The sequence below is a fragment of the Bifidobacterium callitrichos genome (assembly GCF_008698085.1).
Taxonomy (GTDB): domain Bacteria; phylum Actinomycetota; class Actinomycetes; order Actinomycetales; family Bifidobacteriaceae; genus Bifidobacterium; species Bifidobacterium callitrichos.
Genome location: NZ_RZJP01000001.1, coordinates 57672 through 115342, shown reverse-complemented (window position 1 = coordinate 115342; position 57671 = coordinate 57672). Strand labels below are relative to the sequence as shown.

Annotated in this window: 51 protein-coding genes and 3 tRNA genes (2 of these 54 cut by a window edge); 9 read left to right on the top strand and 45 right to left on the bottom strand. The window is 64.9% G+C overall.

Annotation, left to right across the window (positions count from 1 at the left end; genetic code table 11):
- Positions 1-264, top strand: the 3' portion of a protein-coding gene (locus EMB92_RS00510; RefSeq protein ID WP_223847486.1) for a hypothetical protein. Its footprint begins 153 nt before the window's first position; 264 of the gene's 417 nt are visible here — the last part of the coding sequence; its start codon lies beyond the left edge, outside the window; its stop codon occupies positions 262-264.
- A 189-nt stretch (positions 265-453) separates the two neighbouring features.
- Here EMB92_RS00510 and EMB92_RS00505 read toward each other — a convergent pair whose 3' ends face one another.
- Entirely contained in the window at positions 454-1485 is a 1032-nt protein-coding gene (locus EMB92_RS00505; RefSeq protein WP_223847485.1) for a Fic family protein, read from the bottom strand.
- Positions 1486-2445: 960 nt separating this feature from the next.
- Here EMB92_RS00505 and EMB92_RS00500 point away from each other — a divergent pair.
- Together EMB92_RS00500 and EMB92_RS00490 are read left to right on the top strand one after the other, a co-directional pair.
- Positions 2446-3261: a PhzF family phenazine biosynthesis protein gene (locus tag EMB92_RS00500; protein WP_150393408.1), complete on the top strand. Its 816-nt coding sequence runs from the start codon at positions 2446-2448 to the stop codon at positions 3259-3261.
- A 262-nt stretch (positions 3262-3523) separates the two neighbouring features.
- Positions 3524-3600, top strand: a tRNA-Pro gene (locus EMB92_RS00490).
- 274 nt (positions 3601-3874) lie between these two features.
- Here the strand turns inward: EMB92_RS00490 and EMB92_RS11785 are convergent.
- Both EMB92_RS11785 and EMB92_RS11575 read right to left on the bottom strand, forming a co-directional pair.
- A complete protein-coding gene (locus tag EMB92_RS11785; RefSeq protein WP_263390615.1) occupies positions 3875-4003 on the bottom strand; it encodes a hypothetical protein in 129 nt (42 codons plus the stop codon).
- Positions 4004-4024: 21 nt separating this feature from the next.
- Entirely contained in the window at positions 4025-4450 is a 426-nt protein-coding gene (locus tag EMB92_RS11575; protein ID WP_223847581.1) for a hypothetical protein, read from the bottom strand.
- On the opposite strand from EMB92_RS11575, the gene EMB92_RS00480 reads away from it, so the two are divergent.
- Positions 4440-4829: a very short patch repair endonuclease gene (locus EMB92_RS00480; protein ID WP_263390614.1), complete on the top strand. Its 390-nt coding sequence runs from the start codon at positions 4440-4442 to the stop codon at positions 4827-4829. The genes EMB92_RS11575 and EMB92_RS00480 overlap by 11 nt on opposite strands.
- Positions 4830-5135: 306 nt before the next feature.
- Here the strand turns inward: EMB92_RS00480 and der are convergent, their stop codons facing one another.
- On the bottom strand, positions 5136-7274 hold the full coding sequence (der, locus tag EMB92_RS00475; RefSeq protein ID WP_150393407.1) for a bifunctional cytidylate kinase/GTPase Der: 2139 nt from the start codon (positions 7272-7274) through the stop codon (positions 5136-5138).
- Positions 7271-8044 (bottom strand): pseudouridine synthase, encoded by a 774-nt coding sequence (locus tag EMB92_RS00470; RefSeq protein ID WP_043164228.1) that lies wholly within the window; start codon positions 8042-8044, stop codon positions 7271-7273. The genes der and EMB92_RS00470 overlap by 4 nt, the downstream gene beginning before the upstream one ends.
- Before the next feature lie 159 nt (positions 8045-8203).
- Here EMB92_RS00470 and EMB92_RS00465 point away from each other — a divergent pair, with 159 nt between their 5' ends.
- Positions 8204-9175: an aquaporin gene (locus tag EMB92_RS00465; protein WP_043164230.1), complete on the top strand. Its 972-nt coding sequence runs from the start codon at positions 8204-8206 to the stop codon at positions 9173-9175.
- On the opposite strand, the gene EMB92_RS00460 is transcribed toward EMB92_RS00465, so the two are convergent.
- The 32 genes from EMB92_RS00460 to EMB92_RS00305 all read right to left on the bottom strand — a co-directional run bounded on the left by EMB92_RS00460 (position 9095) and on the right by EMB92_RS00305 (position 43459).
- Positions 9095-9376 carry a DUF3017 domain-containing protein gene (locus tag EMB92_RS00460; protein ID WP_081887396.1) on the bottom strand — a complete coding sequence of 94 codons (282 nt, stop codon included), beginning with the start codon at positions 9374-9376 and terminating at the stop codon, positions 9095-9097. The genes EMB92_RS00465 and EMB92_RS00460 overlap by 81 nt on opposite strands.
- Positions 9377-9400: 24 nt before the next feature.
- The gene (gene purH / locus EMB92_RS00455; protein ID WP_043164235.1) at positions 9401-11032 is read right to left on the bottom strand and encodes a bifunctional phosphoribosylaminoimidazolecarboxamide formyltransferase/IMP cyclohydrolase; all 1632 of its coding nucleotides are present in this window, start codon (positions 11030-11032) and stop codon (positions 9401-9403) included.
- Positions 10980-12467: a cell division protein PerM gene (locus tag EMB92_RS00450; protein WP_052118982.1), complete on the bottom strand. Its 1488-nt coding sequence runs from the start codon at positions 12465-12467 to the stop codon at positions 10980-10982. Before EMB92_RS00450 ends, purH begins: the two co-directional genes overlap by 53 nt.
- Entirely contained in the window at positions 12464-13387 is a 924-nt protein-coding gene (gene sucD / locus EMB92_RS00445) for a succinate--CoA ligase subunit alpha (RefSeq protein ID WP_043164237.1), read from the bottom strand. Before sucD ends, EMB92_RS00450 begins: the two co-directional genes overlap by 4 nt.
- Complete coding sequence (gene sucC / locus EMB92_RS00440; protein ID WP_043164240.1) at positions 13387-14589, bottom strand: ADP-forming succinate--CoA ligase subunit beta; 1203 nt, start codon at positions 14587-14589, stop codon at positions 13387-13389. Before sucC ends, sucD begins: the two co-directional genes overlap by 1 nt.
- Before the next feature lie 93 nt (positions 14590-14682).
- Positions 14683-15264, bottom strand: a complete 582-nt coding sequence (locus EMB92_RS00435; protein WP_043164396.1) for an adenine phosphoribosyltransferase — start codon at positions 15262-15264, stop codon at positions 14683-14685.
- Between the two features lie 2 nt (positions 15265-15266).
- A complete protein-coding gene (locus tag EMB92_RS00430; protein WP_043164242.1) occupies positions 15267-15722 on the bottom strand; it encodes a preprotein translocase subunit YajC in 456 nt (151 codons plus the stop codon).
- A 68-nt stretch (positions 15723-15790) separates the two neighbouring features.
- Positions 15791-16891 carry a Holliday junction branch migration DNA helicase RuvB gene (ruvB, locus tag EMB92_RS00425; RefSeq protein ID WP_150393406.1) on the bottom strand — a complete coding sequence of 367 codons (1101 nt, stop codon included), beginning with the start codon at positions 16889-16891 and terminating at the stop codon, positions 15791-15793.
- A gap of 9 nt (positions 16892-16900) precedes the next feature.
- Positions 16901-17524, bottom strand: a complete 624-nt coding sequence (gene ruvA / locus EMB92_RS00420; protein ID WP_043164248.1) for a Holliday junction branch migration protein RuvA — start codon at positions 17522-17524, stop codon at positions 16901-16903.
- Positions 17525-17605: 81 nt separating this feature from the next.
- Positions 17606-18190 (bottom strand): crossover junction endodeoxyribonuclease RuvC, encoded by a 585-nt coding sequence (gene ruvC, locus EMB92_RS00415; RefSeq protein ID WP_043164250.1) that lies wholly within the window; start codon positions 18188-18190, stop codon positions 17606-17608.
- Positions 18191-18196: 6 nt separating this feature from the next.
- A complete protein-coding gene (locus EMB92_RS00410) occupies positions 18197-18952 on the bottom strand; it encodes a YebC/PmpR family DNA-binding transcriptional regulator (RefSeq protein ID WP_043164253.1) in 756 nt (251 codons plus the stop codon).
- A 150-nt stretch (positions 18953-19102) separates the two neighbouring features.
- The gene (thrS, locus tag EMB92_RS00405) at positions 19103-21145 is read right to left on the bottom strand and encodes a threonine--tRNA ligase (RefSeq protein WP_107043202.1); all 2043 of its coding nucleotides are present in this window, start codon (positions 21143-21145) and stop codon (positions 19103-19105) included.
- A 200-nt stretch (positions 21146-21345) separates the two neighbouring features.
- Positions 21346-21534, bottom strand: coding sequence for a hypothetical protein (locus EMB92_RS00400; protein WP_043164256.1), 189 nt, complete (start codon positions 21532-21534; stop codon positions 21346-21348).
- A gap of 160 nt (positions 21535-21694) precedes the next feature.
- Positions 21695-21767: transfer RNA gene (locus EMB92_RS00395), tRNA-Asn, on the bottom strand.
- Between the two features lie 45 nt (positions 21768-21812).
- Positions 21813-21885: transfer RNA gene (locus EMB92_RS00390), tRNA-Asn, on the bottom strand.
- A 98-nt stretch (positions 21886-21983) separates the two neighbouring features.
- Entirely contained in the window at positions 21984-23027 is a 1044-nt protein-coding gene (tsaD, locus tag EMB92_RS00385) for a tRNA (adenosine(37)-N6)-threonylcarbamoyltransferase complex transferase subunit TsaD (protein WP_043164259.1), read from the bottom strand.
- Entirely contained in the window at positions 23024-23617 is a 594-nt protein-coding gene (gene rimI / locus EMB92_RS00380) for a ribosomal protein S18-alanine N-acetyltransferase (protein ID WP_081887397.1), read from the bottom strand. Before rimI ends, tsaD begins: the two co-directional genes overlap by 4 nt.
- Positions 23614-24462, bottom strand: coding sequence for a tRNA (adenosine(37)-N6)-threonylcarbamoyltransferase complex dimerization subunit type 1 TsaB (gene tsaB, locus EMB92_RS00375; RefSeq protein ID WP_052118983.1), 849 nt, complete (start codon positions 24460-24462; stop codon positions 23614-23616). Before tsaB ends, rimI begins: the two co-directional genes overlap by 4 nt.
- Before the next feature lie 61 nt (positions 24463-24523).
- Positions 24524-25105 (bottom strand): tRNA (adenosine(37)-N6)-threonylcarbamoyltransferase complex ATPase subunit type 1 TsaE, encoded by a 582-nt coding sequence (gene tsaE / locus EMB92_RS00370; RefSeq protein WP_043164261.1) that lies wholly within the window; start codon positions 25103-25105, stop codon positions 24524-24526.
- A gap of 43 nt (positions 25106-25148) precedes the next feature.
- On the bottom strand, positions 25149-26111 hold the full coding sequence (gene holA, locus EMB92_RS00365) for a DNA polymerase III subunit delta (RefSeq protein WP_043164402.1): 963 nt from the start codon (positions 26109-26111) through the stop codon (positions 25149-25151).
- A 123-nt stretch (positions 26112-26234) separates the two neighbouring features.
- The gene (acnA, locus tag EMB92_RS00360) at positions 26235-28952 is read right to left on the bottom strand and encodes an aconitate hydratase AcnA (RefSeq protein ID WP_043164263.1); all 2718 of its coding nucleotides are present in this window, start codon (positions 28950-28952) and stop codon (positions 26235-26237) included.
- A gap of 121 nt (positions 28953-29073) precedes the next feature.
- Positions 29074-31599, bottom strand: coding sequence for a cation-translocating P-type ATPase (locus EMB92_RS00355; RefSeq protein WP_052119002.1), 2526 nt, complete (start codon positions 31597-31599; stop codon positions 29074-29076).
- Between the two features lie 100 nt (positions 31600-31699).
- Positions 31700-32266 carry a type 1 periplasmic-binding domain-containing protein gene (locus EMB92_RS00350; RefSeq protein WP_052118984.1) on the bottom strand — a complete coding sequence of 189 codons (567 nt, stop codon included), beginning with the start codon at positions 32264-32266 and terminating at the stop codon, positions 31700-31702.
- Entirely contained in the window at positions 32263-33528 is a 1266-nt protein-coding gene (locus tag EMB92_RS00345; protein WP_043164264.1) for a class I SAM-dependent RNA methyltransferase, read from the bottom strand. Before EMB92_RS00345 ends, EMB92_RS00350 begins: the two co-directional genes overlap by 4 nt.
- Positions 33529-33552: 24 nt before the next feature.
- On the bottom strand, positions 33553-34266 hold the full coding sequence (locus tag EMB92_RS00340) for a DUF3159 domain-containing protein (protein WP_043164266.1): 714 nt from the start codon (positions 34264-34266) through the stop codon (positions 33553-33555).
- Between the two features lie 51 nt (positions 34267-34317).
- On the bottom strand, positions 34318-35196 hold the full coding sequence (locus EMB92_RS00335; protein WP_043164268.1) for a DUF3710 domain-containing protein: 879 nt from the start codon (positions 35194-35196) through the stop codon (positions 34318-34320).
- A 96-nt stretch (positions 35197-35292) separates the two neighbouring features.
- Positions 35293-36150: an exodeoxyribonuclease III gene (locus EMB92_RS00330; RefSeq protein WP_150393405.1), complete on the bottom strand. Its 858-nt coding sequence runs from the start codon at positions 36148-36150 to the stop codon at positions 35293-35295.
- A gap of 75 nt (positions 36151-36225) precedes the next feature.
- The gene (locus EMB92_RS00325; RefSeq protein ID WP_150393404.1) at positions 36226-38241 is read right to left on the bottom strand and encodes a dipeptide ABC transporter ATP-binding protein; all 2016 of its coding nucleotides are present in this window, start codon (positions 38239-38241) and stop codon (positions 36226-36228) included.
- Positions 38242-38262: 21 nt separating this feature from the next.
- Entirely contained in the window at positions 38263-39231 is a 969-nt protein-coding gene (locus EMB92_RS00320) for an ABC transporter permease (protein ID WP_150393403.1), read from the bottom strand.
- A 19-nt stretch (positions 39232-39250) separates the two neighbouring features.
- Positions 39251-40177, bottom strand: a complete 927-nt coding sequence (locus tag EMB92_RS00315; RefSeq protein ID WP_150393402.1) for an ABC transporter permease — start codon at positions 40175-40177, stop codon at positions 39251-39253.
- A 259-nt stretch (positions 40178-40436) separates the two neighbouring features.
- Positions 40437-42080, bottom strand: coding sequence for a peptide ABC transporter substrate-binding protein (locus EMB92_RS00310; RefSeq protein WP_150393885.1), 1644 nt, complete (start codon positions 42078-42080; stop codon positions 40437-40439).
- Between the two features lie 365 nt (positions 42081-42445).
- Positions 42446-43459 carry a tyrosine recombinase XerC gene (locus tag EMB92_RS00305; protein ID WP_150393401.1) on the bottom strand — a complete coding sequence of 338 codons (1014 nt, stop codon included), beginning with the start codon at positions 43457-43459 and terminating at the stop codon, positions 42446-42448.
- 196 nt (positions 43460-43655) lie between these two features.
- On the opposite strand from EMB92_RS00305, the gene EMB92_RS00300 reads away from it, so the two are divergent.
- On the top strand, positions 43656-44522 hold the full coding sequence (locus EMB92_RS00300) for an ABC transporter ATP-binding protein (protein ID WP_150393400.1): 867 nt from the start codon (positions 43656-43658) through the stop codon (positions 44520-44522).
- Positions 44519-47407 carry an ABC transporter permease gene (locus EMB92_RS00295; protein ID WP_150393399.1) on the top strand — a complete coding sequence of 963 codons (2889 nt, stop codon included), beginning with the start codon at positions 44519-44521 and terminating at the stop codon, positions 47405-47407. The genes EMB92_RS00300 and EMB92_RS00295 overlap by 4 nt, the downstream gene beginning before the upstream one ends.
- Before the next feature lie 185 nt (positions 47408-47592).
- Here EMB92_RS00295 and EMB92_RS00290 read toward each other — a convergent pair whose 3' ends face one another.
- Genes EMB92_RS00290 through EMB92_RS00280 form a run of 3 tightly spaced genes read right to left on the bottom strand, consistent with a single transcriptional unit; the run spans position 47593 to position 49308 of the window.
- Positions 47593-48219: a cytochrome C oxidase subunit IV gene (locus EMB92_RS00290; RefSeq protein WP_150393398.1), complete on the bottom strand. Its 627-nt coding sequence runs from the start codon at positions 48217-48219 to the stop codon at positions 47593-47595.
- A complete protein-coding gene (locus tag EMB92_RS00285) occupies positions 48216-48944 on the bottom strand; it encodes a hypothetical protein (RefSeq protein WP_150393397.1) in 729 nt (242 codons plus the stop codon). The genes EMB92_RS00290 and EMB92_RS00285 overlap by 4 nt, the downstream gene beginning before the upstream one ends.
- Positions 48945-48948: 4 nt before the next feature.
- Positions 48949-49308 (bottom strand): AAA family ATPase, encoded by a 360-nt coding sequence (locus EMB92_RS00280; protein WP_223847484.1) that lies wholly within the window; start codon positions 49306-49308, stop codon positions 48949-48951.
- A gap of 481 nt (positions 49309-49789) precedes the next feature.
- Between EMB92_RS00280 and EMB92_RS00275 the strand changes: the two genes are divergently transcribed.
- Entirely contained in the window at positions 49790-50419 is a 630-nt protein-coding gene (locus EMB92_RS00275; RefSeq protein WP_395951481.1) for a DNA-binding protein, read from the top strand.
- Between the two features lie 668 nt (positions 50420-51087).
- Positions 51088-51339, top strand: a complete 252-nt coding sequence (locus EMB92_RS00270; protein WP_043164281.1) for a DUF6725 family protein — start codon at positions 51088-51090, stop codon at positions 51337-51339.
- Between the two features lie 6 nt (positions 51340-51345).
- Here the strand turns inward: EMB92_RS00270 and EMB92_RS00265 are convergent, their stop codons facing one another.
- From EMB92_RS00265 to EMB92_RS00245, 5 genes are all read right to left on the bottom strand, one after another.
- Positions 51346-52416: a prephenate dehydrogenase gene (locus EMB92_RS00265; RefSeq protein ID WP_150393395.1), complete on the bottom strand. Its 1071-nt coding sequence runs from the start codon at positions 52414-52416 to the stop codon at positions 51346-51348.
- A gap of 92 nt (positions 52417-52508) precedes the next feature.
- Complete coding sequence (locus EMB92_RS00260; protein WP_150393394.1) at positions 52509-53525, bottom strand: prephenate dehydratase; 1017 nt, start codon at positions 53523-53525, stop codon at positions 52509-52511.
- Positions 53526-53612: 87 nt separating this feature from the next.
- Positions 53613-56198 carry a glycoside hydrolase family 31 protein gene (locus tag EMB92_RS00255; RefSeq protein WP_150393393.1) on the bottom strand — a complete coding sequence of 862 codons (2586 nt, stop codon included), beginning with the start codon at positions 56196-56198 and terminating at the stop codon, positions 53613-53615.
- A 13-nt stretch (positions 56199-56211) separates the two neighbouring features.
- Complete coding sequence (locus EMB92_RS00250; RefSeq protein ID WP_150393392.1) at positions 56212-57033, bottom strand: carbohydrate ABC transporter permease; 822 nt, start codon at positions 57031-57033, stop codon at positions 56212-56214.
- Positions 57030-57671, bottom strand: partial view of a carbohydrate ABC transporter permease gene (locus tag EMB92_RS00245; RefSeq protein WP_223847565.1) — the 3' portion only. Its footprint extends 246 nt past the window's final position; 642 of the gene's 888 nt are visible here — the last part of the coding sequence; the start codon falls outside the window, past its right edge — the gene reads right to left on this strand; the stop codon is at positions 57030-57032. Before EMB92_RS00245 ends, EMB92_RS00250 begins: the two co-directional genes overlap by 4 nt.

Genomic DNA, 57671 nt, shown 5'->3' with positions numbered 1-57671 from the left:
TGCACCGGGCACGTAAGCCGGTGGGACAACAAGCTGCTGGGCTTCTGCGACCTGTGGGGCACGCAGCGGCAGTGCGACCAGGCCGAGCCGATCCGCCGCCGCGCCCTCAGCCGCGTCGACGCGCTCGCCCGCCACGCCCGCATCGGCGAACGGGACGCGTTCGCCGTGCTCCGCCGCCAGATCCTGCACCGCGACGACGCCGCATGGTGGATCGAACACAAAGACGACGCCGTCGAAATCCTCGCACAGAACATCGAACTATGAAGGCCGCACCACTCGGACGACCATATGACCGGCACGTCCGCCGACGATTCGTCGACATCAAAGGCCTTGCGTTCAGCGGACGGCGGTGTGGCTGTCCCACTGCAGCACGATGATGCCGACACACGACCACACGCCATACGCCAACGCGGTCGGCATGCCGCAATCCAGCACCTTCGCCAGCCGGACTCCTCATCGCAGGAATTGCTCGCGGGCCGCTCCCGACAATGAATATCGTATCGGCCGTTTGCCATGTTCCTGCAGGAGGCCAAGGTCGAGAAGCCTGTTGACAGCGCTCATAAGCCTAGTGTTCCCGACCCCAAGCCACGAGCGCAGCCTCCTGCGGGAGACCGGTCGCGGATCGGTGTCGAACAGTTCCACCTGCAACAGGTAGAACAGGATGTCCTTCTGGTCGATAGACATGTTCTCCCATTCGACGTATTCGCCGAATTTGTCGTGGGCTGCGGTCAGAGAGTTCCACTTATCCCCCAGATCGGCGATGATGTTTTTCTGCGCAGTGATGATGAATTTCACCATCCGGTAGCAGAACAGGGATGCATCGGAGCAGTTCAGTGGGAACTGAGCATCGTCGAACGCCTTGTAGTACTGACCTTTGGCGCCGGCTATGACCGGACTGAGCGATATCGCGGTGGGCACGCTCAGGTGCTTGCTCAGCTGCAACGCCAGCAGGAAGCGCCCTGTCCTTCCATTGCCGTCGTAAAACGGGTGAATGCATTCGAAGGCGTAATGGCACATCACGGCACGGAGCACCGGCGGTATGCTCGAGTCGGCAAGCAGGGCGATCCATTGGGTGAGCTGCACCTGTATCTCCGATTCGGGGTATGCGCCGTCGTGAAGTTTGCGTCCGTTGCCATCATCCCATATGGAGACCGCACCCTTCCGGAACAGCACGCCGTCAGGTTTGTCCTTATCGGCTATCTCCCCATCCGTGACCTGATCATAGATGCTCCTGATGTCCTTGAGGCTGTGGGGCAGTTCAAGATGCTTGCCCTCCTCTCCGGACAGTCCGAGGAACAGTTTCGCAAATTCGGTCAGTCGCCTGTGGGGACCTGCGCCCGCGGCCGACTCCAACGCGTCGGCTATCTCCTTGCGTGTGGTGCGCACGCCTTCAATGGTGTTGGTGCTTTGCACCTCAGCCCCGATGAGGTCGAACAGATATGCTCGTTTGGCGAGGTTCGGCAGGCCGTCCCACAGCGATTCCACCTTGCCTTCGAGTTCCCTCACGGCATCGAGTGCCGTGACGAGCTCCCTGAAGCACACGACGAACATCTCATGCTCGTCGAACGTGATTCCAGAACAGAACGTGGACCATCCGTTAATCCGTGACTCGTATTCGCGTTGGGCTGCCTCCACGGGCCTCTGCGTGGACCGAGACATGTTGATAGTCTGTCTGATGCTTTTGTAGTCCATCGCTTCTATCACCTCGTTTCACCTTATATCGATGTTTGGAACACGAATTTCACTCTTCTATCGTCTAAAACACTAAAAATCATCATATAGACAGCCATATAGGAAGCCATATAGGACTTGATGGCCTGCACATGCGCGTTGATCTCCTCGGCCGTATCGTCATGCAGCAAATCCACCGGCAATGCCCGTCTTCTTGGCACCCCGTCACATCATGCGAGACACTGCCGTGCGGTCTTCAGATCGTTGAGCTCCTTCTCCGCGCGCTCGGCACGCACATCCCGCTTCTGCGTCCCCGTGAGCCGGGACTCCTCCAGCGCCCATCCCGCTCAACGGGCGGCGGTATGACTGCCCCACTGCAGCACGATGATGCCGACGATCATGATCGCCATGCCCAGCCCCTCTTGCGATCATGCTCCGATTCGGCTGAATCGATCGAACCGGTCGAATCGGCCACAACATAGTATCCCGCGCAGGACAAGTACGCCCCCTCGCAAAGCCAGCATGACGCCGACATGACGCCGACATGACGCGAAGCAAAACTTCGGCCGTCCGACTTGCGCCAGATCCGGATGAGCCCGAGAAATCGGCAAAATGCCGTTGCACCGACGACAGGACGAATCCCGATGACGCCGGCCAGTCGCACGACAGCCACGTCGATAGTGGTCAGCACATCCTGTCTCAGCTCAGCTCAAGTTCGAGCTCCCGGAATAAACTTGGCGCAATCGGATAAGGAATGGGGGGACCGGACAAGATATGAAACAGTATGTGGTGGATGCGTTCACGGATCGGGTGTTCAAAGGCAATCCGGCGGCGGTGTGCTTGCCTGAGTCGTGGCCATCAGACGAGCTGATGGCGAACATCGCGATGGAGAATCGGTTCTCCGAGACCGCGTTCATCGTGCATGAGCCGGATGGATGGCGCCTGCGCTGGTTCACGCCAGGAGGCGAGATCGATCTGTGCGGGCATGCGACACTCGCCTCCGCGTACGTGATACTGCGGTTCGTCGAGCCCGAGGCCAGCGAGGTCCGGTTCCGGACAATGAGCGGCATGCTGACCGTAACACGGCAAAACGGCTCCGGCAACGACCGCAGAACCACGGGCGAAGTCCTCTCGATGGATTTCCCCGCATACGATCTCAAGCCCACACCCGTTACCGATGCGATGGAACAGGCGCTGGGGGCACGACCTCTTGAGGCGTGGCTCGGCCGTGACCTGCTATGCGTGATGGAGAACGAGCAGACCGTGCGCGGGCTCAAGCCCGACTTGGCCGCCCTGACCGGACTGCCCGGCCTGCTGGCCAATATCACGGCCGCGGGGAAGCCCGGCACAGGATTCGACTGCGTCTCCCGCTCGTTCGCCCCGAAACTCAACGTGCCCGAAGACCCGGTTTGCGGTTCCGGACACTGCCATATCCTGCCCTATTGGAGCAAGAGACTCGGCAAGGCCACACTCACCGCCTATCAGGCATCCGCACGCGGTGGCGTCATCCAAGCGACGGTGAATGACGGGCGTGTCAGCCTCGGCGGAAGTGCGGCGCTGTTCTCCGTCGGCGAGATCCTGCCCGAATGATCGCGTACCACAATGGCCGCATACAGTCCGCGCGAACCCCTACATCGTCAAATCGATATGGGAACAAGCCGAAATCAACGAGAAGAGGACGAAATGAAACTGGTCTACCCGATCATCCTCACCCCATACGGCGACCACAGCGGCGGCTACGTCGTCACCTCCCCGGACAGAAGTCACCATCCCCGGGCATCCGTAGGAAACACGCCGAGTTGCGTTTCCGAGAGTTTCTGGTAAATTAATCGACTGTTGCAAAACGCAGCATCGGACCATAGCGCAGTTTGGTAGCGCACTTGACTGGGGGTCAAGGGGTCGCGGGTTCAAATCCCGCTGGTCCGACCAGAAAGCCCGGAATTTCAACGATTCCGGGTTTTTTGTATTCTGCGACACGCCGTGTTCTCGGCATTCTGGACACGTTTTCGGACACAACTCGGGACACAACCGGACACATCGCCACCCCGGCACGCCTCATATCATGGGCATGTCTCCAAACGACTGCGGAATTGCCCCGACCCATCCCCAAGGCTTGCTCACACTTCCTTCACACGATCTTTGTCCATACCTCAATCCGGACCGCATGCGAATGCCCGCTTTGCCAAGTCAGCGGGCAAGGCCCCTACGCCTGATGCAGGGCGCGGTATCGGTGTTTGAGTCCCTCGCGCAGCACCTCGCTGTAGTTGACGCCATGCTGTTCGCCGAACGTGTCGAGCTGTTGGTTGGTCTCGAGGGAGTCCTCAGCGAGCACTCAGCCCAGCGCTGTTTAGCTTCAGCGCAACAATCTCGCGAAATCACCCTTGATCTCCCGAATTTGTTGCACTGACTTGGGCTCAGCGCAACAATCTCGGGAAGTGTGGCCTGATTTCGCGAATTTGTTGCGCTGAGGTGGCTGAGGTACCTTTGGGCACATGACACTGGGGCACATGACCCACGAAACGCCGCGAACCGCCGCGCGAAGGAACAATGGGACAACGGAAACGGGACAGACCCGGAAGAAGACCCCGAAGAAGACGGGAACAGAAACGAGAACAGAGATCCCAATAAAGACCTCCACAGAGATCTCGATGAAGAAACCAACAAAGACCTCGATAAAGGAACCGACAAAGACTCCAACAAAGACGCCGGCAAGGGCTTCAACAAAGTCAACGACGGAGAAATACGCACGGGGGACGCGGTCGTACACGATGTCGCACATCCGGGGCAAGGACACATCGATCGAGGTGATGGTGCGCAGCTACCTGTTCCGCCGCGGACTGCGGTTCCGCAAGAACGACAGGCGCTACCCCGGCCATCCGGATGTGGTGCTGCCGAAGTACCGTGCGATCGTGTTCGTCAACGGGTGCTTCTGGCACATGCACGAAGGATGCCCGAAATACTCGATGCCGAAGTCGAACGTGGAGTTCTGGACCGCGAAGCTCCTGCGCAATCACGAACGCGACGTCGCGCAAAGAGCCGCGCTGGAACGGGACGGATGGCGGGTCATCACGGTGTGGGAGTGCGAACTGGCGAAACCGGTGCGCGAGGACCGTCTGACGCGTCTCTACAATAAGATCGTCGGAAACCATCGGGGATAGCGCCATGGATAGCTATGGATTATGGATAGCTATGGATAGCGCTATATGGAATTATGGAATCAGGATCGTTCTTTCCGGCGCAACAATCTCCCGAAAGCAGCCTTGAGTTCCCGAAATTGTCGCGCTGAGTCAGGGGCAGCGCAACAAATTCCGGAAATCACCCCTATGCTCCGGAGATTGTTGCGCTGGGACGAAGTCAGTGCAACAATCTCGGGAAACCAAGGGAGATTTCCGGAAATTGTTGCACTGACACAGCGAGATAGGTCCCCGCTGCATAAGCCACGTGAGCTACATAAGCCACATAAGCTACTTGCGCTTCTTCTTCTCGCGGATGTTCACCGAGATCTGGATCGGCGTGCCCTCGAAACCGAACTCCTCACGCAGCGAGCGTTCGATGTAGCGACGGTAGCCATGCTCGAGGAAGCCGGTGGCGAAGATCACGAAACGCGGCGGACGCGTCGAGGCCTGCGTGGCGAACAGGATTCGCGGCTGCTTGCCGCCGCGCAGCGGGTGCGGGTGGGCGGACTGCAGCTGGCCGAGGAACGCATTGAGCTTGCCGGTCGGAATGCGCTTGTCCCACGATTCGAGCGCCTCGCGCATGGCCTTGGCCAGACGGTTGGTGTGCCAGCCGGTCTTGGCGGACAGATTCACGCGCTGCGCCCAGGTGACGCGGTCGAACTCGGTGGCCCACAGACGTTCGAGACGCTGCTTGTCGAACTCGTCCATCGCATCCCATTTGTTGAACACGAGGACGATGGCGCGTCCCGCGTCCACGGCGGAGCTCATGACCTTCAAATCCTGATCGGAGATCGGCACGGACGCGTCGAACAGGACGAGCGCGAGCTCGGAGCGTTCGATGGCGGCCTGCGTGCGCAGCGACGAATAGTATTCGGCACCCTGCAGCTTGTGCTGGCGGCGCTTGATGCCGGCCGTGTCGATGAACAGCCAGTCCTCGCCGTCGATGTCGATGACCTCGTCGACCGGATCGCGCGTGGTGCCCGCCAGATCGTTGACGACGGAGCGCTCCTCGTGCGCGAGCTGGTTGAGCAGCGACGACTTGCCCACGTTCGGACGGCCCACCAGCGCCACGCGGCGCAGACCGTACGGCGTGAGGAATCCGGAGGTCTTCTGCGCCTTCCTCAGGCTGTCGAGCGCCTCGTCGAGCAGATCGCCCACTCCCCTGCCGTGCATGGCGGAGATCGAGTGGGGCTCGCCCAGACCGAGCTTCCAGAATTCGGCGGCCAGGTATTCGCTTTCACGGTCGTCGATCTTGTTGACGGCGAGCGTGACCGGCTTGCCGGAGGCACGCAGCATCCTGACGATGCGTTCGTCCGTATCGGTCAGGCCGACCTGCCCGTCGACGACGAGCACGACGGCGTCGGCGAGATGCACGGCGACCTCGGCCTGCGAGGCGATGGCGGAATCGATGCCCTCGACGTCGACCTCCCAGCCGCCGGTGTCGACGAGCTTGAAGTCGGTGCCGGCCCATTCGGCGTCGTAGCTGACACGGTCGCGGGTGACGCCCGGCGTGTCCTCGACGACGGCGACACGCTTGCCGAGAATGCGGTTGACCAGTGACGACTTGCCCACGTTCGGACGCCCGACGATGGCGAGCACGCCGACCGGCTTCGGACCGGACTGGCCGTCCGACGTGGAGACGACGCCGTTGCGCTCGATCAGCGCCTCGTCGCCCTCGTCCAGATCGTAGTCCTCGAGGTTGGCGGCGTACTGCTCGTACTCCTGCTCCTCGATGGCGTCGTCGACGAGCCTGACGAGCGTGTCGAGGGTCTGCTCGAAGGTCATGTCCGAGTTGTCGATGGTGGTGACGCCGTCCGCGGCGGTCAGGAAGCTCGTGGTCTTCGCGTCGATACGATCGCGGGCCGCGACGTCCTCCGCGCCGACTCCGGCGGCACCCACGGACTGGCCGGTGCGGCGGGCCTGACGGACCTCCTCGCGGGCGGTCAGCAGGACGCGTACCTCGGCATCGGGGGCGACGACCGTGGTGATGTCACGGCCCTCCGCGACGATGCCGAGACCGCCGGAGAAGGAGTCCTTGGACTCCTCGCGGGCGATGTAGGCGCGCTGGGCGGCGATGAGCACGTTGCGTACCGGGATGATGCCCGACACCTTGGAGACGTGCGTGGAGACCTCGGAGGAGCGGATCGCCTCGGAGATGTCCTCGCCGTCGGCGCTCACGGACGGATGGTCCGGATCGACGGAGATGTCGAAGTGGTCGCCGGTGAAGAACTCGCCGACCGTCTCGGTGACGACTCGCTCGTCGGGCTCGGCGACGTCGAGATCGATGCCCTGCTTCAGGCACCACCATGCGCAGGCGCGGTACATCGCGCCGGTGTCGAGGTAGGCGAAGCCGTAGTACTTGGCCAGCGCCTTCGACGTCGAGGATTTGCCGACGCCGGCGGGCCCGTCGATGGCGACGCGGATCACAGGCCGACCTCCTTGGCCAGGGAACGGACCTCGGCCTGGCTCAGCACGCGGTAGGAACCGGACTTGAGCTCGCCGAGCTTGATCGGGCCGATCTGGGTGCGTACCAGACGCTTGACCGGGAAGCCGATCGAACCGAAGATTCGGCGCACGATGCGGTTCTTGCCGGAGTGCAGCACGACCTTGACGATCGTGGCGTCACGGCTCGAGTCGATGATCGCGCAGTGGTCGAGCTTGATCCATCCGTCGTCCAGCTGCACGCCGGTGGTGACCAGACGGCGGCACACGGTGCCGGAGATCTTGCCCTCGAGGGTGGCGACGTAGGTCTTCTCGACCTCGTACTTGGGGTGCATGACGTGTTGGCTCAGCTCGCCGTCGTTCGTCATGAGGATGAGGCCTTCCGAATCGTAGTCCAGACGGCCCATGTGGAAGATGCGCTCGTACTTGTCGCCGACAATGTCGCGCAGCGTGTAGCGGCCCTTCGGATCCTCCATGGCGGACAGGACCCTCTTCGGCTTGTTGAGCGCAAGCGTGATGTGGTTGTTGTTGATGCGCACGCGGGATCCGTCGACGCGGACCTGCTGGTGCGTGGGATCGACGCGGGTGCCGAGTTCGGTGACGAGCTCCCCGTCCACTTCGACTCGGCCTTCGGTGATCATGAGCTCACACTTGCGGCGGGAACCGAATCCGGCCTGAGCGAGCAGCTTCTGAAGGCGAACGCCTTCCTGATTGTCTTCATGCGCCTTTCTGGCGCGGGAATATGCGTTTGGCATCGTTCTCCCAACGTGGCCTTAGGTGTATTTCCAAATCCGATAGTGTATCGTGACCTCCGGTCCAAACCGGCCCGACGACGCGCGGCACTGCTAGACTGGCAGCGTTCCGCGGGGTGTGCCCGGAGCGGAACGAAGTATCGCAATGATCGAAGGATTGATATGACATCACAGGACAACGTTACGAAGGAACAGCCGTGGCCGCTTCGGGTGGGGGCCGAGCTGGCCGGCACCTTCCTCATCTGCTTCGCCGTCTACGTGTTCAGCACGTTCGGCACGGTGGTCTTCTCCGCCAATCTCGCCTATATCGCGATCGGCACCGGTCTGGCCTACGCCGCCGCGGTGTACGCGCTCGGCTGGGTCTCCGGCGGCCACTTCAACCCGGCGGTGACGGTGGCGGCCATGCTCACCGGTAGGACGAAGCTCGTGGACGGCGTCCTGTACATCGTCTTCCAGACGCTCGGCGCCGTGCTTGCCGGTCTGCTGGTCAGGTTCCTGCTGCCCACCTCGAGCACGGTGACGATCTCGCAGTGGCTGACCACCGCGGTCAACGGCTTCGACAAGGGTTCCGTCGCCTACACGACGCTCAACCAGTACGGTCTGAACGTCTCCATCACGCAGGCGATCGCGGTCGAGGTCGTGGCCGGCGTGGTGGTCGTGGGCGTCGCGATGGCGAACTACGGCAAGTGCCGCTATGCGCTCGCGACGGCCGTCGCCTACACGTTCGCCACCGCCGTGGCCTTCCCGATCACCGGTGCTGCGCTCAATCCCGCCCGTGCCACCGGCATCGCCGTGGCCTCGCAAAACCAGGGTCTGTCGGTGGAGCCGCTGAGCCAGCTGTGGGTGTTCTGGGTGTGCCCGATCCTCGCAGCGGCACTGGTCGCGCTGGCGATGATCGTCATGCAGATGGTGCACACGCCGAAGGCCGCGGGCGATGACCCCGCGCAGATCGGCGGATACGACGAGGCCGCCGACTCCGGGAAGGAGCCGACGGCCGATGCCTCCGATGGCAACGCCCAGGAACCGTTCGAGACGGCCGGAGCATCCGAGGCGTCACAGGAAGTAGCCGGAGAAGTAGAGGACCAGCAGTCCGACGCCAAGGCAGATGCCGATGGTGGTGTCGAACGCCACTGACCTCACCTTCCATGGGCTGCGTTCGCGCATGATCAGGCGCAGCAGCCCCGTACCGATGGCCGTCACGGAGATCAGCACCGTGGCGGCCATCGTGTATCCGAGGACCGCGATCACGCCGGAGGCGATCACCGCCACGGCGACGCACCATTCGAACCACGGCTTGCCCTCGTGGTCCTCGGAGACATAGGGATGATTCTTCATGGACTTATCGACCCGATCGCTCGATCAGTGGAAGAAGTGACGGGTTCCGGTCAGGTACATCGTCACGCCGGCCTTCTTCGCGGCCTCGATGACCTCCTCGTCGCGGATGGAACCACCCGGCTGGACGATGGCCTTGACGCCGGCGTCCATCAGGGTCTCGGCACCGTCGGCGAACGGGAAGAACGCGTCGGAGGCGGCCACGGAACCGGTGGCGCGGTCGGCGCCGTCCGCCAGCGTGTTCGCACGCTCGACGGCCAGATGGCAGGAGTCCACGCGGTTGACCTGACCCATGCCGATACCGACCGTGGCCTGATCGTGCGCAAGCAGGATGGCGTTGGACTTGACGCAGCGGATGGCGCGCCAAGCGAACACGAGATCCTTCAGCGTGGCCTCGTCGGCGGGTTCGCCGGAGACGAGCTTCCACGCGTCCGGATCGTCGCCGGTGGCGTTGATGAGGTCCATGTCCTGCACGAGCAGGCCGCCGTCGATCTGACGGAACTGCGTGTGGCCCTTCGGCGGCTCGGCCACCTTGAGGATGCGCAGGTTCTTCTTCTTGGTCTGGAGCAGCTCCAGCGCCTCGGGCTCGTAGGCCGGGGCGACGATGACCTCGGTGAAGATCGGACGCACGCTTTCGGCCATTTCAAGGGTGACGGTGCTGTTGCACGCGATGACGCCGCCGTAGGCGCTCACCGGATCACAGGCGTGGGCCTTCCTGTGGGCCTCGGCCGCGGTGGCTCCGATGGCGAGACCGCACGGGTTGTTGTGCTTGACCACGGCGACCGCGATGGACGGCGCCATATCCCACACTGCGCGCCATGCGGCGTCGGCGTCGACGTAGTTGTTGTAGCTCATCGGCTTGCCGCCGAGCTGCTCGGCGTGCGCGAAGCCGTTGCGGTCCAGCGGATCGAGGTACAGGGCGGCCTGCTGGTGGGAGTTCTCGCCGTAGCGCAGTGTGTGCGCACGATCCCAGGTGCGGGTGAATGCGGCCGGGAACTTGGCGTCGTTGACCGGATGGTCCTCGTCGTCGTGATCGGTTTCGACGATGGTGGCGGGCTTGGGCCAGTGCTTGGCGGTCCACTCGTTGATCGTCGCGTCGTAGGCGGCGGTGTGGGCGAACGCCTTGCCGGCCAGCCAGCGGCGCTCCTCGAGGGAGAAGCCCTCGCCGTTCGAGATGCGCTCGGCGACCAGCGCGTAGTCGGCCGGATCGGTGATGATCGCGACGGTGGCGCTGTTCTTCGCGGCGCCGCGCACCATGGACGGGCCGCCGATGTCGATCTTCTCGATGGTGGCGGCCTCATCGGCGCCGGAGCGCACGGTGTCGGCGAACGGGTACAGGTTCACGACGACCAGATCGAACGGCTTGATGCCGAACTTCTCCAGCTGGGCGGCGTGGTCCGGGTTGGTCATGTCGGCGAGGATGCCGGCGTGGATGTGCGGGTCGAGGGTCTTGACGCGGCCGTCGAGGCACTCGGGGAACCCGGTGACTTCGCTCACTTCGGTGACGGGCACACCCAGCTCGGCCAGACGCTTGGCGGTCGAACCGGTGGATACGACCTCTACGCCGGCCTTGATGAAGGCCTCGGCGAGCACTTCGATGCCTTCCTTATGGAAGACGGAGACCAGCGCCCTCCTGATCGGACGATTGGTTGTTGTCATCGTGTTCCTCCTTTGATGGTTGTTCACGCTTCACGTTTTGCGCCGAACGCACGACTCTGCCGGCCTTCGGTGTCTTGCCCGCCTTGCCTTCGGCCACGCGGACGGCACGACGCTCGTCGGCGGCCCTGACGGGCTGCACACGGCCCGGATCCCCGTCGGACGTCCGCTCGACATGTTCCGTGCGCGGCGAATGGTCGGCGTGATGCTCGACAATCCAGTGTATCCCGTAGACGGCCGCCAACACTACGGTGACGACGAGCCATGCGCTCGTCAGCCCGAATCCGAGCGCGCGGGCCACCGCCGCCGTCGAGGGGACGACGTCGACGCCCACATGGGCGAGCCGCTGGTGGCCGAGCGGGCCGTTCGACAGCGCGAAACCTGCGGCCGACAGTCCGATCGTGGCCGCGGCCACGGCGACGAGCACGCCGGCATGGCACAGCATCGTGACGATCAGACGCTTCAGCCCGTCGGCGTCGCCGAACGCGACCGGCCTGATCTTCATCGGGCCGGGCAGCAGCATGGCGAGCAGGGTGAGGACCGCGTAGACGGCGGGGATGACGCATTGCAGGATCAGACGGATGCGGTCGTCGCCCACCCCTTCCGGCATCAGGCCGAATACCGGCAGCGGCGGCAGCCCCGCGGACTGTCCCGCCCACATGGTGAAGACGCCGAGATCGCCGATGTGGAATCCGGCACCCAGCAGCCACGAGAACGCCCAGACCATGAGGTTGGGCAGCCACGCGCACGAGGCGATCGTGGTGAGGATGCGCGAGCCGTTCTCCATGCCGTCCATGTCGAACAGGAGCGCCATGCCCTGCCAGTCGCGTACGATCCATACGATCACGACGACAAGTCCGGCGACGCATGCCACGATGAACATGACGGTGACGAGCAGCAGTGCAAGCGCCACGGCGTCGTAGGCCCGCGCGCCGACACGTTCCCTGAACGCGGTACGCGCGTCGGACATGAGCCGCGAGCCCGGCAGCGCGCCCAGCAGGTATCCGACCGTCCAGATCGCCGCGGCCTTGGCGATGATGGTCAGCGGCGGATCCTCGAGTTCGATGGACGTGCCGTTGGCGCACATGAGGTCGAGCACGATCCATATGCCGAGACCCACCGCCCAGTTGATGATGTTTCCCCCCGCCTTGCGCGCGCATTGCGCGATGAGCGCAACCAGCAGGATGGTCAGGAGCAGGGGCGTGATGCCGACGCGTACCGTGCCGAGGGAAAACCCTACGCCCTGGCTGAGCAGGATGACGGCCTGGGTCAGCGGAACGGCGGATGTGGGCAGGTTCTCGCCGCCCTCCTCCATCGAGATGACCAGCAGCATCAGCGCGATGAAGCAGCCGAGCGAGATCGCATAAAGCGCCATCGCCCCGAGGGAGGCGACGGCGCCCTTGATGACGATGGCGAGATATCGTGATTTCAGTTTCACTGATCGAGACCCGCAAGCACCTCACGCATGATATCGGCGGCCTGGCCTGGCGTGCGCCCGACGCGGATGCCGACGGCTTCAAGCGCTTCCTTCTTGTCCTTTGCGGTGCCCTTGCCGCCGGAGACGATGGCGCCGGCGTGGCCCATCTGCTTGCCTTCGGGGGCGGTGAAGCCCGCGATGTAGGCGACGACCGGCTTGGTCATGTGCTCGGCGGCCCACTGTGCGGCGTCCTGTTCGGCGTTGCCGCCGATCTCGCCGATCATCATGACGGCCTTCGTGTTCGGATCAGCCTCGAAGGCCTGCAGCGCCTCGAGCAGCGTGGTGCCGACGATCGGATCGCCGCCGGCGCCGAGGCACGCGGTGAAGCCGATGTCGGACAGCTCCCCCATCAGCTGGTAGGTGAGCGTGCCGGACTTGGAGACGAGACCCAGCGGACCGCGGGAGACAATGCCGTCGGGGATGATGCCGAGGTTGACGCCGTGCGTATGCTCGGACGAGGCCAGGGTCATGAGCCCGGGGCAGTTGGGACCAACCACGCGTGCGCCGTGCTGCAGCGCGAGCTCGACGAAGTAGGCGGAATCGGCGACCGGAATGCCTTCGGTGATGACGACGATGAGCTTGATGCCGGCCTCGATGGCCTCGACCACAGCGTCCTTGGCGAAGCGCGGCGGCACGAACACGACGGATGCGGTGGCACTGGTGGCCTCGCGAGCCTCGGCGCAGGAGCCGTACACGTGGATCGTGGCGTCCTGGCCGTCCTTGGCGGCCGGGAACGTGACGTCAAGACCCGCCTTGCGGGCGTTGACGCCGCCGACGATGTTGGTGCCCGCCCTGAGCATGCGGGCGGTGTGGGTCATGCCCTGATGACCGGTCATGCCCTGCACGATGACGGGAGCGTCGTCTTCAATGAACAGCACCATCAGTTGGTCTCCTTGGTCTTCTGCGCGTTGGCCGCGATGCGTGCGGCCTCGCTTGCCGCCTCCTCCATGGTCTGGGCGACATGCACGTTCGGGGTGTTCGATTCGGCGAGGAGGGCGAGACCCTCGGCAGCGGCGTTGCCGTCGAAGCGCACGACGATCGGCTTGGTGCCGCCGAGCGTCTCGACCGCCTCGAGGATGCCCTTGGCGACCTGCTCGCAGGAGGTGATGCCGCCGTACACGTTGATGAACACCGACTCGACCTGCGGATCGGACAGCACGATCTCGAGGCTGGCGGCCATGACCTCGGCCGAGGCGCCGCCGCCGATGTCGAGGAAGTTGGCCGGCTTGATGCCGGTGCCCTGTTCCTCGCCGGCGCCGGAGACGGCGTCGAGGGAGCTCATCACGAGACCCGCGCCGTTGCCGATCACGCCGACCTGGCCCTTGAGATGCACGTAGTGCAGGCCGTGCTCCTTGGCGCGGCGTTCGAACTCGTCGTTGGCCATCGGATCGGCGAAGCGCTTCCAGCCGTCGTGACGGAACGCGGCGTTGTCGTCGAGGGAGATCTTGGCGTCAAGCGCGCACAGGCTCTTCGAGGACTCGTCGTCCGGATCGCCGATCTTGGCGAGCGGGTTGATCTCGACGAGCGTGGCGTCGTTCTCCTTGAAGCACTTCCACATCTTGAGCAGGATCTGCGCCGCCTGATCGACGTCAGCGTGGTAGAAGCCGATGCTCTCGGCCATCCTGGTGGCGGCCTCGAGATCGAAGTCGTCGAGCGCCTCGATGTGCAGGCGCTTGACCGATTCGGGGTGCTCGCGGGCGATCTCCTCGACCTCGGTGCCTCCGTTGGCGGTGGCGAGGACGTCGTAGTCGCGCGAGGTGCGGTCCACGGAGATGGACACGTAGTATTCGTGAAGGATGTTCTTGCCCTCGGCGACGAGCACGCCGTTGACCTTGTGCTTGTGGATGGTCATCGGCAGGATGGCCTCGGAATCGAGAATGGCCTCGTCGCGGGTCTTGGCGAGTTTGACGCCTCCGGCCTGACCGCGATGGCCGATCTTGACCTGCGCCTTGACGACGCAGGGGTATCCAAGCTGTTCGGCGGCTTCGGCCACCTCATGCGAGTTCTGTGCGTAGATGGCCTTCGGCGTGGGGATACCCTGCTCCTCGAGCAGTTCGCGCGCCTGATATTCGTAAAGATCCATTGCTCTTTTCCGTTGCGTGTGATTGTCGATTGATTACCCGTGGGTCCGCCGTTTGCCTTCCAAACGACGGACCCACGGATCGTCGGCCTCGACTCAGGCCGGCATGGAGATGAGCGTGCTGACGGGGACCTCGCCGAGCTTGTCGAGCCCGTCGAGCCCGTCGAGCGCCATCACGAAGCTGAAGCCCGCGATCGTGCCGCCCGCCTTCTCGATGAGGTCGGCACCGGCCTTGGCGGTGCCGCCGGTGGCGATGAGGTCATCGACGATGAGCACGCGCTCACCGGGCTTGACGGCCGCGGTCTCGATCTCGACGCTGGCGGTGCCGTACTCCAGATCGTAGGATTCGCCGATTGTCTCGGGCGGAAGCTTACCCGCCTTGCGGATGGCGATGAACCCCTTGCCCAGATGATGGGCGAGAGCGGGGCCGAACAGGAAGCCACGCGATTCGAGGCCTGCGATGGAGTCGAACTCGTCGGCCGGCAGCGGCAGGGCCGCCTCGAGTGCGTGCATCAGCACGTCGAGGCCTCTGGCGTCGGCCAGCACCGGCATGAAGTCACGGAAGATGATGCCTTCCTTCGGGAAGCCGGGAATGGAGCGGATCAGGGAGACGAGGTACTCGGCGTCGCTCTGACCGACCTTGGCGAGATCCTTGATGACGATGTCGCTGTCGGCCATGATCACTTGGCTTCCTTGTCCGCGTTCACGGCGTTGTCCGTGCCGGCCTCGGCGTTGTTCGCCGCGACGGAGTCCTCGACGTTCACCTGGGCGACGTCGGACTTGGCATCGGACGTGACGTCGGACTCGGCGGCATCGTTCTCGGCGATCGGGTTGCCGTTCTCGTCGACCTCGTCATCGGAGACGTAGGCGGGGCGCACGTATTCGCGGGAGATCGCGTTGAAGCCGACGCGGAGCCTGCTGCCTTCGGAGTCGATGACGACCTCCTCGTACTGCTCGTCGACGGAGACGACCTTGCCGATGATCTGGCCGATGGTGATGATCTCGGTACCCGGCTGGAGGCTGGAGCGGAAGTCCTTGACCTTCTGCTGCTGTTCCTTGGCCTTCTTCTGCTGCCACCACATCATGCCGCCCATGACGACGACGAGCACGATGATGAAGATAAAACTGGAATCCATGACGATGATTTCCTTCCGGTCGGGAAACAATGACTAATCCGAATAACGACTAATCCAAAATATAAAGTCTAGAAAAGCTTGCTGACATCGTTCCCGTCCGCATCGGCATCCGGCCGTATGCCGAGATGCCTCCACGCCTTGTCGGTGGCGACGCGGCCCTTGGGCGTGCGGATGAGGAATCCCTCACGCACCAGATACGGCTCGCACACGGTCTCCACGGTCTCCGATTCCTCGCCGACCATGGCCGCAAGGGTGTTGAGACCCACCGGACCGCCGTTGAAGTTCCTGACGATGGCGTTGAGCACCGCGATGTCCAACCGGTCGAGACCCTCGGCGTCGATCTGGTAGAGGGACAGCGCCTCCCTGACGTCATCGGGGCCGACGGAGGGCAGATCATGAACGATCGCCCAGTCGCGCACGCGGCGCAGCAGACGGTTGGCGATACGCGGCGTGCCGCGGGAACGCAGCGCGAGCTCGTGGGATGATCCCTCGTCCAGAACGATGCCGAGCACTCCGGAGGAACGCTCGACGAGCTTCTCCAACTCCTCCACCGGATAGAAGTCGAGGTGGGCGGTGAAGCCGAATCGGGCGCGCAGCGGCGAGGGCAGCATGCCCTCGCGCGTGGTGGCGCCGATCATCGTGAAGCACGGCAGCGTGAGCGGGATCGACGAGGCGCCCGGCCCCTTGCCGACCATCACGTCGACGCGGAAGTCCTCCATCGCGATGTACAGCAGCTCCTCGGCCGCACGCGGCAGACGGTGCACCTCGTCGACGAACAGCACCTCCCCCGCGTCCAGCGAGCTCAGGATCGAAGCGAGGTCGCCGGCGTGCTGGATGGCGGGACCGGAGGTGATGCGGATCGGCACACCGAGCTCGTTGGCGACGATCATCGCCAACGTGGTCTTGCCGAGGCCCGGAGGGCCGGCGAGCAGGATGTGGTCCGGCGGCACCTCGCGCTTGCGCGCCGCGTCGAGGAACAGCTGGAGCTGGGCCTTGAGACGGGGCTGGCCGATGAATCCGGCGAGGGCGTGGGGGCGCAGCTCCTCGTCGCTGACCGGTTCGTTGCCGAGCGGCTGGGAGGAGACCATGCGCAGCGACTCCTCGTTGGCCCCGATGTTCTCGTTGCCCTGCGGCTGGGCAAGTTCGGCGCTGATGTACGGTTCGTTCATGTCCGTCTATCACCGCCCTCTGTCCAGCGAGGCGAGGGCCAGACGCAGCACTCTGGGCACGTCCGTCTCTGCGATCGGCGTGGTGATGCCATTGTCCTCCAAGGCGGCATGCACCGCGTATTCGGCGTCCTGTTCACGCCAGCCAAGGGACATGAGGCCCTCGATGACCTGTGCGGCACCCTTGTCCTCGACTCCGGCGGTCGTCACGGAGGTGCCGTTCTCCTCCAGAGCCTCCAGATCGATGGACCCCTTGAGCTCGAGGATGATCTTCTGCGCGCCCTTCCTGCCGAGACCGGGAGCCTTGGCCAGGGCTGCGGCGTCGTTGTCGGCGATCGCGCGGGCGAGCTGGGTGGGGTTGAGCGTCGAGAGCAGCGACAGCGCCACCTTCGGTCCGATGCCGTTAACCTTGATCAGCTGCAGGAACGTGCGCTTCGCCGCGGGCTCGAGGAACCCGTACAGCGTGATCGCATCCTGCGAGACGTTGAGATAGGTGTAGACCCTCGCCTCCATGCCGCCATGGACGCGGGAGAGGTCGGCCGAGGGCATGCGCACCTCGTAGCCGACTCCCCCGACCTCGATGAGCATGGCCGAGGCATCCACCGCATCGACCATGCCGCGTAACGAACCGATCACGACACCTCCTATCGAACAACTGTTCGACAGTGTATCACACGGTATCGCACGCGGGCATCACATGCAGGTATCGCACAGACATCACATGCCGCGGTCGGCGTTGATATGGCGCTTCGTCGCCTTCTTGGCGGCATCGGCCCACTGCCGCTGCGCGGGCGTCAGATGCTCCTCGCGCTCCCCGCCCTGCAGCGCGCCCGCGGGACGCAGGGCGTGGCAGATCGCCAGCGCGAGCGCATCGGCCGCGTCGGCGGGCGTGGGCATCCTGTTGAGGTTGAGGATGCGCGTGACCATGCGCTCGACCTGTATCTTCTGCGCCTGGCCGTTGCCGGTGATCGCGAGCTTCGCCTCGGTCGGCGTGTGCAGCGCCACCGGGATGTTGCGCTGCGCTGCGGCGAGCATGGCCAGTCCCGCGGCTTGCGCGGTGCCGAGCACGGTGTTGCGGTTCGACTGGGCGAACACGCGCTCGATCGACACGGCATCCGGAGCGTAGGTCTCGATCTTGTCGACCAGCCCGTTGTAGATGGAGAGCAGACGCAGATCCTGCGACACATCGGGCGACGAACGCACGACGTCGACGTGAATAAACGAAAGCCGGCGGTGTGCGCCGGCTTCGATCACGCCGACCCCGCAGCGTGTGAGCCCGGGATCGACGCCAAGGATGATCACCTCGGATTACTCCTCGTCAAGCTGTTCCATGACCTCGTCGGAGGCGGTCCAGTTGGAGTAGATGTTCTGCACATCGTCCAGATCATCGAGGTTGTCGATGAGCTTGGAGACCTTGCGCGCATCGTCGAGGGTCAGTTCGACCTCGTTCTTCGGGCGCATGACGATATCAGCGGAATCGTAGTCGAAACCGGCGTCCTGCAGGGCCTTGCGGACGGTGTGCAGGTCGGACGGGTCGGTCACGACGGTGAACACGTCGCCATCGTCGACGACGTCCTCGGCACCGGCGTCGCCGGCCTTCTCGAACAGGTCGTCGAAGTCGACACCCTCGGACGGAACCTCGATCTGGCCCTTGCGCTCGAAGTTGAAGGACACGGAGCCGGAGGTGGCCAGAGAGCCGTTGCCCTTGGTCAGGGTGGAACGGACCTCGGCGGCCGCGCGGTTGCGGTTGTCGGTCAGGCACTCGATGATGAGGCCGACGCCGGCGGGGGCGTAGCCCTCGTAGACGATGTCCTCGTAGTTGGCGCCGCCGGCTTCCTCACCGGAGCCACGCTTGATGGCGCGCTTGATGTTGTCGGCCGGCATGGAGGCCTTCTTGGCCTTGTAGACGGCGTCGTAGAGGGACGGGTTGCCGTCCGGATCGCCACCGCCCATACGGGCCGCGATCTCGATGTTCTTGATGAGCTTGGCGAAGAGCTTGCCGCGCTTGGCGTCGATGGCGGCCTTCTTGTGCTTGGTGGTCGCCCACTTGGAATGACCTGACATAATGCTCCTAGCAGGTTGACGGATAATGGACAAACGAAACGATTGTAGGGCGGTTAGCCGACAATCGGCTTCGTCCGATCAATGTCGTCGATCGGACGAAGCCGGTCGGGGAACCGCCCCGCGGCTCGTATCAGAACCGCTCGGAGTGTCTCACTCCTCGGTGTCCTCGGTCGCGGCCTTGAAGTCGTCGGCCGAGTTGACCTGGACGCGCTTCTTGATGACCTCGAGGATCTTCGCGCGCGCCTCGTCGACCGGCACGCCGTTGAGCTGGCTGCCGTCGCGGAAGCGGAAGCTCACCGCGTTGTTGTTCATGTCCTCCTCGCCGACGATGAGGATGAACGGTGCCTTGGACTTGGAGGCGTTGCGGATCTTCTTGCCGAAGCGGTCGTCGGAGTAGTCGATCTCGCAGCGGACCATCTCGTCCTCGAGGCTCTTGACGAAGCCGGCGAGGTGCGGGGCGAACTCGTCCGCGACCGGCACGCCGAGCACCTGCACCGGGGCCAGCCACGCCGGGAACGCGCCGGCGTAGTGCTCAAGCAGCACGGCGAAGAAGCGCTCGATGGAGCCGAACAGCGCACGGTGGATCATCACCGGACGCTGGTGGGTGCCGTCGGCCGCGATGTACTCGAGCTGGAAGCGCTCGGGCAGGTTGAAGTCGAGCTGGATGGTCGACACCTGCCAGGTGCGGCCGATCGCGTCGCGGGCCTGCACGGAGATCTTCGGGCCGTAGAACGCGGCGCCGCCCGGATCGGCCACGAGGGTCAGGCCGGAGTCCTTGGCGACCTCGGCGAGCGTGTTGGTCGCCTCCTCCCAGATCTCGTCGCTGCCGACGTACTTGTGCTCGTCCTTGGTGGACAGCTCGAGGTAGAAGTCGTTGAGGCCGAAGTCCTTGAGGACCTTCAGGACGAAGGTCAGCAGGTTGGTCAGCTCGCCCTTCATCTGCTCGCGGGTGCAGTAGATGTGGGAGTCGTCCTGGGTAAGGCCGCGCACGCGGGTCAGACCATGGACCTCGCCGGACTTCTCGTAGCGGTACACGGTGCCGAACTCGAACAGGCGCAGCGGCAGCTCCTTGTAGGAGCGCTGGCGGGACTTGAAGATGAGGTTGTGCATCGGGCAGTTCATCGGCTTGAGGTAGTAGTCGAAGCCCTGCTTGGTGATGTTGCCGTCGGCGTCGCGCTCCTCGTCAAGGCGCATCGCCGGATACATGGAGTCCTTGTACCAGTGCAGGTGGCCGGAGGTCTCGTACAGGCCGCCCTTGGTGATGTGCGGGGTCTGCACGAAGCTGTAGTGGTACTTGCGGTGCATCTCGCGGGAGTAGTCCTCCATCGCGTTGATGACGGCCGCGCCCTTCGGGTGGAAGACGGCCAGGCCCGGTCCGATCTCCTCCGGGAAGGAGAACAGGTCCATCTCGGCGCCGAGCTTGCGGTGGTCGCGCTTGGCGGCCTCCTCAAGACGCGTCTGGTAGGCCTTGAGATCCTCCTTGGTGGCCCATGCGGTGCCGTAGATGCGCTGCATGGTCGGGTTCTTCTCGTTGCCACGCCAGTAGGCGGCGGCGGAGCGCTCGATCTTGAACGCCTTGATGAAGCGGGTGTTCGGCAGGTGCGGTCCGCGGCACAGGTCCTTCCACACGACGTTGCCGTCGCGGTCGACGTTGTCGTAGAAGCTCAGCTCCTTGCCGGAGATCTCGGTGGCCGTGGAGGGGTCGAGATGCGCCTCCTTGTCCTTGATGAGCTCGATCTTGAACGGCTGATCGGCCTCCTCCGCGAGCGCCTCCTCCTCGGTCGTCACGCGGCGGCGGAACGACTGGGAGGACTTGATGATGCGCTGCATGTGCTTCTCGATGTTCTTCAGATCGTCCGGCGTGAAGGGCTGGTCGACCTGGAAGTCGTAGTAGAAGCCGTCCTTGATGATCGGACCGACGCCGAGCTTGGCGTTCGGGAACAGTTCCTGCACGGCCTGGGCCATGACGTGCGTCGCGGAGTGACGCATGATGCCGAGGCCGTCCTCGGAGTCGAGCGTGACGGATTCGACCGTGTCGCCGTCAGCGAGCGGGGTGTACAGGTCGCGCAGTTCGCCGTTCAGGCGCACCGCGATGATGTCCTTGTCGTCCGCGAAGAGCTCGACGCCGGTGGTGGTAGCTTCCACCTCCTTCGCCTCGCCGTTGACTGTGATGGAGATGGAGCTTTGCGCCATGATGTGTCCTTTGCTATCGGGGCCCGCGTTACTAATGGGCAGGCCTGGACTGTGTGATCAACAGTGGACACGATAGGCACGATCGGCGACATGCGCAAGCCGCGTTCGAGTATCGAACGGATTGATGAAACCGGCCATACACGGTTCACGGCCCATTCGAGGCCGGTTCATCATCGGTTCATCGTCGATTCATCGCCGGCTCAGGCGCGCTGCACCAGCCATTGCGCTGCGACCTTCTTCGAGGGGAACACGCCCTGCGCGCCGTTGGCCCCGTCGGCCAGCCACATGCGCTTCAGTCCGAAACGCTGCTTGCGCACCGTGCCCGCTCCCGCTCCGTCGTGGAGCACGGCGAACACGCCACGCTCTATCCTCATGATCCTGACGTCCATGATCCCGGCCTCCTTGCCGTAATCTCTTGTTCGTTATCTGCGATGCTAACGTCGACACGCGCGACGCGCCGTCCGGAACACGCGGAGAGGTTGCGGCGAAGGCTCCGATGCATCCGAACACACAGAAAAGCCGCCGGCGATGCGCCGACGGCTTGTTGGGCTCCTGCGGCTGGGCTTGAACCAGCGACCGTCCGATTAACAGTCGGATGCTCTGCCAACTGAGCTACGCAGGAATATTCAGTTTTCTCCACCCGAGCCTCTCGGCTCGACCGAAGTAGCTCCTGCGGCTGGGCTTGAACCAGCGACCGTCCGATTAACAGTCGGATGCTCTGCCAACTGAGCTACGCAGGAATGGCTTGCTCACAGGATCTCTCCCGTTCGCACAAGACGTGTACTTTACCGTGAGGCCAGTGGAAACGTCAAATTCGGCGTGTCTACATCGAACACATCTACATCGAGACCCTGGTCAGGGGCATTGCGGAGTCGATGGGGAAATCGGGGGCGCTGGGCCTGACGCCCGCCTCGACGAGGTTCACGCCGAGCATGGCGACCATCGCACCGTTGTCGGTGCACAGCTTCAGTTCGGGGATGCGCACCTCGATGCCGTTGCTGCGTCCGAATTCCAGCAGCTTCGCGCGCAGCTGCGAGTTCGCGGAGAATCCGCCGCCGACGATCAGCGTCTTCGAATCGTACTGGCGGCAGCCGCGCATCGCCTTTCTCGCCAGAACCGTGGCCACCGAATCGGCGAGCGAGGCGCACACGTCGTCGACGGGGATCTCGCGGCCTGCGGCCTGCTCCCCTTCCACCCAGCGGGCCACGGCGGTCTTGACGCCGGAGAAGCTGAAGTCGTAGGGGTGCCTTGCGCCGGCCTGCCCTTGGGTCAGGCCCTGCGGCACCTTGATGGCGTGCGGGTCGCCCTGCTGGGCGTGACGGTCGATATGCGGGCCTCCCGGGTAGGGGAAGCCCAGCAGGCGGGCGACCTTGTCGAAGCACTCCCCCGCCGCGTCGTCGAGCGTCGTGCCGACCACGTCGATGCGGCGCGCCACGTCCTCGACGTGGAGCAGCGACGTGTGCCCGCCGGAGACGATCAGGGCGAGCGTGTCGTCGGGGAACGGGCCGAACTGCAGCTGCGTGACCGCGATGTGTCCGATCACGTGGTTGATGCCGTAGATCGGCTTGTTCGCGGACCATGCGAGGGCCTTCGCGCCGGAGACGCCCACGGCGAGGCATCCGGCGAGACCGGGGCCGGCGGATACGGCGATCGCATCCACATCGGACAGTTCCAGACCGGCGTCGGCGAGCGCCTTGGATACGCATGGCACGAACGCCTCGGCGTGCGCGCGCGAGGCGATTTCGGGGATGACGCCGCCGTATCGCGCGTGTTCCTCCATCGAGGAGGCGACCACGTTGGACAGCAGCGTGCGTCCTTGGACGATGGCGGCCGCCGTTTCGTCGCAGGTCGATTCGATGCCGAGCACGATGGGTTCGCTCATCGTTTGTCTTCCTCCCGTTCCTTGTGTTCCTTGCCCTGTTGCCTGCCGCTGCCCGTCCCGGAGTCCGCGAATCCGATCACTCGTGGGGCGAGGTCCAGAGCCATGGTGTACGCGTCGATGTTGCCGGGCTGGTAGTAGCGTTTGCGCAGTCCCATGCGCGTGAAGCCGAATCGTTCGTAGAGCGCGAGTGCGGGGTCGTTGTCGACGCGCACTTCGAGCAGCATGCGTGCGGCGCCCTGGCCGCGCGCCTCGTCGATGAGCGTGGCCAGCAGCTTCGCGGCGATGCCTCGACGCTGGTATGCGCCCGAGACGCCGATGGTCATGAGCTCCGCGTCGTCGCCGTCGTACCAGAAGCCCGCGTATCCGACGATGGCGGAGGTGTCGTCCACGCAGACGTAGTAGGTGCGGGCGGGGGCGTCCAGCTCCTCGCGCACCATGTTCTCGCTCCATGCGCCGCGGCCGAACAGTTCGCGTTCGAGTCGCGCGACGGCACCGACGACGACGTCACGGTCGAGTTCGTCGATGGGCGTGATGCGCAGGCCGGACAGTCCGGCCTGCGTCGGCTGTATCGATTGCGTCGGCTGCGTCATGCTTGCGGACCTGCCGTTTCGGCCCCGATTCCGGTCTTGACCCCATCCGCGCGCGTGGCACTCTCGTGGCCGAGCACGTGCTTCAACGGCGCGGGGATCTCGGCGTCGGGTCGGCGCAGATAGAGCGGTTCGACGGGCGGCTGCGCGTCGCCGCGCGCGGTGCGGCCCGTTGCGGTCGCGGCGAATATGTCGAGTCCTCTGGCGCCGAGGTCCAGCACGGACCGGTCGGTCACGTCGCCGAGACGCTCGATCCCCTGCCATGCGGCGGCGTATTTGGCGGCGCCGTGTCCGGCCACGTCGACGATGTAGTCGACGCCGTCGCGTTCGGCATGCTCGGTCACGGCCGCGTTGACGCGTTCGACGATGCGTTCGGGGTAGTCGATGTCCATGGCGATCCAGCGCCTGTCCGCCGCCTGGAAGTCGGGCAGGCTGATGGATCCGTGGTTGAGGCAGAAGTACAGCTGCTTGCGTCGCGCGTCGTTGACGCATAGGGTGACGTGACGATCCAGCTCCTGTGCGGATTGCGAGGATTGCGCGGATTCGGCCGCCATCATCTCGCCCTGCACGTCGAGGATGTTCTGCCCGATGAGCGTGGCGCCGGTGGCGAATGCGATGGCCTTGGCGGCGACGATGCCGGCGCGCAGGCCGGTGAACGGTGCGGGACCGGTACCCACGATGACGGTGTCGATGTCGGCGGGGTTCAGTCCCGCCTCGCCGACCGCACGGGCGATGTTGGGCTGGAGCCGTTCGACATGGGTGCGCGAATCGGTTTCGATGATCGGCTCATGCCCCACGACGCCCACGGTCGAACCGTATGACGTGTCGATCACCAGTGTGCAGCCCATGAAACCTCCCTATGATCGGAAAAAGCCTCTAGCGAGTGTACACCCGGCCGCGGCGCGTACGTCACAGCGTGAAGTCGGCCCAGCGGGGGCCGACGGGCACGAGCGTGACGATACGCGTGCCGTCGCCGGTGAGTTCGCCGTCCGGCCCGTAGGCGGCCGTCCCGTCGTCGGTATCGTCCAGCGGGCGGGCGATGTGGATCTCCAGACGTTCGGGGGCGAGCGCCGCGACCATCTGCTCGCCCCATTCCATGAGGATGACGGTGTCGTCGTCGGTGTCCTCCAGCTCCTCGTCGAGTCCCAGCGATTCGAGCTCGTCGAGGAGCCGATCGACGGCCGCCTGGCCGGGCGCGTAGTCGGCGCCGCCGAGACGGTAGGCGTCGACGTGCACCAGATGGGCGGGGCCGCCGTCGGCGAATCGTCCGTCGAGTTCGCGGGCGATGGTGAACGTGGGCGAGACGATCGGCTCGCCGATGCCGAGACCCTCGCCGAATCCCTGTGCGAACGTCGTCTTGCCGGCGCCCAGCGGTCCGGACAGGAGCAGCACGTCGCCGCCGCGGACCTTCCCCGCGATGCGGCGGCCCAATGCGTGCATGTCCTCGCCGGTGGGCACTTCGATGCGGATGGTTCCGTTCCCGTTGGTCATTTCGTCCTCCTTCATCGTTCTATCGGCCGTCCCATCGGTCGTTCTATCGTCCCTTCGTCGCGATCGTCTCGATGCTGCGCTCGAGCGCGTACATCGGATCGCCGCCGCTGGTCTTGCTCTGCTCGTCGGCCCATGCGAGCATCCGTATGCAGGCGGCCAGTCCCTGCGACGTCCATCCGCCCAGACGGACCTTCTGCAGCATCCAGCTTGGCATGCCGGCCTCGGCCGCGGAGATCGCACCGGTCTTGACGGCCGACGCCTTGGCCACGGTGCGCAGCTTCGCCGCAAGCGCGCCGATCAGCGCGATCGGAGCCGTGCCCTGTTCGACGGCCGAACGCATCATGACGATCGCGTCGGCGGTGCGGCCGGCCAGCGCCGCGTCGGCGACGGCGAATCCGGTGACCTGCGGATTGTCGGTCAGATACTGGTTGACGCGGTCCAATCCGATCGGATCGTCGTCGAAGTCGAAACACAGCTGTCCGCACATCGCATCGAGTTCCCCGGTGCGATCGCCGAGCACGTCGACGAGCTGCTGGGCGGCGAGCGGTTCGACGCGTCGGCCAAGCCGTTCGAAGCGGGACAGGACGAAGTTGAGCTTCGCCTCCGGCTTCTTCAGGTCGGGCACCTCGTCCTTCGCCGCTCCGGCACGCACCAGCTGGTCGACCAGACGCCTGCCCTTCTGTCCTCCCTCGTGGCGGCAGATGACGCGGCTCGCGTTCGGATCGTCCGCCGACTCCCTGAGATAGGCGAGGATCGCCTCGCCGAGCTTCTCGTCGGCGGATTGCAGATTGTCCACCCGCACGACCGCGGTTTCGGCCAGGAGCGAGGGGCTCACCGCCTCGTCGAAGGCGTACCGGTCGGCCGACGCCGCGTCGATCTCGATGAGGTCCGCATCCGGTCGGGTCTTGAGCGCCTCATCGCATAGTTCGCGTGCGGTACGCGCGTTGAGGTAGGCGTCTCCGCCGAACACCACGCGCACGAGCGCGTCTCCTGCCTTTGTTGCCATGATCTCCATCACCCCACACCCGTTGGACAACGGGCGCGGAAAGACGGGACGGGCCATGGCCGATCGCAGCGGAATGCTCCGATCGGCCACGGCCCGTCATGACTTGCGCGGCGAATGCGGCAATCACTTGCGCATGAGGTTCCTCAGCACGTACTGCAGGATGCCGCCGTTGCGGTAGTAGTCGGCCTCACCGGGGGTGTCGATGCGCACGACCGCGTCGAACTCGGTGGTCGAACCGTCCTTGTGCGTGGAGGTGACGTGCACCGTCTTCGGGGTGACGCCCGTGTTGAGCTCGTCGATGCCGGCGATGTCGTAGGTCTCGGTGCCGTCAAGGCCGAGCGACGTGTACGACTCGCCTTCGGGGAACTGCAGCGGGAGCACGCCCATGCCGATCAGGTTGGAGCGGTGGATGCGCTCGAAGCTTTCGGTGATGACGGCCTTCACGCCGAGCATCAGCGTGCCCTTGGCGGCCCAGTCGCGCGAGGAGCCGGTGCCGTACTCCTTGCCGGCGAGGACCACGAGCGGCGTGCCCGCGGCCTTGTAGTTCAGGGAGGCGTCGAAGATCGTCGACGGCTTGCCGGTGGTGAAGTCGTAGGTGAAGCCGCCGGGCGTGACCTCCTCGCCCACGGAGGCGAGCAGCTGGTTGCGCAGGCGGATGTTGCCGAACGTGCCGCGCACCATGATCTCGTGGTTGCCTCGACGCGAGCCGTAGGAGTTGAAGTTGCGCGGTTCGACGCCGCGCTCGGTCAGGTACTTGCCCGCCGGGCTGGACGCCTTGAACGCGCCGGCCGGAGAGATGTGATCGGTGGTCACGGAGTCGCCGAGCAGGGCGAGCACGCGGGCGCCGTGGATGTTCTGGACCGGATCCGGCGTGGACTTCATGCCGTCGAAGAACGTCTGACGGCGCACGTACGTGGACTTCGGATCCCACGCGAACAGTTCGCCCTCGGGCACGTCGAGGCCCTTCCAGCGGCGGTCGCCCTCGAACACGGAGGCGTAGTCCTTGAGGAACATCTCGCGGCTGACGGTGCCGTTGACCACGGCGGCGACCTCCTCGTTGGTCGGCCAGATGTCCTTGAGGTACACGTCGTTGCCGTCCTTGTCCTGGCCGAGCGGCTGGGACTCGAAGTCGAAGTCCATCGTGCCGGCGAGCGCGTACGCGATGACGAGCGGCGGCGAGGCGAGGTAGTTCATCTTGACGTCCGGGCTGATGCGGCCCTCGAAGTTGCGGTTGCCGCTCAGCACGGCGGTGACGGTCAGATCGTTGGCGTTGATGGCCTGGGAGATCTCGGGCAGCAGCGGGCCGGAGTTGCCGATGCAGGTGGCGCAGCCGAAGCCGACGAGCTGGTAGCCGAGCGCGTCGAGGTCGTCCTGCAGGCCGGCGGCCTTGAGGTAGTCGGCGACGACCTGGGATCCCGGGGCGAGCGAGGTCTTGACCCAGGGCTTCGGGGCGAGGCCCTTGGCGTGCGCGTTGCGGGCGATGAGGCCGGCGGCGATCATCACGGACGGGTTGGACGTGTTGGTGCACGAGGTGATGGAGGCGATGGCCACGTCACCGTTGTCGAGGTCGAAGTCGCCGCGGAAGGACGTGGAGACGGGCACGGACTCCTTGACGGTCCTGTCGGTCTCGTACGCGGGCAGCGTGTCCTCGAACACCTGCTTCGATTCGGACAGCTTGATGCGGTCCTGCGGGCGCTTCGGGCCGGCGATGGACGGCACGACGTCGCCCAGGTCGAGCTCCATGTATTCGGAGTATTCGGGTTCGACGTAGTTCGGGTCCTTGGCGTCGCCCCACAGCTTGTTGGCCTTGGCGTAGGCCTCGACGAGCGCGACCTGGCTCTCGGAGCGGCCGGTCAGGCGCAGGTAGTCGAGGGTCACGTCGTCGATCGGGAAGATGCCGCAGGTGGAGCCGAACTCGGGGCTCATGTTGCCGATGGTGGCGCGGTTGGCGAGCGGCACGGAGGCGATGCCCTCGCCGTAGAACTCGACGAACTTGCCGACCACGCCGTGCTGGCGCAGCATGTCGGTGATGGTCAGGACCACGTCGGTGGCGGTGACGCCCTCGGGGATGGATCCGGTGAGCTTGAAGCCGACGACGCGCGGCACGAGCATGGAGATCGGCTGGCCGAGCATGGCGGCCTCGGCCTCGATGCCGCCGACGCCCCAGCCGAGCACGCCGAGGCCGTTTTCGGTGGTGGTGTGCGAGTCGGTGCCGACGCAGGAGTCGAGGTAGGCAAGCTCGCGGCCGTCGCCCAGTCCGGAGGCCTCGGCCGACTTGGTCATGATGACCTTGGCAAGGTATTCGATGTTGACCTGGTGGATGATGCCGGTTCCCGGCGGCACGACGCGGAAGTTGCGGAACGCCTGCTGACCCCAGCGCAGGAACTGGTAGCGTTCGCCGTTGCGCTGGTATTCGATGTCCATGTTCTGCTCGACGGCGTCGGCGAGCGCGTACTTGTCGATCTGCACGGAGTGGTCGATGACCATGTCGGACTGGACCTGCGGGTTGATGACCTCGGGGTCGCCGCCGAGGTCCTTGACCGCGTCGCGCATGGTGGCGAGGTCGACGATGCACGGCACGCCGGTGAAGTCCTGCATGACGACTCGCGAGGGGGTGAACTGGATCTCGTGGCTGGGCTGGGCGTTCGGATCCCAGTCGAGCAGTGCGCGCACGTGCTCGTCGGTGATGTTGGCGCCGTCGATGTTGCGCACGAGGTTCTCCACCAGCACCTTGAGCGAGTAGGGCAGGTGGTCGATCCCCTTCAGATCGGCGATGTTGTAATAGTCGAAGTCCTTGCCGCCGACCTGTAGGGTCGACAGCTGGTCGTCACGTACGGACATACTTCCTCCGAAATCATTGGTCGGCTGCTGTTTGCCGTTGATTATCCACTTCGAATGGTACGGGTACGTTACTTTTCCTCTGGCGTGTCGGCTTGAAAGGTGAGACAATTCGCGCTTCGCCCTAGCGGTGGAGCCGGCGTTCGAGGATCGCGTGGGTGGCCGCCGGCACGGCGAACAGGCAGATCGCGAAGATGAACGCGGATCCGATCAGGGCGATCAGCGTGGCGACGAGCGTGGATCCGGTGGGGATGATGAGGGCGAAGAACCGTGCGACGAACGGGATGAGCATGCCGATCACGCCGGCCGCGGCGAAGACGAGGACCATGAGGCCGCGCCAACCGGTGAGCGGGCGGGCAACGCGGGCGAGCACGAACACGCCCATGACGAACAGGATGATCGCCTCGGTGGCGCGCAGACGTGCGAGGTCGGCGGCGTCGGTCACGTTCCAGCCCATGATCGCGGGCAGCGTCCATGCGGTGATGAGCACGGACAGGCCGGTGGCGATGCCGCCCGGCAGCGCGAAGCGCACGACGCGGCTGAGGAAGCCCGGAATGTACTTCCTCGTGTTCGGCGCGAGGGCGAGGATGAACGCGGGCACGCCGATCGTGAGCGCGCCGATGTAGGTGATGTGCCGTGGCAGATACGGGTACGGGATCTGCGTGAGTACCACGCCGAGGGAGATCAGCGCCGAGTAGACGGTCTTGACGAGGAAGAGTCCGGCGACGCGTTCCATGTTGGCCATGACCTGCCGGCCGCGGGCGACCACGTCGGGCAGATGACTGAACTTCGAGTCGACGAGCACGACCTGCGCGACGGCCTTGGTGGCGGGCGCCGCGTTGCCCATAGCGATGCCGAGATCGGCCTGCTTGATGGCGAGCGCGTCGTTGACGCCGTCGCCGGTCATCGCGACCGTGTAGTCGCGCTCGTGAAGCGCGTCGACGATGAGCTTCTTCTGGTCGGGCAGCACGCGGCCGATCACGTCGATGTCCTCGATGAGGCGGCCGAGTTCGGTCGGATCGTCGGGTAGTTCGCGCGCGTCCAGCGTCACGGGTTCGCGCTCTCCCGTCAGCCTGACCCTGCGGGCGATGGCACCGACGGTGACGGGGCTGTCTCCGGAGATGATGCGGCATCGCACGCCCTGTTCGCGGAACCATGCGAGGGTCCTCTCGGCATCCGGGCGGATGCGTTCGGAGCACAGGACGAGCGCGACCGGCTCGGCGTGCGGGTCAAGCGTGGGTTCGTCGGCGTCGGACCGTGCGGTCTCGGCGTTCACGCCGGTTTCGTGCGCGCGGGCGATGAGCAGCACGCGGCTGCCCTGGCCGGCGTACGTGTTGACCTGTTCGAGGATCGCGGCGTGGGCCGCACCTTCGTCGTCGAGGCCGGCAAGGACCACCTCGGGCGCGCCCATGTACCAGGTCTGCGCCGCATGCCCGGCGGTGCTGCCGCTGTCGTTCCCGGCACCGGCGCGCACGATGGCGCTCCACTTGCGCGCCGACGAGAACGGCACGCGACGGGCGACCTCGCCGGGCCCGTAGCCGCGCTCCCTCAGCCCAGCGAGCACGGCCCGACCGGTGGCGTTGGGCTGCTCCTCGTTCGCGAGGTCGTACAGCGCCTGCGCGGCCTCGCGTTCGGTGTCGTTTCCGGACTCGTTCCCGTTCCCGTTCACACCACCCAGCATGACGATTTGCTCGAAGGCGATGCCGCCGTCGGTGATCGTGCCGGTCTTGTCGAGGTTCAGGCAGTCGACGCGAGCCAGCGTCTCCACCGATTCGAGTTCCTGGACGAGGGTCTCGTGGCGTGCGAGCCGCATCGCGGCGACCGCGAAGTTGAGCGAGGTGAGCAGCACGAGTCCCTCGGGGATCATGCCGACGACGCCGGCGACCGCGGAGACCACCGCCTGGCGCCACTGGCCGGTGGCAAGTGCCTCGGACCATCCGCCGACGGCACGCAGCTGCGAGAGGATGAGCAGCACGCACAGCGGCACCACGAGGAACGTCATGAACTTGAGGATCGTGTTGATGCCCTTGTTGAGGTCGGACACGGTCTTGCGGTACACCTTGGCCTTCGCGGTGAGCGTCGCCGCATAGGAGTGCTCCCCCACCGCGGTGACCTTCACGAGCGCCAGTCCCGACACGGCCGTGGACCCGGAATACACGTCGTCGCCCGGCTTCTTGCGCACGGTGCGCGATTCGCCGGTCAGCATCGACTCGTCGACCTCCAGCCCCCAGCTGGAGATGATTTCGGCGTCGGCGGGCACCTGCTCGCCGGATCGGATCCACAGGAGGTCGTCCATGACGATCCCGTCGTGCGCGATCTCGACGTCCCGCCCGTCACGGTGCACGAGATAGTCGGAGGCGACGAGGATGGAGAGCCTGTCGAGCGTGCGCTTCGCCTTCAGCTCGGTGACGATGCCGATGCCCGTGTTGATGATGATCACGAAGCCGAAGACCGCGTCCTTCCACGATCCGGTGGCGAGGACCATGATCATCGCGGCGAGGATGATCCCGTTGAACAGCGTGAACACGTTCGCGCGCACGATGTCCTTGACCGACCGCGACGTCGAGTCCCTCACCCGGTTGACGGCCCCCGCCGCCACCCGCTGCGCCACCTCGTCGCCGGTCAGGCCGGTCTCATCGATCTTCGGCATTTCGCTCATGCTGCTTACCTTACTTGTTTGCTGCCCCTTGAGGTCGGATCGGTGGATACGATGCAACCACGTTCCTTACCTCCTCCCGGACAGACCACTATCACCGAAGTGTGGTGACGACGATCTGACGCTCGTGCGGCTCGTCGTTGAGCACCGTCATCATCGCGTCGTCGATTCTCACGGCGTCGGCGGCGCGGTCGTTGAGGACGAGGGTCGCGGCGTAGAGCGTGGCGTCGTCGGGGGCGTGGACCGGGTTGAGCAGGGCGACGGGGATGCCGGCCTCGCGTGCGGAGCCGAGCGCGGCGTCCCAGCCTAAGGCGTCGGCCGAGACATCAAGGTCGGAGACGACGATGAGGTTGACGACGCGGTCGACCATGTCGCGCACGCCCTGACGCATCACGGCATCGGGATCCTTGGCATCCTTCGCGGAGACGTAGACGGTCTGGATGTCGACGTCGCCCATCGCGTCGAGGACCGGCTCGTCCGCGGCGGCCGTCGGCGATCCGACGAGCGCGATCCTCGCCTCGTTGCGTTGGATGCCGACGTGCGCAACCTCGGGTTGCTTGGTCTGCGTGTCGCCGACGGCCTTGCCGGCCGGCGTGCAGGCGGTCAGTGCGAGGCACGCGGCGGCGCAGGTCACAAGTCCGGCAAGACGCCGCGCGATCACGCCTCGTCCTTGCGGAACAGGGCCACGGTCTCGACGTGGTGGGTCATCGGGTAGATGTCGTAGGCGCGGATGTCGGCGAGCGTGTAGCCGAGCGAAGTCAGCGTGCCGGTGTCGCGCGCGAGGCTGGTCGGATCGCAGGCGATGTAGATGACGGATCGCGGTCCGGCCTCGGCGATCTGACGGCAGACCTTGGCATGGGCGCCGGCGCGCGGCGGGTCGAGGACGACCACGTCGGGGCGGGCGAAGTTCGCGGGCACGTGCGCGAGGGTCCTCGCGACGTCGCCGCAGCGGGCGTCCACGTCGTTGAGGCCCAGTGCGCGCAGGTTGCGCTGCTGGCTCTTGACGGCGGTACGTCCGCCTTCGACGCTGAACACGCGCGTGCGGTCGGTGGTGAGCGTCGCCAGTGGCAGGGTGAACAGGCCGGAGCCGGAGTAGAGGTCCCAGATGACGGCGCAGTCCGCGCCATCGAGCTCGCCGCGGGTCAGGTCGATGACGTGGTTCGCCAGTCCTACGGGCGCCTGGCGGTGGATCTGCCAGAAGCCGTTGGCGTCGACCTCGTACGTGAAGGTGATGCCGGCGACGGTGACCTGTTCGCTGAGCGTTGGGCTGCCGTGGGTGAGATCGCCGTCGACGAGGACGGCGTAGTTGTCGCCGCGCGGCGCGTCGGTGCGCGGTTCGGGCACGGACAGGCGGATCTGCGCACCGGGCGTGAATCCGCCGTCCCACACGCCGGTGGCGGCCGCCACGTCGAGCAGGCCGTTCGTGGCGAGCGGCATCGTGTCGATGGGCACGCGCGTATGGGATCCGCGCCGGCGCATCGACGGGCGTCCCTCGTCGTCGGCGATCATCTCGATGCGGGTTCGCCAGTGCAGTCCGCCGAGCGCCTCATCACCGTCCATGCGTTCGATCGGCACGGTGACGTCGACATGGCCGAGGCGGCTCATCTGCTCGCTGACGGTCACGGCCTTCCATCGAAGCTGCCCGGGCAGGGAGACGTGGACGAGATCCGCGCCGCCGACGCCGCCGCCCATGGCGAGCGGTCCGGCGAGCGGCCATGCGGGGCTGACACGGTCCTCGCTCGCCTCGATGACCTCGACGACCTCCGCGGTCCAGAACCGTTCGTCCCGGTCGTGCGGCTCGTCGAGCACGATGCGTACGAGCTCGCCGGGTAGGGCGAAGCGGACGAAGACGACGCGGCCGTCGATGTGGGCCACGCAACGGCCCTGATCGGCGTATCGTTCGATGCGGACTTCAGCTTCCATGGATTCCTTTTACAGGTTGTGACTTCAGTTATCGGCTTTGGCCTTGGCGGCGGCCTTGTGGCGGTGCAGAGGGGTAGCGATGATGAGATAGCTCACCCAGATGGCGAGCGCCCAGAACGGGATGCCCATGATCAGGCGCGCCACGCCCAGCGCCGCCACGTGATCGGTCAGATACAACGGCACCTGCACCGCCAGTCGCGCCAGGAACAGCCCCATCCACAGGGCGGTGATGATCATGTACGCGCGTTTGAGCGGCTTGTCGTCCATCCAGTCGTGGAACCATGCTCCGAATCGTTCAGTGGGCAGCTGTCGGATGAATTCGATGACGAGGCCGAGACCGGGCACGCGCGCGGCCAGCGAGATGGCGAGCAGCGCCGCGTACCCGGTGTTGGTGAGGAACCCGAACATGTAGTAGTTGCGGGCCTCATGGCTTTTCCACGCCCAGATCAGGCAGATGCCGACGGCGATGAGACCGCTCAGCGCGCCCATCACCGACTGGCGTTGGAGGAGACGGACGATGACCTGGATCACGGCCAGCGCCGCGGAGACGGCGACGGTCAGGTTGAGGTTGTTCGTCGCCACGAACATGACGACGAACAGCACGCCCGGCAGCATCGATTCGATGACGCCGCGCGGCCCGCCGATCGCGTCGATGACGGAGAAGTCCTCATCCGCGCCGGCCGAGGCGAGGGCGCCCAGTCCGGTGCGTTTCTTCTGTTCAGCGTTCGGTACGGCCAAATCCGTGACGATTCCTTCCTTGCATGACCTTGGGTGGATTCGGAGGCGGCCTCAGCGGACTTCGGAGAACATGGGGCCGCGCGAGAGCGTGGTCTTGACCTCCGTCTGCTGGTCCTGGCTCAGCGGTCCGTTCGGACGGGTGGGAACGTCCTTGAGATGCTCCTTGCCGTTCTGCGCCTCGGCGCCGTCGGCGTTCTCGGCGGCCTCCTTGGCGGCCTTGCGCTCGGCCGGGCTGACCGGCGGATGCATCGGGATGAGGTCGCGCGGGGCGAGCGGCTCCTCGCCGCGTTCGACGACGATCTTGGAGAAGAACTCGTTCAAGGCCTTGGTCTCCTCGGCGTCCGGGTCGGTGGCGGCCACGCCGGAGAAGATGCCGCGCAGCATCCAGCGCGGGCCGTCGACGCCGACGATGCGGGTGATGACGGTCCTGCCGGCCTTGACCGCGACGGGCAGCTTGATCTCGGTGCCGAACACGCCCTTGTCGGCGGAGGCGTTCTTGTTGGCCTCGAGGAAGTCGCTCCTCCAGTCCTCCCACAGGCCGAGCGTCTTCGGCGCGGCGTACGCCTCGATCTCGAGGCTGGAGTGCTGGTAGGTGATGGTGGAGCCGAGGATGGCGCGCGTGGCGCGGTTGGCCTTGATTCTCAGCTCGATGTTCTGCATGAACGGCAGGTAGTAGGCGCCGAGGTCGAGATAGTCGTCGTAGTCGGGCACGTCCTCGTCGTTGACGTCCCACGGGCCGCGGTCCTCGCCGCGTCCCACATACTCCTCGCTGGCCTCGGGCAGCGCCTCTGCGGCGGTCTTCTCGGCGGTTTCGCTGTCGGCCTTGGCGGCGGCGTTGGCGGCGGCAGCGGCCTTGGCGTCCTCGTCCTCGGTCTCGGCGGCCTTCTTCTCCGCCTTATCCTTCTTCTTGCCGAATCCGAACAGTCCCATGGTTCCTCATTTCACAGTGTCGTGTCTGACGATTGCAACCCTGCCAAGCCTAGCACCTCGGCTTGGAACTGGCTGGACGCCCGCTTCACGCCGGCTTCACACGTCGTAGGTGACGGTGAGGGGCGCGTGGTCGGACCAGCGCAGATCGTAGGTGGGCGCCTTGTCGATGACGAAGCCGCGCGCGCTCTCGGCGAGCTCCGGGGTGGCGAACTGGTAGTCGATGCGCCAGCCGACGTTGTTGTCGAAGGCGCGTCCGCGCTGGCTCCACCACGTGTACGGCCCCTGGATGTCCCCGGCGAGGTCTCGCATCACGTCGACGAACTCCAGCTCCCCCAGCCACCGGTCCACATAGGCGCGTTCGGCGGGCAGGAATCCGGCGTGCTTCTCGTTGGCCTTGGCGTTCTTGATGTCGAGCGGCGTGTGCGCGATGTTGAAGTCGCCGCACAGCACGGCCTGACGCCCGCCATGCGCCGCCTCGTCGCGCAGGTCGCCCATGCGTATGAGCATCGCGTCGAGGAAACGGTACTTCTGTTCCATCTTGACCGGATCGTCGGCGTTGCCCGCATGCACGTACACGCTGGCGACGGTGATCGTATAGCCCTGCGGGGTGACGACGTCCGCTTCGATCCAGCGGCCCGAGTCGACGTCCTCGTCGAGTCCGGGCAGGCCGTATCGGCGTTGCGTGACGGGCAGGGTGCTCAGCAGTCCCACTCCGGCGCGTCCCTTGACGCGGCATACCTCGTTCATGCGATCGAGTTCGCCGGGGTCGTTGATGCGGCCATGGGTCGCGTATTCGAAGGCGAACGAGTCGAGGATCGGATCGATCTCGTCCTGCGGGGCGCGCACCTCCTGCATGCACCAGACGTCGGGCGTATGCTGCCCGGCCCATGTCTCGACACCCTTGCGCTTGGCCGCGCGGATACCGTTCAGGTTCGAAGTGGTGATCGTGATCATGCGGCTTACTATACAACGCGAAAGCCCCCGTCCGCAGTGGGACGGGGGCTTTCGCGGGGAGGCTCGGAGCCCCTATCAGTCGAGGCCGAGCTGGAGCTTGCCGCCGGGGATGGCGTCAAGCAGATCGCGCGTGTACTGCTTCTGCGGGTGGTTGAACACCTCGTCGGTGGTGGCGTGCTCGACGAGCCTGCCGTGCTGCATGACGACGACCTCGTCGGCGATCTGGCGGACGACCGCGAGATCGTGCGTGATGAACAGGTAGCTCAGACCCTTCTCGGCCTGCAGGTCGTTGAGGAGCCTCAGCACCTGGTCCTGCACGAGCACGTCGAGGGCGGAGACCGCCTCATCGCACACGATGACGTCCGGGTTCAGGGCCATGGCTCGCGCGATGGCGATGCGCTGGCGCTGGCCGCCGGACAGCTCGTTCGGGTAGCGGGTCATCACGGACTCGGGCAGTTCGACCATGTCGAGCAGCTCGCGCACGCGCTTGGTGCGGCTCTTGGCGTCGCCGATCTTGTGGATGCGCAGCGGCTCCTCGATCGAACGGTAGATCGAGTACATCGGGTCGAGCGAGCCATACGGGTTCTGGAAGACCGGCTGCACGTGGCGGCGGAACTCGAGGAGCTTGGCGCCGGTGAACGTCGCGATGTCCTCGCCCTCGTACAGGGCCTTGCCTCCCGTGGGTTCGAGGAGCTTCAGGATCATGTTGGCGACGGTCGATTTGCCGGAGCCGGACTCGCCCACGATCGCGAGCGTGGAGCCGCGCTTGAGCGAGAAGGACACATCGTCGACGGCCTTGAACATCTCCTTGGTGCGCGGGAGCTTGAACTCCTTGGTCAGATGCTCGACGGTGATGATGTTCTCGCTCTTCTCGAGCTTGTCCTCGCCGACCACGTGGTGCTCGAGCAGCGCGTCCGTGTCCTCGCCGCGCTTGTGCGCAGAGATGATGCGCTGGGAGGCGAGCGACGGGGCGGCCGCGACCAGACGCTTGGTGTACGGGTGCTGCGGGTGCTGGAGCACCTCGAGCGACGGACCGGATTCGACGACCTGACCCTTGTACATCACGACGATGTGCTGGGCGCGCTCGGCGGCGAGGCCCAGATCGTGGGTGATGAACAGCACGGCGGTGCCGAGCGAGTCGGTGAGCATGTGCAGGTGGTCGAGGATCTTCTTCTGGACGGTCACGTCGAGCGCGGAGGTCGGCTCGTCGGCGATGAGCAGGTCGGGGCGGCAGGCCAGACCGATGGCGATGAGCGCGCGCTGGCGCATGCCGCCGGAGAACTCGTGCGGGTACTGGCGGGCGCGGGTGGCCGCGTCGGGCAGGCCGGCCTCGGACAGCAGGCCCGCGATGCGGTCGTCGAGCGTGGAGCCGGTGACGTGGGCCTTGGCGATGGACCACGCCTTGTCGTCGTTCACGCCGGCCTTGATGAGGTCGTTGGCGACGCGCCAGCGGGTCTCGGAACCGGGCACCCATTCGCTCTCGAAGTGCTTGACCGCCTTCTCGGCGGCCTCGCCGGTGATGCCGGCATCGGTGAGGGCCTGCTTGGCCGCGTCCATCAGGGCGGGCAGCTCGGCGGAGCCGATGAAGGTCTCGTCCTCGTTGCCCTTGAGCTCGACGGCGGAGTCCTCGTCGGCCAGCGCCTTGGCGAGGGCGGAGCGCTTCTCGTGCGCCACGTCCATGTTGTTGGCCTTGAGCGCCTCCTTGACCTGCGTGCCGATGCGGTACACCGGGTTCAGGTTGCTCATCGGGTCCTGGGGCACAAGGCCCATCTTGTCACCGCGCAGCTTGTCGAAGTCCTTGGGCTTGAGACCCGTGAGCTCCTTGCCTTCGAGCTTGATGGAGCCGCCGACCACGTGACCGGTGCCGGGCAGCAGGCCGAGCACGGCCATGGCGGAGGTGGACTTGCCGGAACCGGACTCGCCCACGATGGCCACCCACTGGCCGGGGTAGACGGAGAAGGAGGCGTCGCGCACGGCGTGCACGGCCTTCTTCTCGTCGGTGGTGAAGTCGATCGCGAGGTTCTTGACCTCGAGCAGCGGGCCCTGGGCCTTCTGCATCTCGACGATCTTGGCGTCGTTCGTGTTTTCCATGTTGTTTTGCCTACCTCACACTCAGGCCGTACGGCTCTTCGGGTCGAGCGCGTCCTTGACGGCGTCGCCCATCATGATGAAGCTCAGGACGGTGATGGCCAGGGCGACGGACGGATAGAACAGCACCATCGGGTTGGTCATCAGGTTGACCTGCGCCTGGGAGATGTCGCCACCCCAGCTGACGACCGTGGTCGGCAGACCGAGGCCGAGGAAGCTCAGCGTGGCCTCCGAGACGATGAACGAGCCGAGGGACGTGGTGCCGATGACGATGATCGGCGCCAGGGCGTTGGGGATGATGTGGCTGAACAGGTTCCTCATCGGGGTCGAGCCGAGGGCGGTCGAGGCGGTGTTGAACTCGAGGTTCTTGGCCTCCATCACCGAGCCGCGGGCGATACGTGCGGTGGACACCCAGCCGAAGAGGGCGAGGACGAAGACGACCTTCCAGATGGAGGAGGAGGTGCGGAACATCTGCAGGACCACGATCGCGCCCAGCAGGAACGGGATCGAGTAGAAGATGTCGATGATGCGGCTCAGAACCGCATCGACCCAGCCGCCGAAGAAGCCGGCGACCGCGCCGATCAGCGTGCCGATGATGACGACGATGATCGTGGTCAGCAGGCCCACGGACAGCGAGGTGCGCGTGCCGTAGATGGTGCGGGCGAACACGTCGCAGCCCTGGAAGTCATAGCCGAACGGATGTCCGGCCTCCGGTTCGGCCAGCGAGTTGTCGAGGTTGCAGTACTTCGGATCGATCTTCGTGAACACGCCCGGGAAGAGCGCGATGAAGATGATGAAGACGATGAGGATGCCGGAGACGATGAACAGCGGGTTCTTGCGCAGCGTGCGCCACGCGTCGGACCACATGCTCGAGGCCGGGGCGGATTCGTCGACCTTGTCGACGTCCTGCAGCGGCGTCTCGTCGAGCGGGGCGACGTAGCGCTCCTGTCCGGGCAACGGCTCGTAGGAGAGGTTCTGGTTGTTGTCGGTCATGATATGAATCTCCTCCCTGTCACTCGTAACGGATGCGCGGGTCGAGTGCCGCGTACAGCAGGTCGACGAGCAGGTTGCAGATCACGAAGACCAGCAGCAGCAGCGTGACGATGGAGACCACGAGGTTGCCTTCGCCCTTGAGGATCGACTGGTAGGTCAGGAAGCCGACGCCGTGGATGTTGAAGATCTGTTCGGTGATCATCGCGCCGCCCATCAGGGCGCCGAGATCCTGGCCGAGGTACGTGACGACGGGGATCAGGGAGTTGCGCAGCACGTGACGGACCATCACGGAGCCGTTCGACATGCCCTTGGCGCGCGCGGTACGCACGTAGTCCAAAGCGATGTTCGAGGAGATCTCGGAGCGGGTCAGTCGGATGATGTACGCCATCGAGACCGAACCCAGCACCATCGCGGGGAAGAGCAGCTCGGTGAACGTGGCGTCGGCGCTGGCGGTCACGGGGATGAGGCTCCACTGGATGCCCAGGAAGTACTGGCCCGCAAAGCCGGTGACGAAGGTCGGCACGGAGATGAGCAGCAGGGAGATGATGAGGATCACCGAGTCGTACCACTTGCCCTTCTTGAGGCCCGAGATGATGCCGAAGACCACGCCGAAGACCGCCTCGAAGCAGAAGGCCATCAGGGCGAGCTTGATGGTGACCGGGAAGGCGCGGCCGATCTCGTCGATGACCGGCTGACCGGCGAAGGTGTTGCCGAAGTCCAGCGTGAACGCGTTCTTGAGGAACAGCAGGTACTGGATGATGAACGGCTTGTCGAGGTTGTATTCGGCGCGGATCTGGGCTGCGACCGCTTCGTTGACCGGCTTGTCTCCGAACATCGCCTTGACCGGATCGCCCGGCAATGCGAAGACGAGAGCATAGACCAACAGGGTCGCACCGAGAACCACGGGGATCATCTGCAGAATGCGTCGCAGAAGATATTTGCCCATCGGTTTCTCCTTGAATTCTTTCGGACCGGTCTTTCATCGCCCTGACTCGCCGCGCCGTTGTGCGGGAAGGCATGCCAAAGCGCCCAGCCGGTCGCTAAGTACCCCGTAAGTTTACCCTACGGGTTGACACGAATGTTTCACGAAGGTGAATCGGAGCTTACAACGGGACGGTACGGACATAGCAAAAGGGTCGGAACCCTTGCGGATTCCGACCCTTTTTACGATTCCATTGGGGAATCAGGTCAGGCGAGCATCACGCTCACTTGGAGAGCTCCTCGTAGACCGGCAGGTTCTGCCAGTTCATCTCGAAGCCCTTGACGCCGGTCGCGGCCACGCCGTCGGCGTTGGAGTAGTACAGCGGGATGGCCGGCAGCTGCTGGAGCAGGATCTCCTGGGACTGCTGGTAGAGCTTGTTGGCTTCCTCGGTGGTCTTGGCGGCGTAGGCCTCGTCCATCAGCTTGTCGAAGTCGGCGTTCTTGTAGTCGCCGTCGTTGGAGCCGTTGCCGTCCGCGGCGGCGGAGGCGTACAGCTGGAACAGGTAGTTCTCCGGGGACGGGTAGTCCGGCTGCCAGCCGGTGCGGAAGGCACCCTTGATCTGGCGGTTGGTGACGGCGTTGCGGAACTCCTGGAACGTCGGCATCGGGTTGGTGGCGACGTTGATGCCCAGGTTGTTCTTGAGCTGGTTGACGATGGCGTCGTAGATCGGCTTGGCGCCGCCGTCGGCGTTGTAGGAGAAGGTCAGCTGGCCGTCGTACTTGGAGATGGCGTCGGCCTTGGCCCACAGCTCCTTGGCCTTGGAGGCATTGAACTTGAGGTTCTCGGAGCCCTTGAGGGAGTCGGAGTAGCCCGGGGTGAGCGGGGAGGTGAATTCGACGGCCGGGGTGCCGATGCCGCCGAGGACCTTCTCGACGAGCTGCTCGCGGTCAATGGCCATGGAGATGGCCTGACGACGCAGCTGGCCCTCCTCGGTGTTGGTCTGGAAGTGCTCGAGGTTGGACGGGATGGTGAAGGTCTGGGAGACGGAGCCGGCCTTGTTGTAGGCCTGGACCTTCGGGTTCTTCTGGAAGGTCTTGGTGGCGGAGGCCGGGACGGACTCCATCACGTCGAGGTTGCCGGACTGGATGTCGGCGTAGGCGGAGGTGTCGGACGTGTAGATCTTGAAGTTGATGCCGTCGTTCTTCGGCACGTCATTGCCCTTGTAGTCGGGGTTCTTGACGAGGTCGATCTCCTTGTTGTGATCCCACTTGGAGAACTTGTACGGGCCGTTGCCGACCGGGGCCTCGCCGAAGGCCTTCGGGTCCTTGTAGAAGGACTCCGGCAGCGGGGCGAACGCCAGGTAGCCGACCTTGATCGGGAAGGTGGCGTCCGGCTGGGCCATGTCGACGGTGAAGGTCTTGTCGTCCACGACCTTCAGGCCGGAGAGCTGCTCGTCGCCCTTGAGGCCGTCGGTCTTCTGCAGATCGTCGTAGCCGGCGATGGTGGAGAAGAAGGAGGAGGCCTTCTGGGCGTTCTTCGCGTTGGCGGTGTAGCTCCAGGCCTTGGTGAAGGACTCGGCGGTCACGTCGGTGCCGTCGGTGAACTTCCAGCCATCCTTGAGCTTGATGGTGTACTGGGTGGCGTCGTCGTTCGGCGTGATGGACTCGGCGACCTCGTTGGAGGCGTTGCCCTTGGCGTCGAAGGAGACGAGGCGGGCGAACAGCAGGTCGCCCGGCTTGCCGCCGCCGGTCTCGTTGGTGTTGCCCGGGATCAGCGGGTTCTGAGGCTCGGAGGCGTAGACGTTGAGCACGTTCGCGCCGCTCTTGGCGCTCGACGTGGAGCTGCTGTTGCTCGAGGAGCCGCAGCCGGCCACCAGGGTCGCGACGGCGCACACGGCCGCGGCGATCGCGAAGGCTTTCTTCTTCATCATTGATGTTCTCCTGTTCATCCTGCGGATGCGTGGTTCGCATCCGCCCGGTGCGCTGGAAAACGCACCGCAATGTGCAAGGGGGTCGCGCGCGGATCGCTCCGCGTACCACCCCCTTGCTGATCGCGGTCCATTGTGCCGCGTTCTGGAGACAGCACGTTACCAAATTATGGATATTCTGTGAATACAGACTGGGTTGTTTGCGTTAACGGAGGGATTTCGGGGGTGGGTCTGCTCCCGCAATATGCAGTGCCCGACACACTCAAGGCCGTTCGGCCAAGCCTACGGTCGGGCACTGCATATTGCGGGAGCAGACCCGCTCGGATAGGGCCTCTCCGTTGACGCAAACTGGGAGCGCGGGGGCTTTAAGCCCTTGGAAATGCTTGGGTGTAGCGGGCTTTGAGCTGTTCTATGGAGACGTGGGTGTAGCGCTGCGTGGTCTTGAGGGAGGCGTGGCCCAGCATCTCCTGGACCTCGCGCAGGTCCGCTCCCCCGTCGAGCAGATGGGTGGCCGCGGAATGTCTCAACGCATGAGGTCCAATATCTGGAACGCCCGCCCTTCTCGACTCCCTGTGGACCACCTCGCGGACGACCCGCTGGTTGATGCGGCCACCGCGCACGCCGAGGAAGAGGGCGGTTCGCGTATCGCCGGCACGCGCACCGTCATCGGATCCATGCAGGACCTGCGGACGCCCCTCCTCGATCCAGCGGATGAGCGCCCGGGCGGCTGGAGCGCCGAAGGGGACGACACGTTGTTTATTTCCCTTGCCGGTGACGCGCATCGTGCGGTTGGAGAAATCGACGTCATTCATGTCGAGGCCGACGAGTTCGGCGACGCGGATGCCCGTCGCGTACAGGGTCTCGAGCATCGCGGCGTCCCGCAGGCGGATGGCGGTTGGACGATTGTCCTTCGGCACCGTCTCGCCTGCATGAGTCGTCGGATCCCGTCCCTGTGCCTCGGCGTCGGCGTCATCCATCATCCGCGCGGCCTGCGCCTTGGTGAGCACCGTGGGCAGCACGGCGGGGATCTTCGGCGTCGCGAGAGCGGCGGCAGGGTCGGTCGCGATCACGCCGTGGTCATAGGCCCAGGAGAAGAACGAACGAACGGCTACGACCTTGCGCGCCATGCTGGAACGGGCGTGGGTGCGCGACTCGTGGGCCATCCAGCTGCGCAGATCGTCCGGCGTGATCTCCCTGAGATCGTTCACCCCGCGCAGGGCGAGGATGTGCAGACACTCGTCCACATCGGCCAGATACGCTCTGAGCGTATTGGCGCTCAGTCCCTTGTTCGCCTTGAGGAAGGTGGCGTAGGCGTTCAGGTGATCTTCGAGGCCGTGCCCGTCGGATCCGGCATCGGGAAAACGGTCATCAACACCCATACTTGCCCCTTTCCGCAGTGATTACGGCACCGGTCCGGTCAGATACCGGTCAGTTAGACTATAACCGTTCGGACAACAGGGGAACCCGGGCAACACAGCGGGCACTGAGGAAGGCGAAGGCACCATGGCACGGCATGCGGCGAAAGCAACGAAGGCAACGGGACGACGCAGCGCGAGAACGGTGACGGGATCGGGGATGATCCGACCCGCATCCGCTACGGCACAGACGGAACGCGGATCGCAGACGACGTCGTCCGGTCGCGACGTCAGCCCCGCCTCCGACGACACCGTCGTGGCCCGTGCGATCGATCTGACGAAGACGTACGGCGAGCGCGATTCGCAGGTCGTGGCGCTCGACCATGTGAACGTCGAGTTCACGCGCGGCGAGATGACCGCGATCATGGGCCCGTCCGGTTCGGGCAAGTCGACGCTGATGCACTGCATGGCAGGTCTCGATCAGCCGACGTCGGGCAAGGTGATCGTCGAGGGGCTTGAGGTGTCGTCGATGAACCAGCGTCAGCTGACGAAGCTGAGGCGTGAGCAGATCGGCTTCATCTTCCAGTCGTTCAATCTGGTGCCGACGCTCACGGCCGAGGAGAACATCCTCCTGCCGTTGCAGATCGCGAAGCGTCCGATCGACCGCGCATGGTTCGACAAAGTCGTCGACGTGGTCGGACTGCGACCGAGGCTCACGCACCGGCCGAGCCAGCTCTCCGGCGGCCAGCAGCAGCGCGTCGCGTGCGCCCGCGCGATCATGGCCCGTCCGGCGGTGATCTTCGCCGACGAGCCGACCGGCAATCTCGACTCGCGTTCCAGCAGGGAGGTGCTGGGCTTCCTCAAGGACTCCGTGCGCGAGTACGGGCAGACCATCGTGATGGTCACGCACGACCCGCGCGCCGCCTCGTACGCGGATCGCGTGCTCGTGCTCGCCGACGGGCGAATCACCCGCGATCTGAAGCACCCCAGCTATGAGGAGATCCTCGACGTGTTCGTCACGGAGGGCGACGAGGACGCGGCTCGCACGTCCGACGATGTCGCGACCGGCACGGAGGATCGCGCATGATCCGCATCGGTCTGCGTGACGCACGCGCGCATCTCCCCCGGTTCGTGATGTCGATCATCGCGATCGCATTGGGCGTGTCCTTCGTCGTCGGCTCGTTCTGCTTCCGCGAGATGATGAACGATCAGGTCGACCAGATGATGGGATCGAACACCGACCACGACGTGTACGTGCGCGGCACCGTGGAGAAGAAGGACGAATCGTCCGACCAATCATCCTCATCCGACTCGTCCGGCTCGTCGCTCAAGACGTACAACGACATCGACGACGCGCTGGTCGACGACGTCGCCGCGGTGGACGGCGTGAAGACCGCCGAGGTCACGTATTCGGTGTCGGGTTCGCTCGTGCTGGTCAGGAAGGACGGCAACGCGGTCTCCACGATGGGCTCGCCGACGATGGGCATCGGCCTGGCGAAGGGCACATGGCGTTCCGCGCATCTGACTCAAGGCCGTTGGGCGCGGAACGACGGCGAGATCGCCCTGCACGCGTTCGCCGCCGAGACGGCCGGACTCAAGGTCGGCGACACGACGAAGCTCGTCTACCCGTCGGGCCCGAAGGATGTGCGGGTCGTCGGCGTGTTCGACACGGACTCCTCGCAGGCGGGCGCGATCATCATCGGACTCGCGCCCGATGTGGCGAAATCCCTGTATCAGGAGAAGACCGGTGAAATCGGCACCACGCAGTACATCGGCGTGTACGGTTCGGCGAACGGCGGCGCACCGCTGAGCGACGAGCAGCAGCGGGAGCTCGCGGATCGTATCAATAAGGTGCTGCCCGCCGGCTCCAAGGCGACGGCCGTGACCGGCGACCAGCTGCGCGACGAGTATTCGCAGGCCATCAAGGACCAGCTCGGCTTCATCCAGCCGCTGATCCTGATCTTCGCGGTGATCGCCCTGTTCGTCGGTTCGTTCATCATCGCGAACACGTTCTCGATGATCGTGCGCGAGTCGATGCGCGGCTACGCGCTGCTGCGCTCGGTGGGCGCCTCCCCCGCACAGGTGTTCTCCACGGTGATCATCCAGGCGCTGCTGTTGGGCGTCGTCGGCTCGGCGGCCGGCATCGGGCTCGGCTGGGGCATGGTGAAGCTGATCGTCGCCGGCATGGCGCGCATGGGCACGCCGATGAGCGGTGCGGCCACCCCGAGCGTCACCGACATGCTCGCCGGGCTCGTGGTGGGCATTCTGGTCACGCTTGTCGGTGCCGCCTTGCCGGCCCGGCGCGCGGCGATGGCCCCGCCGATCCAGGCGATGAACGAGACCGTGAATCCGGAGAAGCCGGTGTGGCCGCGCGGCGTGACGGGATTGGTGATGATCGCGCTGGGCGTCATCTCGTGGATGTTCTGCGCGGCGATCGCCGCGGCAGGCGACGACGGCGACCCGACCCCGGTCGCGTTCCTCAACGATCTAGCCTCCCAGTACGGCACCGGCTGGCCGCTCGGCATCGGCGCCGGTCTCATCGTCATCGGCGTGATCGTGCTCGCCCCGGCGCTGGTCGGCCCGGTGGGCGCGGTGCTCGGCTGGATCCCCTCGCACGTATTCCCGGTGACCGGCCGCCTCGCCACGCGCAATCTGGCAAGGCAGAAGCGCCGCACGGCGAACACGGCGGCCTCCCTGTTCGTCGGCGTCGCGATCGTCAGCTGCCTCGGCGTGGTCGCCTCGTCGGCGAAGGCGTCGGTCGCGGGCATCGTCGACACGGGCCTGAAGTCCGATTTCACCGCGATGTCCGCGTCGTCGGGGCGCATCCCGGATGACGCGGTCACAGCGATCGAGGGCACCGAAGGCGTGGCGTCGGTATCGCGCAGCCGCATGCTCATGGGCGTGACGTATGGCACGGGAGACGACAAGACGCAGGCGATGACGTTCGCGGAACAGCCGTCTTTGTTCGCGAAGGTGTTCGCGCCCGTCACCAATTCCGGTGACGCCGATCGGGCGCTGCGCGCCGGCGAACTCGTCGTCGGGCTCACCGTGGCGCAGGACAACGGCTGGAAGGTCGGCGACACGGTCCGGGTCAACGGCAAACAGGTCGTCGTCGACGAGGAGGCGACCGCCAAGGCGCAGGCCGACTATCAGGCGCAGGTCCAGCAGCAGGTCGCCGGATTGCAGGCCGAGGCGCAGCGTCTGCTCGCCGCGGGCGACCGCGCTGGCGCGCAGGCCAAGTCGGCCGAGGCGCAGCAGGCCGCCGAGGACGCGCAGCACGTCGACCCGTCGACGCTCGTCAAGACGAAGACCGAGACCACGCATCGAGATGTGAAGGTCGGGGCGATCATCGAGAACTCCGTCTACCGTTCGATGGTGCTCATGAACGACTCGCTGGCCGAGAAGCTCGCCAACGACTACACGATGTTCACGATCATGCTGTTCATCAACGCCGACCACGGCGCGGACGTGACCGCGGTCAAGGAGCGGCTCGTCAAGGCGGTCAAGCCGTTCTACGTAATCACCGTGCAGGACCGCGACGAGTTCAAGTCGTCGATGAGCTCGATGGTCGACCAGATCCTCATCATCCTGTACGCGCTACTCGCCCTGTCGATCGTGATCGCCGTGTTCGGCATCGTGAACACTTTGGCGTTGAGCGTGTCGGAGCGCACGAGGGAGATCGGCCTGTTGCGGGCGATCGGTACGTCACGCGGTCAGGTGCGCGGCATGCTCGCGATCGAGGCGTCGCTGATCGCCGTGCTCGGCACGCTGCTCGGCCTCGTCGTCGGCGTCGGCGCGGGCGCGGTCATCCAGCGGGTGTACCAGTCCAACGGTCTGGAATGGCTCGCGGTGCCGTGGGACCAGCTGGGCGTGTTCCTCGCGCTGTCGATCGTCGTGGGCGTCATCGCCGCGCTGCCACCGGCGCGCCGCGCGCTGAAGGTCCCTGTCCTCGACGCCGTCGCCACCGACTGACTTGAAAAGGATTTCGAGAGAACCTGACGCTGGGACTCAGCCAGTGTCGGGTTCTCTCGGGATATGGGGTGTTTTCGAGAGAACCTGACGCTGAGAATCGGTGAGTGACGGTGCTTCTCGTGACGGTTCTTCTCGTGACGGTTCTTCTCGGAAGTCACGGTTTTCCCAAGAGCGGCCCGACGCGACTAGACACGTTTCACCGCCTTATGCAGCAGCCATGCGCTGATCGCGGCGACGGCGACGCCGACCGGAATCACGTAGGCGGCGAATCTCACCCCGTACAGCATCCATGTAGTCGGTATGGCTGCGTACAGGATCGGCACGTCCTCGAACATGCCGGAGCTGACTGTAAGTCCGGCGATAATGAAGAAACCGACGACGCTCCAAACGGCAACGGGATCGATCCAGAGCCGTAACACGAAGCACGCCGGAGCAAGAACGGCGGCGGTGAATGCAAGCATCAGAACAGTATGCAACGAAAGCGGCCGCCCATTGACGACGAATCCGATGGCAAGCCCGTACAGCAGGGTCAGACAGACGTTGACCGCGACGCCAAGCGCCAGCGACTTCAAGGTAAAACGAAGCAGGAGCCGGTCGTGGATGCTGAAGGAACGATACGAGCAGGGCACCCTAGCATGGGAGAAAACAAGGCCAGCCGAGGCTATGGGAATCGCCATCGCCATCGCAGTCTGCGCCACCGCACCCGTGTTCCCGTAACGCAGAAAGATCAGCGGAAGAACAAGCACGGCCATGAAGGCGAGCGTCGACCAGCGGATCAACGCCACGTATCCAATACGCAACAGGGATTTCATTTCTTTTCCGCTCCTTTGCAACGGAACCGGCTCAGCAGAGCATAGGCAGCCAAGAGCACCACAATCGGGACGACGACCACCACAGGACCGATGGGCGGCGGACTCGCCGCTTCCGCCGGCGACATCACGGTGCCGTTCAGGTTCAATCCGACGGCTCGCAGGGCATTGGCGACGTAGGGCGTCGCATAGTCGGGAAGGTCGCCCGGCAACAGGATCCACACATAGAAGAGGACACCTGAGACGATCCCGGCGGCCGTGGGATTGACGGCGATCTCGATGATCGAGTAGACCAGAGCGATCAGCAGGCTTTGCAATACGACGAAGCACAGGACCACACCTAGGTGCGGGGTCATTGCGGCGCCCGTCAGGATCATGATGGCGTCGAAGCCCAGAACGCTCAGCAGGTTCACGGCGGTCAGAACCAGCGCCCGGAATATGGCTCTGAGCGAACATGGTTTCCATGCGAAATACATCCGTGGGGGCAAGCCTCCGTAGTGTGCTTTCGAGACCCTGTCATCGCACATAAAGAGCAGCGCGAGACAGATCAGCGGCTGAGTGCCGGTGAAGAGGAAGCTGTACCCTCCAGTGATCGGGGTTCCGTTCGCCTCGCTGGAGATCCACGCGCCCAGCAGGAGGGACGATACGGACCCGAGCACCGCGGCGAGGAAATACCATGCGCTCCAGTAATACATGACCAGCGCGCGAACAGGGGAAACGGCGTTCACGACCCTACCTCCCCTGATACAGATCCGCGAGGTTCACCCCGGTCAGATCCGTGATCTGCTCGGCCCGACCATGACGAATCAGAATGCACTCGTCCGGGACCCCCTGGATCTCGTGGAGCAGATGCGTGGAAATCACCACGCAGTTCCCCTTGTCCCGATAGGCGCGAAGCGTTTCGGACAAGGAAGCTATGCCATCGGGATCCAAGCCGTTCTGCGGCTCGTCCAGGAACAGGAACCTCGGACGCGGTAGAAGCGCGAGGCACAGCTCCAAACGCTCCTTCATGCCCGTCGAGTAATCCTTCGCCTTCCTCCCCTGCGCCGCACGGGCGATGCCCACACCATCCAACGCCGATTCCGGGTCCACGTCCAAGATAACTCAGGCACGATGTGAACCGGTTGTGTTCACGGTACGGGATTGTGTCACCGATGAGGATCTGCGACCATCATCCGTGGGAACGAAAGCCGTCTCGACGACGAAACAGGATTCAGCCCTACGAACGATGGACGGGGCGTCGTTCTCTTCCTAAGTATGGAATCACCACCCAGGCAGCCGGACCGGTTGCCGGATAAAAAAAGAACCCCCAGTGCATCACGGCTCAGTCAATGACCGTCCGGAGAGGCCCTTTGGGGGATTTCACAACTTATGCTAGTAGGCTATGAACTCACAGTCAAACGCAGCAGCTGCTTCCCTCTCACAGACCCCACGGAAAGGCAGTTCGCAGGAAAGAGCCTTACTCTCGTGCATCACCAACGAACGGCTTGCCTCTTATGATTCCGAGGCCCAACGACGTTCATGCCCGGCACTGCAGCTGTATCTGTGGGATCATGACATGGCCAGTGCCTGTATGGGTGACATCGCCATTCTCGAAGTCGCCCTGCGCAACCACATGGATCAGCAGTTGTCCATCATTGCCTTGGAACAAGCAAACACCAAGGACTGGTACATGGCGGGACTCCGCTTCGACGACCGTACTCAACGCCAGATTCGCGAGGCGTGGGGACATCTCACTATTCAGCAGAAGAAACGACACACTCATGGCCATCTTGTCGCGGCACTGACGTTCGGCTTCTGGCGTAAATTGTTGGAGAACGGCGGTGCCATCCGTGCACATTGGCCGGACGAAGACAGCGCCGACTACGAGAACGACTTCTGGCGAAAGGGCATTGTCAAGGCCTTCCCCGGCGGGCGACGTCATGCCTTGGATGCGAACGCCAAATGGACAAGGAACTACGCGCTGGCCATTGTCAAGACCGTGCACGCCCTGCGCAACCGTGTCGCCCATCACGAGCCTCTCGTCAATGGCATCCCGCTTCCTGGCGAGAATCGGCGCATCGCACTGGCGGAGGCCGTGCAGGCATGCTTCGATCTGGCGATGATCATGGACCGGGATCCGTACGCATGGCTGATGGATAACAGCAAGATGAAGTTCGTGCTCGAATATGAGCCGCAGTCATTGGCAGCATTCTCGCAATAGACACCGAAACAGGAGACATCAGCCTCACGCCCGTCCACATCCCCTCCGGCAAAAGCACCGACAGCATCCTCTTCCTACCCATTACCCCGGCCTGTGCGATGGGGATTTGACAGGCCCCCGAGGAGTCCCTTGAGCCGCCAGACGCGACAGCACTGCCCCCTGTTGTGTCCGTTACTTCTCTCGTCCGCTCCGTCCGCCTGTCTCGGGGGATTCAGCGTGAAACACGTGGGGGAATCGTGTCGAGTCCCCCGGGTTCGTGGGATTCAGCGCGGTTGCGGATGGTTTCGTCGTTGAGTCCCGCGACTTGAACGCCCGCCCCGCGACCGACTGTCGATCGTGAAATGGAAATCATTGGAATTCCGCCGTTGTGCGGCGACGCTGACAGGTCGTCTCCGGTCCGATGCCGGTATGGGAGGGCGTTGCCGCGGGACCCAGCGTGAGAATCGCGGGGAATCGCTCTGATTCCCCCGGACTTGCGGGATTCAGGTGCGGAATCGGCTTTGGCTGCGCTGAATCCCCGCAGGCCGCGGTTTCCTCAAGACCGGCCCAACGCTTCCGGCGTGGCGTCCGGGACGAGGTACAGTTAGAGAGAAGTGACGACAGGCGGACACGGTGGTCCGCCGTCGGTTCGTTCGTTGATCCGTATGGGTCTTACGTGGGGAGGAAATATGGCATTGCCGCAGTCGATTCCGAACGGCGCACGCATCGTCGTGCGCGTCATCGAGGGCGTGGATCCGGCCGATGGGCGCACGAAGTTCCGCGATTATGTGGGGCATGTGCTCTCGTGGGACGGTCGCACGCTCGAACTGTCACGGGACGCGGCCGCGAACGGCTCGCGCCCGAAACAGCATGTGATGATCGATGCCGACACCATCGCCACGCTGAAGCCGGTGCCGGAGCGCCCCAAGCCACGGCCGTAGACGACCCTACAGCGCAGAACGCAGCTGGACGCGGACCGTGTGCGGCCCCGCGAGCGCGATGATGTGCTCGCCGCGGCGGGCCGAGTCCAGCAGGTCCGTCTGCCAGTGTTCCGGGGTGAAGTCGACGAGTCGCTCCTCGTAGGCGAGCTCGCCGGAAGCGCCATCCGCGCCATCCCCCTGCGACGCGATGGCGCGCTGACGTGCCTTGTAGTCGCGGAACGGTTGGCCTTCGGCGAAGAACGCCTTCATCGCGGCCGCATGCGGATCGGCCGCCCCCACCGGCACGGCGGCGGCCCGTTCGGCGTGAAGCAGGTCCGCGACGGCGGTGAGGCGCGCGGCCATGTCGCGCAGCAGCCCTTCGACGTTGGCCGCGTCCTCCTCGACCATCGCGCGCGTGCGGTCCGGGTCGGTCAGGGCGACGCGGGTCATATCGCGCCAGCTGCCGGCGGCGAGCGCGGCGGCGACGTTACGGTTCGTGTCGGCGGTGAGCTCGTTGATGAGGGCCGTGGCGACAACGTGCGGCATGTGGCTGATCATCGCGGCGGCCTTGTCGTGCGTGTCGTCGTCGAGGACGATCACGCGGTTGCCGACGCCGTCGACGATGAGTCGTGCGACGGCGAGGAACCGGTTGAAATCGGTGTCAGGGGTCACGGTGATCGCCCATAGGGCGTCGTCGTAGAGGCTCGGGTCGGCCGCCGTCCAGCCGGACAGTTCGTTGCCGGCCATCGGGTGCGCGCCGACGTAGCACTCCCCCAGTCCGGCCTCCTCGACCTGATCGCGCACCATGCCCTTGACGCTGCCCACGTCCGTGAGGGTGATGTCCGGCGCGGCGTCGAGCAGGGGCTTCAATTCGGCGAGGATCGTGGGCATGGCCTTGAGCGGGTTGCACAGGACGATCACATCCGGGCGGACCTCGACGAGGTCGGCGAGTGTCGGCATGCATCGGATGCCGGCCCGTTCAGCGTCTGCATACGGGTGCGGGCGGTGGTTCCACGCGACGACGTCGACGCCGCGGTCGACGAGTCGGCGGGCGAGGGAGCCGCCGATCAGCCCCATGCCGACGATGCCGACGGTCATCGAGATCTCTCCCCCAGTCAGCTTCGCTGACAGCCCCCTCGTCAGAGGGGGCCGAACATCCGCACGCTTGCTCGTGCCTGTTTCGTTCTTCCCTACCACAGCAGTTCCCTTTCCACGGCGGCGGCCGTCTGCCAGTCGCGTTCGATGCGCATCGCGTCGAGATGCACGCCGCCCTGGGGCAGCATCCATGCGTCGACCGGTGGGTTGGGCCTCTCGCGCCTCGGATACACGGCGAGGGTCTTGAGCCAGATGCCGTGCGTGGCGAGCGTTTCGAGCACCTCGCGGAACCGCGGCTCCCATGGGGCGGCGTCGAGCGTGTCGATGAAACTGTAGGTGCCGTCGTGGCCCTTGATGGGCCGGGACATGAAGCTGGTCATGTTGAGTCCCGCGTCACGCAGGATGTCGAGCACGTTGGCGACGACGCCCGGACCGGTGACGAGTGGAATGAATGTGATGATGGTTTCGAACTCCCCGGTGCCGTGCTTACGGAACCTCGAGGACAGGTCGCGTACGTCGTCGCGCCGGGCGAGGACTAGGAATTCTGTGCGGGCGCCGTCGAAGTCCTGCACGCGTTCGGCGAGCGTGTCGAGACCGTACAGGTCGCCGCAGATGCGCGGGCCGAATGCGATGCGTCCCGGCTTCAGGTCGCGGCATGCGGCGGCGTTGGAGGATGCGGGGACCGCCCTGAGATGATATTCGGCGATGAAGCGTTTGCACTGCGCGAGCCCGTGTGAGTGTGCGGAGACGATGACGGGTTCGTCTCCCCCATGCCCGTTCAGCGGATCGTCGCCCGCCACGGCGAACGCGTCGAAGGCGACGTCGACGCCCACGCGCGCGAATCCGGCGAGATCGGTCGAGTCGATCAGGGCGTCGAGGTTCGGCACCACGTACCCTTCGACGTTATTCTCCCATGCGATGACGCCCCAGCCGCGCCCCTGCTGGACGGCGTCGATGATGGCCGGGACGTCGGACAGGGCGGTCAGCGTGATCTCGCCGTCATCGTCTCCGTCGCCGCCGACGTACGGTCGCAGCTGATCGGCGGCCTCCATCGCCGCCTGATGGGTGAAGGTGCCTTCCGGCCCCAGATAGAACAGTTCCTTACATGCCATAGGCTCCTACTGTAGCGGCCGTGGGGTCGGACAGGCCGACCCCACGCGCACATCGTGGAACTGATTGGCGAATGTACGGATGCGCGCTCAGGAGCGCAGCAGGATCTCCGCGAGCGCTCCGGACACCGCTTCGGGCATGTCGCTCACCCAGAAGTCGTTGTCGTAGCGGGGGCCGCGGTTCATGGTCCGCATCGCGTCGAGCGCGTGCACGCCCAGTTCCCTGACCGCGTTCAGTGCGAGCTCCTTGGTGCGGTAGCGCATCTGGGCGTGCAGGAGCAGATCCATGACGTCCGATTCGATCGGGTTGTCGGCGATGGCGAGGCCGTCGGGGATCGTGATGCGCAGACCAGCCTGCGAGGAGACGTCGGGCACACGCACCGACAGGCTCATCGTCGCCTCGTCGTATGTCACGTCCGGCGTGCCGTCGCACGGCTGCCCGCCGCAGTACACCTGCACGTCGGCGGCCGACACCGGCGCGACGCCGCGGAACACGATGGTCCACTCGCGCCTGTCCGGAACGACATCCGCATCACCCGACACCGGGGCGATGGACAGACTGCTCGACATGCGAGGGCCGTTCCCGGGCGCTTCCTCGCAGTCATCGGCGTCACGCCATGTGAACGACATCGAGGTCCTTGCGGCGGCCGAATCCCGCGTGCCGTCGTCCTCACGCAACGTGAACGCACCGTCGGCTCCGGGGAAGACGACCACCTCCAGGGCGTTCGGATTGCCGACCGAGTTCACCGCGGGGTCGCCGGCGTCCGCCACCCTCTGCAACGGCACGATGCCGCCGGCCTTGGCGAACACGGGGATCCGGTCGATGCCACGCCACGCCTCGAGCCGTCGTCCGACGCCCGAGACCGTATGCGAGACATATCGGCGTCCGTCGAAGAAGTCGAACCATTCGCCGTCGGGCAGCCACACCTCGGCGCGGCCGCGTTGCGCCGCACGGTCGTTCGCCTCGACGATCGGGGCGACGATCAGCTCGGTGCCGAATCGGAACTCGTTCGGCACCTCGTATGCGTTGGCGGTGTCGGGCGACTGCCAGTACATCGGTTCCACCAGTGGCCTGCCGTCATGCGCCGCACGCCAGTCCATCGTGTACAGGTAGGGCAGCATCGCATGTCGCAGCCGCAGCATACCGGTCATCGATTCGCGCACGGCGGGCTCGAAGTTCCACGGCTCCTTGCCGGCAAACGGCAACTTGGAGGAATGCAGACGGTTGATCGGGCTGAACGTGCCGAGCTGGTACCAGCGGGCCTCGAGCTCCTCGTCACGGTAGCCGAACATATGGCCGCCGATGTCATGACTCCACCACCCGTAGCCGATGTTCGAGGCGGTGGCGGTGAAGTACGGCTGGAACCTGAGCGATTCCCAGGTCACGATCGTGTCCCCGGAGAAGCCGACCGGGTACCGGTGCGATCCGGGGCCCGCGTATCGGGAGAAGGTGATCGGCCAGCGGCCGTCTCGACCGGAGTCGAGGTAGTGCATGTGGTTGAGCATCCACAGCGGGTCGAGGCCCTTCTGACGGGTGACGCCGCCCTGCTGCCAGTCGATCCACCAGAAGTCGACGCCCTCGTCCTCCAGCGCGTGATGCATGGCGAAGTACGCATCCATGTAGTCCGGACTGGTCAGGTCGCATTCGATGCTCTCACCGCTCGCCGGATCGATGCCGACGCGCTTGGCGACTGCCGGATAGGCGTCCTCGTACGCGCGCACGCCGTCGCGCGGGTGCACGTTGAGCGTGGTCTTGAGTCCGCGCTCGTGCAGGGATTCGAGGAACGCCGGCGGATCGGGGAACAGTTTGCGGTTCCATGTGTATCCGGTCCATCCGGAACCGTATTTCGGGTCGACGTCGTCGACCAGATGCCAGTCCATGTCGATCACGGACGTGGTGAACGGGATGCCTTCGCGCTTGAACCGGTCCATGAGGTTCAGGTAGCTTTCCTGCGTGTACCGGTAGTAGCGGCTCCACCAGTTGCCGAGCGCCCATCGCGGCAGCAGCGGCGTGGGGCCGGTGAGCCGGTAGAAGTCGTGTACGGCCTCGATGTAGCGGTGCCCGTAGCCGAAGAAGTACAGGTCCGTCTCCCCGTTTGTGCGAGGCTCGACCCAACTGCCGAACGGATTGCGTTTGCCGTCGACCTCGTCCGCCTCGACGATGATGTTGGACTTCGAGTCGTCGATCACGGCCCAGCCGTCGCGGGAGATGACGCCGTCGCCGAGCGGGATCTCGCCGTCGGCCTCGTCGAGCGTGCGGGCGGTGCCCTTGAGGTTGCCGCTCTGCGCGTCGCCGTAATGCCACGTGTTGAACTGGGTGTCGGAGACGCCCTTGACCACGACGCTCAATCCCTCCTTGCTGAAGGGACGCCTGTCGTAGGTGATGTACAGCGAATCGGTGTCGATGATGACCCGGCCGTCGCGTTCGGTGAGCGTGTAGCGCACGTCCTCGCCGAGATCGCGGTTGAGCACGGTCTGGGTCGGACGGTCCTCGAACACGCCGTCGTCCGACCATTCGAAGCGGACGAGCGATGCGGTGATCATCGTGATGCGCCAGCGGTCGCCGCGGATGACGGAGTCGGCGCGCGCGAGCGGCTTCGCATCGACCTTGAAGTCCTTCGGATCGGGAGACTGCGTGTCCAAGCCGGTTTGCGGCGCGATATGCGATGCTGTCATGGTCGTTGTCCTTTCACTTGCCGGAACCGGTGGCGATGCCGGCGATGAACTGCTTCTGGAAGCACATGTACACGATAACCACCGGGATGATCGCCACCGAGGTGGCCGCGAACAGTCCGCCGTAGTCGGTGCCGTACTGGCCGGAGAACATCTTGAGGCCGACCGACAGCAGCTGCTTGTCGTCGTCGGTGATCATGAGGAACGGCCACAGGTAGTCCTCCCAGTTCCACAGGAACGTGAAGATCGCGAGCGCGGCGATGGAGTTGCGGCTCATCGGCAGCACGACCTGATGGAAGATGCGCCAGTCGCTGGCGCCGTCGAGACGCGCCGCCTCGATGATCTCGTCGGAGATGCCTCCGATGGACTGGCGGAACAGGAACACGCCGAATCCGGAGACCAGTCCGGGGATGATGAGCGCACGGTAGGTGTCGAGCCAGCCGAACTGGACCATCATGTCGTACTGCGGGATGATGGTGACGGCCCACGGCAGCATCATGGTGGCGAGCACCATGCCGAACAGCAGGTTGCGTCCGCGGAAGTGCAGCTTGGAGAACACGTAGCCGAACACGGCGCTGATGTAGATGATGAGCAGGGTCTTGAGGCTGGCCACGAACAGGGAGTTCGCGAACAGACGCAGGAAGTTGAACTTGTCCTGAATGTTGATGTAGTTGTCGATCGTGCTGGGCGTGGGGAACACGCCGCCGGTGAGCTTGACGATCTCGCTGTTGGGCGCGAACGAGGAGACCAGCATCCAGATGAACGGGATGATGGTGACGGCCGCGAGCACGAACAGCAGCGCGGTGACGATGACCGATGCGATGGTGTTCTTCTTCATCGTGATTCCTCCAGATTGTCGCCGGACGCCTTGAACATGAACAGGGTGAGCACGCCGGTCAGTGCGAACAGGATGACGCTCATCGCGGAGGCGACGCCGAAGTTGTACTTCTGGAACGCCTGGTCGTAGATGAGGTAGCTGATGGTGTAGGTGTCGGTGCCCGGTCCGCCACCGGTCATCACGAGGATCTGCACGTAGGCCTGCAGGTAGCTGATGAGCGAGGTGATGACGATGAGCAGCGTGGTCGGGCGCAGCAGCGGCAGGGTGATCGAGCGGAACGTCTGCCATTTGTTGGCGCCGTCGAGGGAGACGGCCTCGTAGACGTCCTTCGGCAGGGACATGATGCCGCCCATGTACAGGACGGTGGCGTAGCCGAAGTCTTTCCAGATGGTCATGATGATGATCGCCGGCATGGCCCACTTGGAGTCGTTGAGCCAGCTGATGTCGAGGCCGGTGATCTTGTCGATCATGCCGAATTGCGGGTCGAACATCCACATCCAGACGAACGAGACGGCCACGAGCGGTGTGATGGTGGGCATGTAGAACAGACCGCGCAGCGAGTCCTTCGCCTTGACGAGTCTGGAGGTCAGGAACATGGCGAGCGCCAGACCGATGACCACGCGGAACAGGATCGAGAA

Coding starts and splice junctions, on each gene's coding strand:
- sucD (WP_043164237.1), bottom strand. CDS start 13,387: ATGGTGCTGTTCATTGAAGACGACGCTCCCGTCATCGTGCAGGGCATG.
- thrS (WP_107043202.1), bottom strand. CDS start 21,145: ATGGCGCAAAGCTCCATCTCCATCACAGTCAACGGCGAGGCGAAGGAG.
- tsaB (WP_052118983.1), bottom strand. CDS start 24,462: ATGGGCTGCACACTGGTGATCGACACGTCATACGGTTCGACCGTGGGC.
- EMB92_RS00305 (WP_150393401.1), bottom strand. CDS start 43,459: ATGGGTGTTGATGACCGTTTTCCCGATGCCGGATCCGACGGGCACGGC.
- EMB92_RS00315 (WP_150393402.1), bottom strand. CDS start 40,177: ATGGGCAAATATCTTCTGCGACGCATTCTGCAGATGATCCCCGTGGTT.
- EMB92_RS00335 (WP_043164268.1), bottom strand. CDS start 35,196: ATGGGACTGTTCGGATTCGGCAAGAAGAAGGATAAGGCGGAGAAGAAG.
- EMB92_RS00320 (WP_150393403.1), bottom strand. CDS start 39,231: ATGACCGACAACAACCAGAACCTCTCCTACGAGCCGTTGCCCGGACAG.
- EMB92_RS00430 (WP_043164242.1), bottom strand. CDS start 15,722: ATGGATTCCAGTTTTATCTTCATCATCGTGCTCGTCGTCGTCATGGGC.
- EMB92_RS00290 (WP_150393398.1), bottom strand. CDS start 48,219: ATGAAATCCCTGTTGCGTATTGGATACGTGGCGTTGATCCGCTGGTCG.
- rimI (WP_081887397.1), bottom strand. CDS start 23,617: ATGACGCAGCCGACGCAATCGATACAGCCGACGCAGGCCGGACTGTCC.
- purH (WP_043164235.1), bottom strand. CDS start 11,032: ATGACAACAACCAATCGTCCGATCAGGAGGGCGCTGGTCTCCGTCTTC.
- EMB92_RS00435 (WP_043164396.1), bottom strand. CDS start 15,264: ATGGCCGACAGCGACATCGTCATCAAGGATCTCGCCAAGGTCGGTCAG.
- EMB92_RS00270 (WP_043164281.1), top strand. CDS start 51,088: ATGGCATTGCCGCAGTCGATTCCGAACGGCGCACGCATCGTCGTGCGC.
- sucC (WP_043164240.1), bottom strand. CDS start 14,589: ATGGATCTTTACGAATATCAGGCGCGCGAACTGCTCGAGGAGCAGGGT.
- EMB92_RS00310 (WP_150393885.1), bottom strand. CDS start 42,080: ATGAAGAAGAAAGCCTTCGCGATCGCCGCGGCCGTGTGCGCCGTCGCG.
- EMB92_RS00500 (WP_150393408.1), top strand. CDS start 2,446: ATGAAACAGTATGTGGTGGATGCGTTCACGGATCGGGTGTTCAAAGGC.
- EMB92_RS00295 (WP_150393399.1), top strand. CDS start 44,519: ATGATCCGCATCGGTCTGCGTGACGCACGCGCGCATCTCCCCCGGTTC.
- EMB92_RS00345 (WP_043164264.1), bottom strand. CDS start 33,528: ATGGAAGCTGAAGTCCGCATCGAACGATACGCCGATCAGGGCCGTTGC.
- tsaD (WP_043164259.1), bottom strand. CDS start 23,027: ATGAGCGAACCCATCGTGCTCGGCATCGAATCGACCTGCGACGAAACG.
- EMB92_RS00275 (WP_395951481.1), top strand. CDS start 49,790: ATGGGTGACATCGCCATTCTCGAAGTCGCCCTGCGCAACCACATGGAT.
- EMB92_RS00480 (WP_263390614.1), top strand. CDS start 4,440: ATGTCGCACATCCGGGGCAAGGACACATCGATCGAGGTGATGGTGCGC.
- EMB92_RS00255 (WP_150393393.1), bottom strand. CDS start 56,198: ATGACAGCATCGCATATCGCGCCGCAAACCGGCTTGGACACGCAGTCT.
- acnA (WP_043164263.1), bottom strand. CDS start 28,952: ATGTCCGTACGTGACGACCAGCTGTCGACCCTACAGGTCGGCGGCAAG.
- EMB92_RS00265 (WP_150393395.1), bottom strand. CDS start 52,416: ATGACCGTCGGCATCGTCGGCATGGGGCTGATCGGCGGCTCCCTCGCC.
- EMB92_RS00355 (WP_052119002.1), bottom strand. CDS start 31,599: ATGCCGAAGATCGATGAGACCGGCCTGACCGGCGACGAGGTGGCGCAG.
- tsaE (WP_043164261.1), bottom strand. CDS start 25,105: ATGACCAACGGGAACGGAACCATCCGCATCGAAGTGCCCACCGGCGAG.
- EMB92_RS00410 (WP_043164253.1), bottom strand. CDS start 18,952: ATGTCAGGTCATTCCAAGTGGGCGACCACCAAGCACAAGAAGGCCGCC.
- EMB92_RS00330 (WP_150393405.1), bottom strand. CDS start 36,150: ATGATCACGATCACCACTTCGAACCTGAACGGTATCCGCGCGGCCAAG.
- EMB92_RS00465 (WP_043164230.1), top strand. CDS start 8,204: ATGACATCACAGGACAACGTTACGAAGGAACAGCCGTGGCCGCTTCGG.
- EMB92_RS00250 (WP_150393392.1), bottom strand. CDS start 57,033: ATGAAGAAGAACACCATCGCATCGGTCATCGTCACCGCGCTGCTGTTC.
- EMB92_RS00260 (WP_150393394.1), bottom strand. CDS start 53,525: ATGGCATGTAAGGAACTGTTCTATCTGGGGCCGGAAGGCACCTTCACC.
- ruvB (WP_150393406.1), bottom strand. CDS start 16,891: ATGAACGAACCGTACATCAGCGCCGAACTTGCCCAGCCGCAGGGCAAC.
- EMB92_RS00400 (WP_043164256.1), bottom strand. CDS start 21,534: ATGGACGTCAGGATCATGAGGATAGAGCGTGGCGTGTTCGCCGTGCTC.
- EMB92_RS00325 (WP_150393404.1), bottom strand. CDS start 38,241: ATGGAAAACACGAACGACGCCAAGATCGTCGAGATGCAGAAGGCCCAG.
- EMB92_RS00460 (WP_081887396.1), bottom strand. CDS start 9,376: ATGAAGAATCATCCCTATGTCTCCGAGGACCACGAGGGCAAGCCGTGG.
- EMB92_RS11575 (WP_223847581.1), bottom strand. CDS start 4,450: ATGTGCGACATCGTGTACGACCGCGTCCCCCGTGCGTATTTCTCCGTC.
- holA (WP_043164402.1), bottom strand. CDS start 26,111: ATGGCAACAAAGGCAGGAGACGCGCTCGTGCGCGTGGTGTTCGGCGGA.
- EMB92_RS00300 (WP_150393400.1), top strand. CDS start 43,656: ATGATCCGACCCGCATCCGCTACGGCACAGACGGAACGCGGATCGCAG.
- EMB92_RS00470 (WP_043164228.1), bottom strand. CDS start 8,044: ATGCCAAACGCATATTCCCGCGCCAGAAAGGCGCATGAAGACAATCAG.